Here is a 43,289-nt window from a genome sequence, read left to right on the forward strand (position 1 = left end):
CGCGGCGCTCGCCCTGCTGCCGGCCCTGGCCACCGCACCCGCCGCCAGCGCCGGCACCCGCGCCAGCGCCGCCGAACCGGGCGCCGAGCCCTGGTCGGAAGCGCGGCTGGCCGCCCTGCGCGCCGAGGGCCGCCCCGTCTTCGTCAACATGACCGCCGCCTGGTGCATCACCTGCAAGGTGAACGAGCGGGTCGCACTGCACTCGGAGGCGGTGCGCGACGCCTTCATGCGGCGCGGCGTCGCCTACCTCAAGGGCGACTGGACCGATGGCGGCCCCGCTATCGCCGCCGTGCTGCGCCGCTTCGGGCGGGAGGGCGTGCCGCTCTACCTCGTCTACCCGCCCGGCGGCGGCGAGCCCGCGCTGCTGCCGCAGATCCTCACCGAAGCCCTGGTGCTGGAGGCGCTGCCTCCGGGCTGACCGGGCTCCCGACGCCCCCTCTCGACGATGGAGTGACCGACCATGGCCAAGTTCCTGTCCCGCCGCGCCACCCTCGCCATCCCGCTCGGCGCCGTGCTGATGCCGGCCCTGCCCCGGCTGGCGCAGGCCGCGCCCGTCATCGGCGCCCCCGCGCCCGACTTCGCCGCCCCCGACCAGGACGGCACGATGCGCCGCCTGGCCGATTTCCGCGGCAAGGTGGTTGTGCTGGAGTGGACCAACCATGACTGCCCCTTCGTGCGGAAGCACTACGGCAGCAACAACATGCAGGCCCTGCAGAAGCAGGCCGCCGGGCGCGGGCTGGTCTGGCTGTCCGTCATCTCCTCCCCGCCCGGCGAGCAGGGGCATGTGGATGGCGCCGGCGCGCGGAGGCTGACCACGGAGCGCGGCGCCGCCCCCGCCGCCGTGCTGCTCGACCCCGAGAGCCGCATGGCCCGCGCCTATGGCGCCACCACCACGCCCCACATGTACGTCATCGATGGCGAGGGGCTGCTGCGCTACATGGGCGGCATCGACAGCATCGCCTCCAACCGCGCCGAGGACGTGCCGAAGGCCGAGCCGCTGGCCTGGAACGCCATGCTGGCCGTCGCCGACGGCCGGCCGGTGGAGCGGGCGGTGACGCGCAACTATGGCTGCGCCATCAAGTACGCACCGGGCGCCTGAGGGCAGCGAAGGCCGGGGAGGAGTCCCGCTCCCCGGCCCTCCTCTCAGTTGGTGGCCGAGGCGATGGCCTGCAGCCGGTCATACTGCTCCTTCGTCCAGCCCGCGCCCGCGGCCTGGTCGTTGTGCAGCGGCATGGCGGCGGCGCGGAAGGCGGCACGGTCCGGCTCCAGCACGGTCTTGCCCTGCTGGCGGAACCAGTCCGGCAGGCTCAGCTCGGCGTCGCGGATCTGCTTGCTGGCGCGCGTCGCCGCCTCGCGCAGCACCTCCTCGAACACCTTGCGGTCCGCCTCGTTCAGCCGGTTCCAGGTGGCGCGGCCGACGATGGTCAGGATGCTCTCGGTGATGTGGCCGGAGAGCATGATGTGGCTCTGCACCTCGTAGAACTTCTTGGCCTGGATGGTGGGCAGCGGGTTCTCCTGCCCGTCGACCGTGCCCTGCTGCAGGGCGAGATATACCTCGGCGAAGGCGATCGGCGTGGCGTTGGCGCCGATCGAGCGGGTGAACATCAGGAACAGCGGCGCCTGCGGCACGCGCAGCTTCATGCCCCGCGCATCCTCGGGCTTCGTGATGGCGCGGTTGGCCGTCAGGTGGCGGGCGCCGTAGTAGGTGAGCGCCACGGAGCGGTGGCCGGTCTGCTTGTCGTAGCCCGCCATCAGGTCGCGCAGCAGCTCGCTCTGCCGGTAGGCGGCGAAATGGCCGTAGTCGCGGAAGATGTAGGGCGCGTTGCTGATGGCGATGGGCTTGTAGGTGGCGCCGGCGAAGGCCACGCCGGTGTAGATGATGTCCACCGTGCCGAGCGAGAGGCCCTGGTTGATGGTGGGCTCGTTGCCCAGCGCGCTGGCCGCGAACACCTCGATGTTCCAGCGGTTCTGCGTCCGCTCCTTGATCTGCTGGGCGGCCCACAGCGCCTCGGTGTGGTAGGCCTCGCCCGTCTCGTAGACATGCGCCCAGCGCAGGCGCTGCTGCGCCTCGGCGGTGCCGCCGAACAGCGCGCAGGCGGCCATGGTGGCGGCCGCCAGGAAGCCACGGATCATTCCATCCCCCATCGGGCGCCTCCAGGCGCTCCGGCTTTGTTGTATGATGACATTATGCCTTGCGGCACAAAAGCTTCGCAAGCCTGTCGTCTGCGCTAGACTGTCCTCCCCCTGGAGGAAAACGCACATGGACACCGTGGCCGACACGCCCTTCATCCGCCTGCACCCCGAGGACAGCGTGCTGATCGCCCGCCGCGCCGCGCCGGAGGGAACCCCGGTGGGGCCGAACGTCGTCACCCGCGCGCGCATCCCCCCCGGGCACAAGGTGGCGCTGCGCCCGCACGCCCCGGGCGAGGCGGTGAAGCGCTACGGGCAGATCATCGGCTTCGCCACCCAGCCCATCGCGCCCGGCGAGTGGGTGCACACCCAGAACTGCGGCATGGGCGAGTTCGACAAGGACTATGCCTGGGGCGTGGACGCCCGGCCGACGCTCTACGTGCCCGAGCCCGCCCGCTTCATGGGCATCCTCCGCCCCGATGGAAGGGTGGCGACGCGCAACTACATCGGCATCGTCACCAGCGTGAACTGCTCGGCGCATGTCGCCTCGCTGATCGCCGACGCCTTCAAGCGCAACCCCTTCACCGGCAGCGACCCGCTGGCCGAGTTCCCCAACGTCGATGGCGTGGTGGCGCTCACCCACAAGACCGGCTGCGGCATGGGCGACAATGAGGGCCTGCGCATCCTGCGCCGGACGCTCGCGGGCTATGCGCGGCACGTGAACTTCAGCCATGTCATCGCCATCGGCCTCGGCTGCGAGGTCAACCAGATCTCGGGGCTGCTGGAGGAGCAGAACCTCGCCGGCCGGCTGCGCAACATGGACATCCAGTCCATGGGCGGCACCCGCAAGACGGTGGAGGCCGGCATCGCCTTCGTGCGCGAGGTGCTGGCCGAGGCCAACCAGGTGCACCGCCAGGAGGTGCCGGCCAGCCACCTCACCATCGCCCTGCAATGCGGCGGCTCGGACGGCTATTCCGGCATCACCGCCAACCCGGCGCTGGGCCATGCCTCCGACCTGCTGGTGCGGCATGGCGGCACCGTCATCCTCTCCGAGACGCCCGAGACCTACGGCGCCGAGCACCTGCTGACCCGCCGCGCCACCTCGCGCGACGTGGGTGAGAAGCTGGTGGGGCTGATGCGCTGGTGGGAGGACTACGCGGCGCGCGGCCAGGCGGAGCTGAACAGCAACCCCTCCCCCGGCAACAAGGCGGGGGGGCTGACCACCATCCTGGAGAAGTCGCTCGGCGCCATGGCCAAGGCCGGCACCAGCAACCTCACCGCCGTCTATGACTATGCGGAGCCGGTGACGGAGAAGGGCTTCGTCTTCATGGACACGCCGGGCTACGACCCGGTGGCCGCCACGGGCCAGGTGGCGGGCGGCGCCAATATGGTGTGCTTCACCACCGGGCGCGGCAGCGTCTTCGGCTGCAAGCCCGCGCCCTCCATCAAGCTCGCCACCAACTCGGCCATGTATGAGCGGATGGAGGAGGATATGGACGTCAATTGCGGCACCATCCTCTCCGGGCGCGAGAGCGTCGAGGAGTGCGGCGAGCGCATCTTCCAGCTCATCCTGCGCGTGGCCTCGGGCGAGCGGACCAAGAGCGAGAACTACGATTTCGGCGGCGCGGAATTCGCGCCATGGCCGATCGGGGCGACCATGTAAGACAAAGAAAGGGAGGGGCGCTGCCCCTCGCCCCGCCGGGGGAACTGAGTTCCCCCGGACCCCCACATCCGTTTACGCGGCGGCAGCCTTGAGCATGCCCCATTCCGTCAGCAGGGCGCGCAGGCGGGCGTGGGACTCCGGCGCCAGCGGCCACGCGGCCGGCGGGCGCGCCGGGCCGACATCGTGCCCCGTGAGATTCAGCGCTTCCTTGACGACGGAAACATTGGTCCCGTTCTGCTCCTCGGAGCGCAGCGCCTCGAAGCCGGCAATGGCGGCGATCTCGGCATTGGCCGTGGCGAAGTCGCCCCGCGCCAGCGCATCGCGGATCGTCACGGACCGCTCCGGCGCCACGTTGATCAGGCCGGAGGTGAAGCCGCGCGCACCGAGCGCCGTCATCGGCGGCGCCCAGGGCTCGGCCAGGCCGCAGATGAAGTTCACCTGGTCGCCCACGATGCGCATGGCGTGCGCCAGCGTCATCACGTTCGGCGTCGCCCACTTCACGCCGGCCACGCCGGGGATACGGCACAACTCCTCGATGGACTTCAGCCCGATGCCGTCATTGCGCAGGTAGAGCACCACCGGCAGGCCGGAGGCATCGGCCATGCGGCGCACATACTCCACCACGCCGCGCGGGGCGACGAAGGGGTCCGGCGTCTGGTGGATCATGATGGCGTCGGCGCCATCCTTTGGCGCGCGGCGGGCCAGCCGCTCCGCCTCCACCACGCTGCGGCCGATGCCGGCGATGACCAGCGCGCGCCCCTCGACCAGCGCCGGCACCTCGGCCTGCATCCGCTCCGCCTCGGCGAAGGAGAGGCTGTAGAACTCGCTGGTGTTGCCGTTGACGGTAAGGCCATCGACGCCCGCCGCGGCGCAGCGCGCGATGATCGGGCGCAGCTTCTCCGGCGCCGGATTGCCCTCGGCATCGTAGGGCGTGACGAGGATGCCGGAGATGCCCGAGAGGGCCTTCCGCACACGGTCGGGAACGGGGGTGGTCATGACTTGGTGTCCTCCACGATCTGGCTGAGCGAGCGCAGCGTGTGCGCGCGCATCCGCGCCTCGGCGCGCGCGGCATCCCCCCGCCTTATGGCGGAGACGATGCCGGCGTGCTCGCGCAAGGCCCGGCGCGGTTCCTCCGGCGCGGCCGCGAGGATGCGGCGGCGCGTGACATGGTCGTAGCCGCGCAGCGCCTCCAGGTGGCGCGCCAGCACGGCATGGTCGGCGATGGCGAGGATGGCGGCGTGCAGCGCATCGTTCGCGGCGGCCAGGGCGGCGAGGTCGCCGGCCTGCGTGGCGTCGCGCACCGCGTGCAGGTGGCGGCGCAGGGCCGCGGCCTGGACGGGCGTCGCCTGCTCGGCGGCGAAGCCCGCGGCCACCCCCTCCAGCGCGGCGCGCAGCCGGCCCATCTGGCGCAGCTTGGCCGGGCCGAGATCGGCCACGAAGCTGCCGCGTCGCGGCAGGGTGGTGACCAGCCCCTCCGCCTCCAACCGGTGCAGCGCATCCCGCACCGGCGCGGGCGAGACGCCGAAGCTCTCGGCCAGGCCGCGCTCGGAAAGGCGCTCCCCCGCCACCAGCCGCCCCTCGGCGATGGCATCGCGCAGCCGCACATAGACGCGGGTGGCGAGCGAGGCGAGATCGTCGGCGGAGAGCAGGAGGGTTTGCACGGCAACTGCTATAGCATGTTTCAGTTGCGGGGGAAGCCGGAGAAGGGAGAGGTTCTTTTTTGGAAAAAAGAACCAAAAAACTTTTGTCAGTTGGCGTGGCGCTGGTGGAGAAGCGGACGCCAAACTCGAAAAGTCTTTTTGCTTCTTTTTCTTCAGAAAAAGAAGGACTTACACCGTCAGCAGCCGCCGCACAGCCTCCTCCTCCAGCGAACCGGAGAGGCCCGAAAGCGCCACCTCCCCCCGCACCATGATGGCGAGCTGGTCCCCCAACTCGCGGGCGAACTCGTAATACTGCTCGACCAGCACCACCGCCATGTTGCGGCTGCGGGCCAGCAGGCTGATAACGCGGGCGATGTCCTTGATGACATTGGGCTGGATGCCCTCGGTCGGCTCGTCCAGGATCAGCAGGCGGGGCCGGGCGGTGAGCGCGCGGGCAATGGCGAGCTGCTGTTGCTGCCCACCCGAGAGATCGCCCCCCCGTCGCCGCAGGAACTGCTTCAGGATGGGGAACAGCTCGAAGATGTCGTCCGGCACCTTGGCGCCGCGCGGCGCGGCGGCCAGCGCGGTTTCCAGGTTCTCCCGCACGGTGAGGAACGGGAAGATCTCCCGCCCCTGCGGCACGTAGCCGATGCCCGCCCGCGCCCGGTCGGCGGCGGAGAGGGTGGAGACATCCTTCCCCTCCCAGACGATCCGCCCGCCCCTGATCCGCTCCAGCCCGACGATGGCGCGCATCAGCGAGGACTTGCCGACCCCGTTGCGCCCCAGCACGCAGGTGATGGAGCCAGGATCGGCACCGAGGGAAACGCCGCGCAGCGCCCGGCTGGCGCCGTAGAAGAGATCGATGTTCTCAACACGCAGCATCGTTCAGCGCCCCAGATAGACTTCGATGACACGCGGGTCGTTCTGCACATGGTCGATGCTGCCTTCGGACAGCACCGCGCCCTCGCACAGCACGGTGACCTTCTCGCCCAGCGCGCGGACGAATTCGAGGTCGTGCTCCACCACCACCACGCTGCGGCTGCCGGCGATGCGGCGCAGCAGGGCGGCGGTGTGCTCCGTCTCCTGGTCGGTCATGCCGGCCACCGGCTCGTCCACCAGCAGCAGTTGCGGCTCCTGCATCAGCAGCATGCCGATCTCCAGCCATTGCCGCTGGCCGTGGGAGAGGATGGCGGCGCGGTCCGCCGCCCGGTCGGCCAGGCCGATTTCCTCCAGCGTCGCCTCGATCTTCTTGCGGGCCTCCTGGCCCAGCACCCAGCGCAGGCAGGACCACGGGTCGCGCGGCGCCTTCAGCGCCAGCTCCAGGTTCTCGAACACCGTCAGCGCGTCGAACACCGTGGGCTTCTGGAATTTCCGGCCGATGCCGAGATTGGCGATGGTCGCCTCGTCCAGCTTCGTCAGGTCCCGCTCGCCGAAGGTGACGGTGCCGGCGGTGGGGCGGGTCTTGCCGGTGATGATGTCCATCATCGTCGTCTTGCCGGCGCCGTTGGGGCCGATGATCGCCCGCAATTCGCCCGGCTCGACGATGAGGGAAAGGTTGTTCAGCGCCCGGAAGCCGTCGAACACGACCGAGACGCCATCGAGGTAGAGGCGCGCGCCCTTCACTTGCCGTCTCCCCTGTGCAGCAGGCCGACGATGCCGCGCGGCAGGAACAGCGTCACCGCCACGAACAGCCCGCCGAGGACGAACAGCCAGAGGTCGGGCGCGAAGGAGGTGAGCCAGGTCTTGATGGCGTTCACCGAGAAGGCGCCGACCAGCGCCCCCACCAGCGTGCCGCGCCCGCCGACCGCCACCCACACCACCGCCTCGATCGAGTTGCCGGGGCTGAACTCGCCGGGGTTGATGATGCCGACGAGCGGCGTGTAGAGCGCCCCCGCAAGCCCCGCCAGCATGGCGGAGAGGACGAACACCGTGAGCTTCACCCGTACCGTGTCGTAGCCCAGGAAGCGCACCCGGCTCTCGGCGTCGCGCACCGCCACCAGCACGCGGCCGAGCTTGGAGCGGGTGAGATGCGCGCAGAGCAGCAGCGCCCCGCCGAGCGCGATTAGCGCGGCGTAGAACAGCAGGGCGCGGGCGCCGCTGGTGTTCAGCGGCATGCCCAGCAGTTCCTTGAAGTCGGTGAAGCCGTTGTTGCCGCCGAAGCCCATGTCGTTGCGGAAGAAGGCCAGCATCAGCGCATAGGTCATCGCCTGGGTGATGATGCTGAGATAGACGCCGGTGATGCGGCTGCGGAAGGCAAGGTAGCCCACCACCCCCGCCAGCAGCCCCGGCACGACGAGCGCCATGGCGAAGGCAAAGGGAAAGCTCGAAAACCCCCACCAGGTCCAGGGCAGCTCGGTATAGCCGAGGAACACCATGAAATCCGGCAGGACGGGGTGGCCATAGACGCCGCGCGGCCCGATCATCCGCATCAGGTGCATGCCGATGGCATAGCCGCCCAGCGCGAAGAAGGCGCCGTGGCCCAGGGAGAGGATGCCCGCATAGCCCCAGGCGAGGTCGATGGCGAGCGCCAGGATGGCGTAGCAGATCCACTTGCCGGAGACGGAGACGACGAAATCCGAGACATACAGCGCGGATTCGGGAGGCAGCCGGTTCAGCACCGGCAGCATGGCCAGGATGGCCAAGCCTGCGAGCAGGATGCCGCGCAGGATGGTCGCGGAGCCGGGGCGCAGGCGCTGGCCCATGGAGATGGTGGCGCTCATTGCTCGGCCGCCCTTCCCTTCAGCGCGAACAGCCCCTTCGGCCGCCGCTGGATGAACAGCATGATGCCGACGAGCACGGCGATCTTGGCCAGCACCGCGCCCGCCCAGGGCTCCAGCATCTTGTTGACGATGCCCAGGGTGAAGGCGCCGATCATGGTGCCGGCGAGGCTTCCCACGCCGCCGAACACCACCACCATGAAGCTGTCGATGATGTAGCCGGTGCCGAGATTGGGCGAGACATTGTCGATCTGGCTCACCGCCACCCCCGCCATGCCGGCGATGCCGGAGCCGAAGGCGAAGGTCATCGCGTCCACCCGCCCCGTGCGGATGCCCATGGTGGCGGCGATGCGCCGGTTCTGCACCACCGCCCGCATCTCCAGCCCGAAGCGGGTGAAGCGGATGGCGGCGATGGTGATGCCGAGCACGGCAAGCGCGAAAAGGATGATCCAGAGCCGGTTCTGCGTGATCTCGATGCCGCCGGGCAGGCTCAGCGTGCCCTGCATCCAGGCGGGGCTCAGCACCTCGCGGTTCTGCGCGCCGAAGATCAGCCGCACCGCCTGCTGGATGATCATGCCGACGCCGAAGGTCATCAGCAGCGTCTCCAGCGGTCGGCCGTAGAGATGGCGGATCAGCCCGCGCTCCAGCGCCACCCCCACCGCCGCCGTCACCAGGAAGGCGGCGGGCACCGAGAGCGGCAGGGAGAGCGGCGCCAGGGCCGGGATGCCGCGCAGCGCCTCCTGCACCATCACCGTGGTGTAGGCGCCGAGCATCACCATCTCGCCATGCGCCATGTTGATGACGCCCATCACCCCGAAGGTGACGGCGAGGCCGAGCGCCGCCAGCAGCAGGATGGAGCCGAGCGAGAGGCCCTGGAAGGCGGTCTCGGCGGCGGTCTTCAGCATCAGCCGCCGGTCGATGGCGGCGATGGCGGCATCGATCTCGGGCGCCAGGGCCGGATGGGCGGCACGCGCCTCCAGCAGCAGGCCGCGCGCCAAGGCCGAGCCACCCTCGGCCAGGACCAGGATGCCCTGCCGCTTCACCCCCTCCTGCGGCGCGGCGAGGCGCGAGGCGGCCAGTGCCAGCGCCATCCGCTCCCGCACGGCGGGCGAGGATTCACGCCCCAGCGCATCCTCCAGCAGCAGGATGTTCTCGGGGCTGCGGCTGCGGAACAGGCCGTCCGCCGCGGCGGCGCGCTCCGCCTCCACGGGCGAGAGCAGTTGCAGCCGGCCCAGCGCGCCGCGCAGCGCCACGCGCACCCGGTTGTTGATACGCACCGGCTCGCCGGCATCGCCCTCGCGGAGCTGCACGGTGCCGTCGGCGGTCTTCGCCAGGCGGCCCTCGGCCAGCGCCTGGAGCAGCGGCAGGGCGCGCGGGTCGCCCAGCGCGCCGAGCTTCTCCACCGCCTCGGCCTGGGACTGGAAATTGCCGCCGAGGCCCCTCAGCGCATCGGTGAAGGCGTCCTGCGCGCGGGCCGGCGCGGCCAGCAGCAACAGCAGGACCAGGAGTGATCGCAGCATCGGTTTCCCTCGCGGCAAAGAAAAGACGGGGGGAAAGGAATTTCCCCCCGCACCCCCCAATCTTTTTTCTGTCAGTCAGGAGGGGGGCTCAGCCCTTGCGGCGGTTGGCGTTCTCGGGAATGAAGGGCGACCAGTTCTCGGCCTTGATCGCCGTCGGCGTCTTGTGGACGACGTTGAACTGGCCGTTCTCCATGATCTCGCCGATCATCACGGGCTTCGACAGGTGGTGGTTGTCGAACATCTCCTCGGTGTAGCCGCAGGGGGCCTCCACCTTCTGGCCGTACATCGCGGTGCGCACGGCATCGACCGCGGTGGTCTTGGCCTGCGTCACCGCCTGCGCCCACATCCGGAAGCCGGTGTAGGTGGCCTCCATGGGGTCGTTGGTGACGCGCTTCGGGTTCTTGATGTAGCTGGCCCACATCGCCTTGAACGCCGTGTTCACCGGGCTCTCGACGCTCATGAAGTAGTTCCAGGCGGCCAGGTGGCCGACCAGCGGCCTGGTGTCGATGCCGGCCAGCTCCTCCTCGCCCACCGAGAAGGCGACGGAGGGGATGTCCTCGGCCTTGATGCCCTGGTTGCCCAACTCGCGGTAGAAGGGCACGTTGGCGTCGCCGTTGATGGTGGAGACGATCGCCGTCTTCTTGCCCTGGTTGGCGAAGGCCTTCACGCGGCTGACAATGCCCTGCCAGTCGGAATGGCCGAAGGGCGTGTATTCCTCCAGGATGTCCCCATCCGCGATGCCCTTCGAATTCAGGTAGGCGCGCAGGATGCGGTTGGTGGTGCGCGGATAGACGTAATCCGTGCCGAGCAGCGCGATGCGGCGGGCGGCGCCGCCATCGTCGCTCATCAGGTACTCGACGGCCGGGATCGCCTGCTGGTTCGGCGCGGCGCCAGTGTAGAAGACGTTCTTGCTCTGCTCCTCGCCCTCATACTGCACGGGGTAGAACAGCAGGCCGTTCAGCTCCTCGAACACCGGCAGCACCGACTTGCGGGAGACCGAGGTCCAGCAGCCGAAGGTGACGTCCACCTTGTGCACCTGGAGCAGCTCGCGCGCCTTCTCGGCGAAGAGCGGCCAGTTGGAGGCGGGGTCCACCACCACCGCCTCGACCTTGCGGCCGAGCAGCCCGCCCTTGGCGTTGATGTCCTCCACCATCATCAGCACCGTGTCGCGCAGCGCCGTCTCACTGATCGCCATGGTGCCGGAGAGGGAGTGCAGCACCCCCACCTTGATCGGCCCGCTGCCCTGGGCGAGGGCGGGGCGGATGGCCGGCAGCGCCAGCGTGCCGGCGGCGCCGGCCAGCAGGGCGCGGCGAGAGAAGGGGGTCCGGTGGATCATCGGTCGCTCTCCTGCGGGCGGCGGGGAGCCGCCTGGCGTGTGGGCGCCAATCTCCGGTCACTTCCCGCGGAATCGTATACGTCAAATGACGTAGGCGGGCGGCGCTTGACGCTGCCTCCGCCCCCGCCCCACTCTCCCCCCGTCTCATTCTCCCGCTGCCCCGCTTTCTCCCCGCTTCGTCCTGGACCCCGCAGCCCCCGATATGGCCACCCGCCAGCGCATCCTGCGCATCCGGCGCGACTACAACCGCTGGGTCGCCGACGAGACGATGGAAGACTACGCGCTGCGCTTCACCGCGGTCAGCGCGCGCAAATGGTCGGCCTTCCGGGTGGCCAACACGGCGCTGGGCTCCATCTCCTTCCTGGCGCTGGAGGCGATCGGCGGGGCGCTGACCGTCGCCTATGGCTTCACCAACAGCGTCGCCGCCATCCTCTTCGTCTCGGCGCTCATCTTCGTGGCCAGCCTGCCCATCTGCCTGAACGCGGCGCGGGCGGGGGTGGATATCGACCTGCTGACCCGTGGCGCCGGCTTCGGCTATATCGGCTCCACCGTCACCTCGCTGATCTATGCCAGCTTCACCTTCATCTTCTTCGGCATCGAGGCGGTGATCCTGGCGGACATGCTGGAGAGCTTCTTCGGCGTGCCGCTCTGGCTCGGCTATCTCGCCTCCGCCGTGGTGGTGGTGCCGCTGGTCACGCATGGCATCACCTTCATCAGCCGGGTGCAGACCTGGACGCAGCCCGTCTGGCTGGTGCTCAACGTCCTGCCGCTGATCGCCCTGCTGGTGGCGCATCCGGACTGGCTGGAAGGCTGGACGCACTATGCGGGCGAGCAGGGCCGCGCGGGGTTCGACCTGCTGGCCTTCGGCGCCGCCGCCTCCGTCCTCTTCGCGCTGATCACCCAGACGGGGGAGCAGGTGGACTACATCCGCTTCCTCCCGCCGCGCGACACCCAGAAGCGCTGGGTGTGGTGGACGGCGCTGCTGGCCGGCGGCCCCGGCTGGATCGCCTTCGACGTGCTGAAGCTCCTGGCCGGCTCCGCCCTTGCCTATGCGGCGCTCCAGGCCGGCCTCTCCGCCACCCAGGCGGTGCAGCCGGCCGAGATGTACCGCCTGGCCTTCGGCGCGCTGATCGCCTCGCCCGGCGTGGCGCTGGCGGTCACGGCGGCGTTCGTCGCCCTGTCGCAGATCAAGATCAACGTCACCAACGCCTATGCCGGCTCGCTCGCCTGGTCCAATTTCTTCTCGCGGCTGACGCACAGCCATCCGGGGCGGGTGGTGTGGCTGGTGTTCAACATCGCCGTGGCGCTGCTGCTGATGGAGCTTGGCGTCTACAACACCATCGAGCAGGTGCTGTTCGTCTATTCCAACGTGGCGGCGGCCTGGATGGGCGCGCTGGTGGCCGACCTCACCATCAACAAGCCGCTCGGCCTCAGCCCGCCGGGCATCGAGTTCAAGCGCGCGCATCTCTACGACGTCAATCCGGTGGGCGTCGGCAGCATGGCGCTCTCGGTGCTGGCCTCCTTCCTGGCCTATTACGGCGCGCTCGGCGCCGGGCCGCAGGCCTTCGCCACCTTCATCGCCTTCGGGGTGGCCTTCGCCGCAGCGCCGGCGCTGGCCTGGGCCACCGGCGGCCGCTACTACCTGGCGCGCAAGCCGCGCGCCGCCTGGGCCGCGCGCCCCGACCTGCGCTGCGTCATCTGCGAGCACGCCTTCGAGCCGCGCGACATGGCCTATTGCCCCGTCTACACCGGCCCCATCTGTTCGCTCTGCTGCACGCTCGACGCCCGCTGCGGCGATGGCTGCAAGCCGCATGCCCGGCTCTCGGCGCAGATCATGACGCCGCTGCGCGCCGCCCTGCCGGAGGGCGTGATGCGGGCGCTGACCACGCCGGTCGGCTCCTTCATGGTGGTGTTCCTGGCCTTCGTCGCCACCATCAGCCTCGTCTTCCTCGGCATCCGCGCGCAGACGCCGGGCAGCCCGCATCTCGACACCGCCTTCTGGAAGGCCTTCTTCGTGCTCGCCGTCATCGGCGGCATCGTCGCCTGGACGCTGGTGCTGGCGCGCCAGTCCCGCCTCGTGGCGCAGGAGGAGACGCGCCGGCAGACCAGCCTGCTGATGAGCGAGATCCGCGCCCACAAGCGCACCGACGCCGCCTTGCAGAAGGCCAAGGAGGTGGCCGAGCGCGCCAACCAGGCCAAGAGCCGCTACGTCATCGGCATCTCCCATGAATTGCGCTCGCCGCTCAACGCCATCCTCGGCTACGCCCAGCTGCTGGAGCGCGACCCCGCCATCCCCGAGCGGCGGCGCGACGGTGTGCGCACCATCCGCCGCAGCGGCGAGCATCTGGCGGCGCTGATCGAGGGGCTGCTCGACATCTCCAAGATTGAGGCCGGGCGGATCGAGCTGTACCGCGACGAGGTGCGCCTGCCCGAGTTCCTCGACCAGATCGTGCAGATGCTGCGCCTGCAGGCCGAGGCCAAGAGCATCGCCTTCAGCTTCGACGCGCCGGAGCGGATGCCGGAGGTGGTGCACACGGATGAGCGGCGGCTGCGGCAGATCCTCATCAACCTGCTCTCCAACGCCATCAAGTTCACCCGCGCGGGCGGCGTCACGCTGCGGCTGCGCTTCCGCTCGGAGGTCGCCGAGTTCGCGGTGATCGACACCGGCATCGGCATCGCCGAGGCGGACCTCGCCCGCATCTTCGAGCCCTTCCAGCGCGGCGAGAACAGCCACGCCCCCTCCACCCCCGGCGTCGGCCTCGGCCTGACCATCACCAAGACGCTGACCGAGGTGATGGGCGGCGAGATCTCCGTCCGCTCCACGCTCGGGGAAGGCAGCACCTTCCGCGTGCGGCTGCTGCTCTCGGGCAAGGTGGGCGCGCCCGTCCTGCCCGAGCGGCGCGTCACCGGCCGCGCCGGGGCGCGCCGCCTCGACGTGCTGGTGGCCGATGACGACCCCGCCCACCGTGCCCTGATCGCCGACCTGCTCGCCCCGCTCGGCTTCACCGTGCGCCTCGCGGCCGATGGCGCCGAATGCCTGCGCCTGGCCGAGGACCGCGCCCCGGACATGTTCCTGCTCGACATCGCCATGCCCGGCATGACGGGCTGGGAGCTGGCCCGCCGCCTGCGCGAGGAGGCGCTCCAGGAGGCGCCCATCATCATGGTCTCGGCCAATGCGCTGGAGCTCGGCCCGCCGCCCGGCCGGCGCGACGGCACCCGCCACCATGACGACGTGCTGCCCAAGCCGCTCTCCATCCCGGCGCTGCTGGAGAAGGTGGGCGTGCTGCTCGGCATCACCTGGACCTTCGCCGAGGCCGAGCCGCCGCCCGCCCCGCCCGCCGGCGCCGCGGCGCGGCTGACGCCGGCCCAGGCCGCCAATCTCCGCCAGCTCGCCGCCATCGGCTATGTGGGCGGCATCCGCGAGCGGCTGGACGCGCTGGAGGCGGAATGCCCCGAGGCCGCCACCGCCATCGCCGTGCTGCGCGGCCATGTCTCCGAATACCGGCTGGACGCCTTCCTCGCTGCCCTGCCGCCGGAGGCGGCCTTTCCGGAGCCATCGCCAGAGGCGGCCCATCGGGAGCTATCGCCGGAGGCGACCCGTCAGGGGCCATCGCCGGAGGCGGACCCTCCGAAGCCGCGGCCGGAGGATGCGGAATGAGCCTGGTGGAACGGCGCGACATCGTGCTGGTGGTGGACGACGCCCCCGGCACGCTGGGCCTCCTGAACGACACGCTGGAGGGTGCGGGCTACATGGTGCTGGTGGCGCAATCCGCCGCCGCCGCCATGGCTGTCATCGAGCGCATCACCCCCGACATCGTGCTGATGGATGCGGTGATGCCCGGCATGGACGGCTTCGAGGCCTGTCGCCGCATGAAGCGCAACGCCACGCTGCTCTCCGTGCCCGTCATCTTCATGACCGGCCTGACCGAGAGCGAGGATGTGGTGCGCGGCTTCGACGCGGGGGGCGTGGACTACGTCATCAAGCCCGTGGTGCCGGACGAGGTGGTGGCGCGCATCAGCGCCCACCTCGCCAATGCGCGCCTCACCCGCAGCGCCCATGCGGCGCTCGACGTGGCGGGGCGCTTCCTGCTGGCGGTGGACCGCGAGGGCATCCTGCTCTGGGCCACGCCGCAGGCGGCGGGGCTGCTGCGCGCCGCCGGGGCCACGGGGGAGGCGGACGCGCCGGCCGGGCTGCGCCTGCCCGGCTGGGCGCCGCTCGCGCCGGGCGAGATGCCGCGCCTGCCCGCCGTGCGGCTGCCGGACGGGCGGCAGGTGGAGTTCCACCATGTCGGCCAGATCGCGCCCGAAGAGATGCTGCTGCGCGTCACCGCCACCGACCCGCGCGCCGAGGAGACGCGGCTGCGCGAGCGGCTGGGCCTGACCGCGCGGGAGGCGGAGGTGCTGCTCTGGCTCGCCCGCGGCAAGAGCAACCGCGACATCGCCGAGATCCTGGTGATGAGCCCGCGCACGGTGAACAAGCATCTGGAGACGGTGTTCACCAAGCTCGGCGTCGAGAACCGCGCCTCGGCCGCGGCGCTGGCGGTGCGGGTGCTGGGCGGATGATGCGGCACGGCTCTTGCTGGCGTCCCGGCCGATGGATGCCTTGCCAGAACGGGCGCGCATGACCGCGCCCCTCCCCCGCCACCAGCGCGCCCATGGCCGGGCCGAGCTCGGCTTCGCGCACACGCCGCGCGGCACGGTGCTGCGCCATCTCTACCACGCCGCGCCGCTGCGCGTGCTCTTCCCCACCCCGGAGCCGGGCGAGCCGCCCATGGCGGCGCTGGTCAATGTCGGCGGCGGGCTGGCAGGGGGCGATTCGCTGGAGGTGGCGGTGGAACTGGCCGCGGAGGGCACCGCCGGGATCACCACGCCCGCGGCCGAGAAGATCTACCGCAGCCTGGGCGATGACAGCCGCATCGCCACCACCCTCACGGTGGCCGAGGGCGCCACGCTGGAATGGCTGCCGCAGGAGACCATCCTGTTCGACGGCGCCCGTCTCGCCCGCCGCATGGAGGCGCGCCTCGCCCCCGGGGCGCGGCTGCTGGCGGCCGAGATGCTGGTCTTCGGCCGCGCCGCGCGGGGCGAGCGGCTGGAGAGCGGCGCGCTGTTCGATTCCTGGCGCCTCTGGCGCGGCGGCCGGCTGGACTGGGCGGACGCCACCGACCTCGGCCCCGCCCCCGGCGCGTGGCTCGGCCACCGCTTCGGCTTCGGCGGCGCGGGTGCCGGCGCCCTGCTGCTGCTCGCCGGCTGCCCGGCCGAGGCGGAGGCCGGGCGCGCCCTGCTGCGCGAGGCGGGCCATGCCGCGACGCTGCCCCGCCCCGGCCTGCTGCTGGCCCGCTGGCTGGGCGAGGCCATGGCGGTGCGCGGCGCGCTCTCCGCCGCGCTGCCGCTTTTGCGGGCAGGCGTGCTCGGCCTTGCCCCGTCCCTGCCCCGGCTGTGGACGAGCTGAGCAACCCCGCGCCACAATGCGCCCCACCATTCCAGGGATGGCCCCATGCACCTGACCCCCCGCGAAAAGGACAAGCTGCTGATCGCCATGGCGGCGGAGGTGGCCCGCAAGCGCCTGGCGCGCGGCGTCAAGCTGAACCACCCGGAGGCCATCGCGCTGATCACCGACCATGTGGTGGAGGGCGCGCGGGATGGCCGCACGGTCGCCGAGCTGATGCGCGACGGCGCCACCGTCCTGACCCGCGCGCAGGTGATGGAGGGCATCCCCGAGATGATCCACGACATCCAGGTGGAGGCCACCTTCCCCGACGGCACCAAGCTCGTCACCGTCCACAACCCCATCCGCTGAGGAGCGGCGCCATGATTCCCGGAGAGATCATCCCCGCCCCCGGCGAGATCGTGCTGAACGCCGGCCGCGAGGCGGTGGAGATGACGGTCGCCAACACCGGCGACCGCCCCGTGCAGGTCGGCAGCCACTACCATTTCTTCGAGATCAACCCGGCGCTCGACTTCGACCGCGCCGCCGCCCGCGGCCTGCGGCTCGACATCCCCGCCGGCACCGCCATCCGCTTCGAGCCGGGGCAGAGCCGCGTGGTGCGGCTGATCCCCTATGCCGGCGGGCGCGTGGCGCACGGCTTCCGCGGCCTTGTCGAGGGGGCGCTCTGAGCATGGCCAACCGCATCTCCCGCGCCTCCTACGCCGGCATGTACGGCCCCACCACGGGCGACCGCGTGCGCCTGGCCGACACTGAACTCTTCGCCGAGGTGGAGCGCGACCTCACCACCTATGGCGAGGAGGTGAAGTTCGGCGGCGGCAAGGTGATCCGCGACGGCATGGGGCAGTCCCAGGTGACGCGCGCGGGCGGCGCGATGGACACCGTCATCACCAACGCGCTGATCATCGACCACAGCGGCATCTACAAGGCCGATGTGGGCCTCAAGGACGGGCGCATCGCCGCCATCGGCAAGGCCGGCAACCCGGACACCCAGCCGGGGGTGGACATCGTCATCGGGCCGGGCACCGAGATCATCGCCTGCGAGGGGCGCATCCTGACGGCGGGCGGCATCGACCCGCATATCCACTTCATCTGCCCGCAGCAGATCGAGGAGGCGCTGGCCTCGGGCGTCACCACCATGTTCGGCGGCGGCACCGGCCCGGCGCATGGCACGCTGGCGACGACGGCCACGCCCGGGCCGTGGCACATGGCCCGGATGCTCCAGGCGGCCGAGAGCTTCCCGATGAATCTCGGCTTCCTCGGCAAGGGCAACGCCGCCCGGCCGGAGGCACTCGAGGAACAGATCCGTGGCGGCGCCTGCGGCCTCAAGCTGCACGAGGACTGGGGCACCACGCCCAAGGCCATCGACACCTGCCTCCGGGTGGCGGACGCGTTCGACATCCAGGTCGCCATCCACTCGGACACGCTGAACGAGAGCGGCTTCGTCGAGGAGACGATCCGCGCCATCGGCGGCCGCGCCATCCAGGCCTTCCACACCGAAGGCGCCGGCGGCGGCCACGCGCCGGACATCCTGCGCGTCATCGGCGAGCCGAACTTCCTGCCAAGTTCCACCAACCCGACCATGCCCTACACGGTGAACACCGTGGACGAGCATCTCGACATGCTGATGGTCTGCCACCACCTCGACCCGCGCATCGCCGAGGACGTGGCCTTCGCGGAGTCCCGCATCCGCCGCGAGACCATCGCCGCCGAGGATATCCTGCACGACCTCGGCGCCATCTCGATGATGTCCTCCGACAGCCAGGCGATGGGCCGCGTCGGCGAAGTCATCATCCGCACTTGGCAGACGGCGCACAAGATGAAGCTGCAGCGCGGCCGCCTGCCCGGCGAGCAGGGCGAGAACGACAATCTCCGCATCCGCCGCTACATCGCCAAATACACCATCAACCCGGCCATCGCGCAGGGCATCTCGGCGCATGTCGGCAGCCTCGAGGTCGGCAAGCTGGCCGATCTGGTGATGTGGAGCCCGGCCTTCTTCGGCGTGAAGCCGGAGATGATCCTGAAATGCGGCAGCATCGCCATGGCGCCGATGGGCGACCCCAACGCCTCCATCCCGACGCCGCAGCCGGTGCATTACCGCCCGATGTTCGCGGGCTATGGCAAGGCGATGAACGCCAGCGCCGTCACCTTCGTCTCCGCCGCCGCGCTGGAGAGTGGCGACCTCGCCGGGCGGCTCGGCCTCGCGCGGGCGCTGCTGCCGGTGGCGAACACCCGCCGCATCGGCAAGCGGGACATGGTGCTGAACGACGCCCTGCCGCGCATCGAGATCGACCCCGAGACCTACGAGGTGCGGGCCGATGGCGAGTTGCTGATCTGCGAGCCGGCCAAGGTGCTGCCGATGGCGCAGCGGTACTTTTTGTTCTGAAGGCTGGGGGAATGAATTCCCCCAGACCCCCTTCTTTTTTCTGCAAGCTGCTGGTCCTGGCGGAGACGACGAACGCGATGAATGAAGCCACCCTTCCCCGCGCCACGCAGATCCTTCCCGCCGGGCAATGGCAGGCCCGCACAGCGCGCGACGCCGTGACGGTGGATTTCGACGACCGCCACCGCCGCCGCAAGCGCTACACCGGTGAGCGCGGCACCAGCTTCCTGCTCGACCTGCCCGAGGCCACCGTGCTGCGCGATGGCGACGGGCTGCTGCTGGAAGGCGGCGGCGTCATCCTCGTGCGCGCCGCGCCGGAGCCACTGATAGAGATCCGCGCGCGGGACGGGCTGCACCTGATGCGCCTGGCCTGGCATCTCGGCAACCGCCACCTCCCCGCCGAGATCGGCGCCGAGCGCATCCTGATACGCGCGGACCATGTCATCGAGCGGATGCTGCTGGGTCTCGGCGCTACCCTGGCCAGGGTGGAGGCACCCTTCAACCCCGAAGGCGGCGCCTATGGCGAGCACAACCGCCACGCCGGCCATCACCACCACGAGCACGGCCACGACCATGGCGACGGCCACCACCACCATCACTGAGGGGGAGGCGCTACAGCGCCTGCTCACCTGGCTCTCGCCCGCCTATCCGGTCGGCGCCTACACCTACAGCCACGGGCTGGAGATGGCGGTGGAGGACGGCGCGGTGCGCGACCGACAGGGCCTCGCCGACTATATCGGCGCGGTGCTGGAGGCTGGTGCCGGGCGCATCGACGGCGCGCTGCTCGCCGCCGCCCACCGCGCCGCCAGCGCGGAGGACGACGCGGCGCTGGATGCGGTGGCGGAGCTCGCCGCCGCCTGGCGCGGCACCGCCGAGACGGCGCTGGAGACCATGGCGCAGGGCACCGCCTTCCTGAAGGTGACCAACGCCGCCTGGCCGGATGCGCGGCTCGCCGCCTTCACCGCGCGCCAGGGGGGCAGCGTCGCGCACCCGGTGGCCTTCGGTGCCGCCGCGGCGTGGCACGGGTTGCCGCTGCGCATGGCGCTGTTCGGCTTCCTCTCCGCCTTCGCGGCCAATCTTGTCTCGGCCGGCGTGCGGCTGGTGCCGCTCGGCCAGACAGACGGGCAGATCACGACAGCCGCCCTGCTGCCCGTCCTGGAAGCCGCGACGGAGGCCGCCCTCGCCGCCGACCCGGAGCGGCTGGGCAGCGCCGCCCCCGTGCTCGACCTCTTCTCCATGCGCCACGAGACGCAATACACGAGGCTCTTCCGCTCATGATCGCTCCTGCGAACGGCCCCTTCCGCGTCGGCATCGGCGGCCCCGTCGGCTCCGGCAAGACGGCGCTGACCGAGCGCCTGTGCAAGCACCTGCGCGACACGCACAACATCGCCGTCATCACCAACGACATCTACACGCGCGAGGATGCCGAGTTCCTGACGCGCAACGACGCGCTGGCGCCGGAGCGCATCATCGGCGTCGAGACGGGCGGCTGCCCGCACACCGCCATCCGCGAGGACGCCTCGATCAACCTCGCCGCCGTGGCGGAGATGGAGGCGCGCTTCCCGGGCCTCGAGATCCTGCTGATCGAGAGCGGCGGCGACAACCTGGCCGCCACCTTCAGCCCGGAACTCGCCGACCTCACCATCTACGTCATCGACGTCTCGGCCGGCGACAAGATCCCGCGCAAGGGCGGCCCCGGCATCACCCGCTCCGACCTGCTGGTGATCAACAAGATCGACCTCGCCCCGCTCGTCGGCGCCGATCTCGGCGTGATGGACCGGGATTCGAGGAAGATGCGCGGCCAGCGCCCCTTCATCTTCACCAACCTCAAGGCATTGCAGGGTGTCGCCGAGATCGCCGATTTCATCCTGGAATCCGGCGGCATCGCGAAGCGCGCCGCATGATAACCGGAACCGACCTGCTGCTGGTGGTGGACGTGCAGCCGGACTTCATGCCCGGCGGCGCGCTCCCCGTGCCGGAGGGCGACGCGGTGCTGCCGGTCATCAACGGGCTGATGCCGCGCTTCGCCAACATCGCCGCGACGCAGGACTGGCACCCGGCGGACCACGCCTCCTTCGCCAGCCAGCACCCCGGGAAGCAGCCCTTCGGGACCGTCATGCTGGACTATGGCGAGCAGGTGCTCTGGCCGGACCACTGCGTCCAGGGCACGCCGGGCGCCGCGCTGCACCCGGCGCTGGAGACGCGCGGCCTCCAGATGGTCATCCGCAAGGGCTTCCGGCGCGGCATCGACAGCTACTCGGCCTTCCGCGAGAACGACCGGCGCACCCCCACCGGGCTGCACGGCTACCTGCGCGCGCGCGGCATCACGCGCGTCTTCATCGCCGGTCTGGCGCGCGGCTATTGCACGGATTTCAGCGCGGAGGATGCGGCGGAACTCGGCTACCAGGTTGTGCTGGTGGAGGATGCCTGCCGCGGCATCACGCCGGAGGCGACCGCGGCGGGGACGGAGCGTCTGCGGAGCCGGGGCGTTCGCTTCCTGTCGAGTGACAGGATCTGAAGCGCCACCGGCCGCCACTTCACGGCGCCGTCGTGGCCATCATCCCGGCTGCATCCGCAACCGGCTTCTTGCTGGCGCGCAGGTCGCCATAGCAGCGGCTGCAGGTGGCGATCTCGTCGTGCCGGCGCGCGGCCAGTTTGGCACGAACATCCTCCCGCCTTGGATCGGCCAGAACCTCACGCAGCGTGCCGGCTGCCATCTCCCCGATGGGCACGATGCGCTGAAAATCCTGGCAGCAGATCATCACCCTGCCATCGGCATCGATGATCAGGTCGTCCACGACCGTCGGCCCGCAGCGGATTCTCTTCGGGTTCAACGCGAGAGATTCGAAGAGGCCGCGATCCTCGGCGCAGCGGCTGCTAAGGGGGTCGAAGGTCACGCTTCTTGCGCCGTTCTCCAGGAACCAGCGGCGAATGGCCGGCAGTTCCTGCTGATTCAGGCGGCTGACGGGAACGCTGACATGAACCCGCCCGGGGAACGCTGCGAGGATCTGAGCATATTTCGGAAAGACCCGGCTGAAGCGCAGGGGCTTCATCAGCAGATTATAGGTCTCCTCCGACAGAGATTCGCAGTGCAGGGAAAGGATAGCATCCGAGGCGCGGAGTTGACCGTGGCGCTCCGCATGAAAAGCCGCGCCGTTCGTATTCAGCACGATCTCAACCTCCGGAAAGAGCTTCCGGGCATAGGCGGTGCGGGCCACGATATGAGGATCAACCAGAGAATCGCCAAAAAGGCCGAAACTGATCTGGCGGGCGATCGGGATACCAAGCTGGGCGATGCCATCCATGATGGCGTGATAGAGCGGCATCGGCATGTGCTGGCGCGGCACATGGCCGGTCTCTGCCTTCCCGGTCGGGCAATGCAGGCAGGAGGCATTGCAGATGCTGGTGGTGCCAATATTCACGTAGCGCAGATGGGTTGGCAGGCCCGGGATGGCCGGCCGCAGAACCTGCCTGAGTTGGGCCACCTCCCGCTTGGCATCGGCGCAGGCGGGATCGAGTTCACAGGCCTTCCTGTAATGCTGGAGGGCTTCGGCCGGCTGGCCCAGCAACTTAAGGGCATGGGCGATCTGCAAGTGGATATCGGCATCATCGGGCCGCGAGGCCTCCGCCTGCCGGTACGCCGCCAATGCGGCCTGCACATCACCCGATTCCTTCAGGGCGTGGCCATACTGCACCCGGATTGCTGTCAGGAAAGGCTGGCGCCGGAGGGCCGCTGCATAGGCATCCCGCGCCGCTGGCCAGTCACGCCTGTCGCGCGCCTCGTCGCCTTGGCGAATCCGGTATTTCGTCAGGCTGAACAACACCATTATCCAAATTCATTTTGAAAATGATGCCATTCCGGCGCTGGACTGACAATATTCCCGCAGCCTTGGTACTCATCGTGATGCCGGGAGAGGCTCGATGGCGCCTTCTCCCGGCGCCTGCTTCAACCCTGCACCGTCTTCTGCGTCTGCTCGCCCAGCCCCTGGATGCCGAGGCGGATGGTCTGCCCCACCTTCAGGTACACCGGCGGCTTCTGCCCCAGCCCCACGCCCGGCGGCGTGCCGGTCGAGATCACATCGCCCGGATGCAGGGTGATGAAGTGGGAGACATAGGAGACCAGCTTCTCCACGCCGAAGATCATCGTGCGCGTCGAGCCGTCCTGGTAGCGGTGCCCATCCACCTCGCAGAACATGGAGAGGTTCTGCGGGTCCGGCACCTCGTCCCTGGTCACCAGCCAGGGACCGAGGGGGCCGAAGGTGTCGTGGCCCTTGCCCTTGTCCCAGGTGCCGCCGCGCTCGGCCTGCCACTCGCGCTCCGAGACGTCGTTGCACACGGCATAGCCCGCCACATGCGCCATCGCGTCGGCCTCGGAGACGCGCTTGGCGCGGGTGCCGATGATGACGGCCAGCTCCACCTCCCAGTCGGTCTTCACGCTGTCCGGCGCGATCTCCACGTCATCGTTCGGCCCCTGCAGCGCGCCGAGCGACTTGAGGAAGACGATCGGCTCCTTCGGGATGGCCGCGCCCGTCTCCGCCGCGTGGTCGGCATAGTTGAGGCCGATGCAGACGAAGTTCTTCATTCCCGCCACCGGCGGGCCAAGGCGCGGATCGCCGCCCACCATCGGCAGGGTGGTGGGGTCGAGCGCGGCGAGGCGCGCCAGCCCCTCGTCGGAGAGAACCTCTCCCGCCAGGTCCGGCACCACGCCGGAGAGATCGCGGATCTGGCCATCGGCGTCCAGCAGGCCCGGCTTTTCCTGGCCCGGCGGGCCGTAGCGCAGCAGCTTCATCGTTCAGCGTTCCCCTAAGCTCAGTTGGTCCAGCCGCCATCGATGACGATGGCCTGCGCGGTGACGAAAGCCGATTCCGGCGCGGAGAGATAGACCACCAGGGCCGCGATCTCCTCCGGCGTGGACAGCCGCCCCATCGCCTGGCGGCCGACGAAGGCGGCGCGCGCCGCCTCCAGCCCGCCCGCCGCCTGCGCGTTGGCCGCGATCCGCTCGCCCAGCGAGGGGGTGTCGACCGTGCCGGGGCAGACGCAGTTGCAGCGTATGCCCTTGGCCACGTAGTCCGCCGCCACGCTCTTGGTCATGCCGACCACGGCGGCCTTGGTGGCGCCATAGACGAAGCGGTTGGCGACGCCCTTCACCGAGCCGGCGGCCGAGGCCATGTTGACGATGGCGCCGCCCCCCTGCCCCAGCATGCCCGGCAGCGCCGCCTGGATCACCTTCCATTGAGACCGCACGTTCAGCGCGAAGGCGAAGTCCCACTCGGCATCGGTGCAGCTCAGCACGTCGTTCTGGTGGACGAAGCCGGCGCAGTTGAACACCACGTCGAACGGCCCGTGCGCGGCGATGGTGGATTTCACCGCCGCGTCGTCCAGCACGTCGAGCGCCTGCACGGTGATCCCCGGGCGCGCGAGGTCGGCGAGCTTCGCCGCGTCGCGGTCGGTGGCCACCACCGTGGCGCCCTCGGCGGCATAGGCCAGCGCCGTGGCGCGCCCGATGCCCTGCCCCGCCGCGGTGACGAAGCAGTGCAGCCCCGCGAGACGGCCGGCCATGGAAGAAAGGCTGGCCATCAGTGGTTGTGGCGGCTCTCGCCGCGCGTCTCGAGGATGTTGAGATAGAGCGTCGCCGGCTCCAGGCAGCCGCCGGTGCCGAGCTGGCCGACCATGGAGCGGTAGATCTCCTCCCACGGCGTCTTGTGCTGCAGCTTCGGCGGCGTCCAGGCGGCGCGGCGGGCGGCCATCTCCTCCTCGGAGATCAGCAGGTCCACCTTGCGGGTTTTCAGGTTGATGCGGATGCGGTCGCCCGAATTCATCAGCGCAAGGCCGCCACCGACCGCCGCCTCGGGCGAGACGTTGAGGATGGAGGGGCTGGCGGAGGTCCCGCTCTGCCGCCCATCGCCCATGGTGGGCAGGCTGTGCAGCCCCGCCTTGATCATGGCGCCGGGGGGCTGCATGTTCACCACCTCGGCGCTGCCCGGGTAGCCCACCGGGCCGCAGTTGCGGATGACCAGCACGGTGTGCTCGTCGACGCCGAGATCGGGGTCCTCGATGCGGTCGTGGTAGTCCTCCGGCCCCTCGAAGACGATCACCTTGCCCTCGAACACATCCTCCGGGTCGGAGAGGAAGCGCTTGCGGAACTCGGCGTCGATGACGCTGACCTTCATCACCGCGCTCTCGAACAGATTGCCCGAGAGCACGACGAATCCGGCCTGCTCCTTCAGCGGCTGCGCATAGGGGCGAATCACCTCGCGGTCCGGCAGCGGCGCGCGCCTGAGGTCTTCCTCCAGCGTCTGGCCGGTCACCGTCCTGACGCCGAGGTGGAGCTTGCCGGCATCGGCCAGCTCCTTCATCACCGACTGCACGCCGCCGCCCCGGTAGAACATCTCGCCGAGGAACCGCCCGGCGGGCTGGCAATCGACCAGCAGGGGCACGTCGGCGCCGACGGTCTGCCAGTCCTCCGTCGTCAGCTCCACGCCCATGTGGCGGGCGATGGCCACGAGGTGCGGCGGGCAGTTGGAGGAGGCGCCGATGGCGCTGGCCAGCACGATGGTGTTCTCGAAGGCCTCGCGCGTCATGATGTCGCTGGGCCGCAGGTTCTCCCGCACCATGTCGACAATGCGCATGCCCGTGGCGTGCGCCATCTGGCCGCGCTCGCGGTAGGCGGCGGGGATCGAGGCGCAGCCGGGCAGCGACATGCCCAGGGCTTCCGCCAGGCTGTTCATGGAGAGCGCCGTGCCCATGGTGTTGCAGTGGCCGACCGAGGTGGCGCTGCTCGCCACCATCTGCATGAAGCCGTCATAGTTGATCTCGCCGGCGGCGAGCAGCTTGCGCGCCTCCCAGACGATGGTGCCGGAGCCGGAGAGCCGGCCCTTCCAGTGCCCGTCCAGCATCGGCCCGCCGGAGAGCACGATGGCGGGGATGTTCACCGTGGCGGCGCCCATCAGGCAGGCGGGGGTGGTCTTGTCGCAGCCCGTGGTCAGCACCACCCCGTCCAGCGGGTAGCCGTGCAGGATCTCCACGAGCGAGAGATAGGCCAGGTTGCGGTCCAGCGCCGCGGTGGGGCGCTTGCCGGTCTCCTGGATCGGGTGGATCGGGAATTCGAGGGGGATGCCGCCGGCGTCGCGGATGCCCGCCTTCACCCGCTCCGCCAGCGCCAGGTGGTGCCGGTTGCAGGGGGCGATGTCGCTGCCGGTCTGGGCGATGCCGATGATCGGCTTGCCCGATTGCAGCTCCCCGCGCGTCAGGCCGAAATTCAGGAAGCGTTCGATGTAGAGCGCCGTCATGCCCGGGTCTTCCGGGTCGTCGAACCAGCGCTGGCTGCGCAGCTTGAAGCTCTTCTTGGTCTGATCCATCAGAGGCGGTCCCCGCTTCTCCCACTGGAGCGCAGGGTCCGCCGCCGGGCACGGCACTGTCAATGCGGCGGCCCGCCGGCGGCCGGAAAAAGCCGCCGCGGCCGTGCCCGGATCAGCCGGCCTTGCCGTCCTCGTCCTCGTCCTCGGGCGGGAGCGTCACCGGCTCGCCGAGGTCGGGGTCCAGGCCGGCGGCGATGGCGGCCTTGCGGCGGGCCTTCTCCTCCTCGCGCTGCTGCGCCTTGGCCTCGGCCTTGGCCTGCTTGGCGCGGTTCCGCTCGGCCCGTTGCTGGCCGTAATTGGGGATGCGTGCCATGGAAGGGGCGCCCTCACTCGCTGGGACAGGGATAAGGGGAGGCTTGCACAGCCCCCCGAAACGAGGCGAGCCGGGCGTCGCCATCGGCGCACCCGGCTCGCGATTCGTGGGGAGCCCCGCCGCGTGGCGGCGGCAGGGCCGGCCTGCCTCAGACCTGCTTCAGGTTGCCGGCAGAGACCTTGCCCTCGCGGCCGCGCTGCAGCTCGAACTCCACGCGCTCGCCTTCCTGCAGGCCCTGCAGGCCGGCACGCTGCACATCGGAAATGTGCACGAACACGTCCTTCGAGCCGTCCTCCGGCTGAATGAAACCAAAACCCTTGGTCGGGTTGAACCACTTCACGGTACCGATGGGCATCGCGGTGCTCCGTCAGAATGCGTTGCCGCCGCGCGACATGCACGGCGGATCAACTTCGAATGGGAACGGGCACCAGGCACGCTACGTCCCCGCGCGAGCGCGGGATGGGCGAGCTGGGACAGCAAGCCGAACCAAAACAAACAGTCGACACGTCCTATGTAGGGGCATGGGTTGGCTTCCACAACCGGCATCGCGCCCGCAATCGAAATCAACTCGGGATCAGCCGCCGATCGCCTCCTCCAGGAACACCTGCACGGCCTGGAACAGGGCGCCGCGCTGCCGCTCCAGCATGATGCCATGGGTGCCGCCGCCGAGCAGCACCAGCCGCTTGCCAGGGCTGGCGGTCAGCAGCGGAAACAACGCCATGGCCATGGAGGGCGGCGTGTCCTGGTCCCACTCCGCCAGCACCACCAGGGTCGGCGCGGTGATCGCCGCCGGGTCGTAATAGGGCTTGCCGGCCTGCCAGAACTCCCGCGAATCCTGCAGCACGCCATTGGGCGCGCGCAGCACGGAGGGCACCTGCCGCATCCCCTCCGGGTCGGTCGCGAAGGTCGAATCGGCCCAGTGCTCGTACCAGCCGGCGGGGAAGAGGCGGCCGCGCTGCGCCTCCGGCACGCCGTTCATCCAGCGGGCGCGGGCCTGAGCGCGCGTTACGCTGCGGTAGGCGCCGAGCGGCCCCTCCCCCGCCGCACCGGCCGCGGCGGCGGGGGATGGCCCCTCGCGCAGCCATTGCGGCGCGTAGAGCACCAGCCGCTCCACCAGCGCCGGGTTGTCGGCGGCGAAGCGCGCCTGCAGGCTGCTGCCCCAGGACCAGCCCAGATGCATGATCTTCGGCAGGCCGCGCAGCTCGCGGATATGGGCGGCGGCGGCGGCGATGTCCTTCTGCGCCACCGCGCCGCGGGTCAGCGGCGGGTTGGCCTCGGGCGGCTGGCCCATCGCCGCCTCGCGCGTCGAGCGGCCGTAGTTGCGCAGGTCGAGGCACCAGACGTCGAAGCCGCGCCCGGCCATGTAGTCCATCCAGGAGACGCCGCCCACCGCCAGGTCGAAGGTGGTGCTGGCCGGGTAGGTGGCGCCGTGCACGCAGAGGATGGTGCGGTCGGGCCGCGCCGGCGTGGCCGCCTCCGGCCGCTTGTTGCGGAGATAGAGCTGGATGCCCGGATCGCCGCCGGGAATCAGCATCTCGTCCATCGCCACGCCCGCGGGCTGCGCCGCGGCGGGCGCGGCGGCGAGGCCGAGCAGCGGCGGCGCGAGGAGCGGGGCGGCGAGCAGCGCACGGCGTTGCATGGCGTTCTCCCGAAGCGGCCCGCCGGTTCGCGGGTCCTGGATTCGCCGCAGCCTAGAGCAGATCGCGCGGCTTCGGGAATGCCCCCTCAGCCGGCGGCCGGGGTGCCGCGCCGCTCGGTGGCGTAGTAGAGCAGCCCCAGCGCCGGCAGGGCGAGGCCGATGCCGCTGGCGAGCGGCCAGCCGCCCGCGGCGTAGCTCCAGCCGCCCAGCGCCGAGCCGAGGGCGCCGCCCAGGAAGAAGGTGGCCATGTAGAGCCCGTTCAGCCGCGCCCGGTATTCCGCGCCGAGGGCGAAGATGACGCGTTGCCCCAGCACCACATTGGCCGAGACGCCGAAATCCAGCAGCACCGCCGCCGCCAGCAGCAGGCCGAGGCCCGTGCCTCCGCCCGGCGCGGCCAGGTGCGTCAGCGGGAAGGAGAGCGCGACCGCCAGCATGGCCAGCCCCGTGGCCGGGCGCACCCAGCCTCGGTCCGCCACCCGCCCCGCGATCGGCGCCGCCACCGCCCCCGCCACCCCGGCCAGCGCGAACAGCGCGATGCCCGATTGCGAGAAGCGGTACTCCGGCCCCGCCAGCAGCAGCGGCACCACCGTCCAGAACAGGCTGAAGGCGGAGAACAGCGAGGCCTGGTAGAGGGCGCGGCGGCGCAGCGTCGGGCTGCCGAGCGCCAGCCGGCCCATCGAGCGCAGCAGCGTGCCGTAGCGCAGCCCCGGCGCCGCGCCCGGCTCCCGGGGGTGGCGCGGCGGCATGGCCAGCCGCAGCACCAAGCCGAGCGCCAGCATCAGCCCCGCCGAGAGGGCGAAGACGGCGCGCCAGGACAGCCAGTCCGCCACCAGGCTGGCCACCGGGCGCGCCAGCATGATGCCGAGCAGCAGCCCGCTCATCACGTTGCCTACCACCTGGCCGCGCTTGCGCTCGGGCGCCAGATGCGCGGCATAGGGCACCAGGATCTGCACCGACACCGAGCCGAGGCCGATGACCAGGGAGGCGGCCAGGAACGCCGCCGGCTGCCCGGCCATAGCCGCCCCCGCCAGCCCCAGCGCCCCCAGCCCCATCACCGCGAGGGCGAGGCGCCGGTTCTCCAGCAGGTCCGCCACCGGCACCACCAGCAGCAGCCCGGCGCCGTAGCCGATCTGCGTCATCGTCACGATCAGCCCCGCCGCGCCGGGGCTGAGGCCGAGCTCGGCGGCGATCGGCCCGATCAGCGGCTGGGCGTAGTAGATGTTGGCGACGATCAGCCCGCAGGCGAGGGCCAGCAGCGAGGTCAGCCAGGCGGGCGCGCCGGCGGCGGGGAGGGACATGCGGGAATCAGGCTCCGGAGGCGGCAGGCGGGAGAAGCCGCATCCTGGCCCGCCGCCGCCCGCCTGTCCTGCTACCGCGGCGCATGGCTGTCCCCGCCCGCGAAAGCCCCCTCCGCGCCGCCCCGCGCGTCAGGACTGCTCGAAGCGCATGTCTAGCCAGGTGTGGATGGCCTGGTAGGCCTCCGCCTTCCGCGGGAAGATCCCGGTGTTGTAGAGGCAGACCAGCGTGCCCTGGGACATGTGCTTGATCGGCACCTCGTCCAGCGTCACGGCATGGCCGGCCTTCTCCAGCGCCGCCTGGACCGCGCCGCAGCGCCCGGCCACGGATTCGCCGGGTGGCACGAAGTCGTGCCGGTCGGTGAGGAAGCCCTCGGTGGTGAGCGTCTCCCCGGCCTGGCGGATGAACGCCTCGGTCAGCAGCGGGCTGTCGGTCATGGGAGCGCCTTTCCTCGTTCGCGCCTGCCCGGGGGCGGGCGCCTGTCGGGGGGCTAACGCGCCAGGACGCCCCGGGCTTCAGGGGGGGCTTCAGGGCGGTCTTCGGGGCAGGCGGCGGGCGGCGGGCGCCGCCAACACGGGATCGTCGCGAGCCAGGGCGCGCATCCTGCGCTAAAGGGCGCGGCATCATGCGAGAGAATCCGAAAGGGCCGCTGCCGCGCGCGGGATGGGCGCGGGAGCTGGGCGCCATGCTGGCGCTCGCCTGGCCGCTGGCCCTGACCAACCTGTCCCAGATCGCGCTGGTGCTGACCGACACGCTGTTCCTCGGCCGGCTGGGCGAGCTGCCGCTGGCCGCCGCCACGCTGGGCGGCAACCTCTATTTCATCGCCATGGCGCTGCCCTTCGGCCTGGCCTTCGCCACTGCCGCCATGCTGGCGCAGGAGCGTGGCCGGGTGCGCCACCACATGCGCGAGATGCGCCGCACCATGCGCCAGGGCGCCTGGCTGATCCTGCCGCTCTTCGCCGTGCTGGGGCTCGGGCTGTGGCACACGGGGGCCATCCTGCGCGCCACCGGCCAGGACCCGGCGCTGGCCGAGGCGGCGCAGACCTACAACCGCGCCCTGCTGTGGGGGATGCTGCCCTTCTACGGCTTCCTGCTGCTGCGCGGCTTCCTGGCGGCGCTGGAACGGCCCTGGCCGGCGCTCTGCGTCTCGATGGGCGCCATCGGGCTGAACGTGGTGCTGGACTACGCGCTGGTGGCGGGCGGCTTCGGCCTGCCGCCGCTCGGCGTGCTGGGCGCCGGCATCGCCAGCGCCGTGGCCAATGCCAGCATGTTCGCGGCGCTGGCGCTGTGGGTGTCGCTGGACCGGCGGCTCTCGCGCTTCCGCCTGGCCGGCCGCTTCTGGCGGGCCGACTGGCGGCGGATGCGCGAGATCATCGTCATCGGCACCCCCATCGCCGCATCGATGCTGCTGGAGATCGGCATCTTCAGCGCCACCGCCCTGGTGATGGGCTGGTTCGGCCCCGGCGCCGTGGCGGCGCACGCGGTGGCGCTGCAGGTGGCGGGGGCGAGCTTCATGGTGCCCATGGGCATCGGCCAGGCGGCCACCGCGCGGGTGGGGCTGGCGGCCGGCGCGCTGGACGCGGCGGGCGCCCGGCGCGCGGGCTGGGCGGCCATCAGCCTCGGCGCCGGCTTCATGCTGCTGGCGGCGGCGCTGCTGCTGAGCGTGCCGCACGCCATCGCCGGGCTGTTCCTGGCGCCGGAGCTGGCCGAGACGCGGGGCCTCGCCACCACCCTGCTGATGGTGGCCGGGGTGTTCCAGCTGGCCGACGGGGTGCAGGCGGTGGCCGCCGGCGCGCTGCGCGGGCTGAAGGACACGCGCGTGCCGATGCAGATCGCCGCGCTGGGCTACTGGGGGCTGGGCCTGCCGATCGGCCTCGGCCTCGGCTTTCCGGGCGGCTTCGGGCCGCTCGGCGTCTGGATCGGGCTGGCCAGCGGGCTGGGCATCGTCGCCGTGCTGATGACGCTGCGCTGGGCGCGCCTGGCCGGCCCCGGCCACCCGGCCCGCCTTCCACACCCGGGCGACGGACAGAACAACAGAATCCTCTCAACTTCTGGACTGGAATTCATGGAAAAATAGCTTTTCTGTTGCCAGAATGCACCGGTCTCAGCAGGCCAGGAGCAGCAAGACCATGACGTTCCCCCCCAACGTCACCGACCGCATGCTCATCGCCGACCTCGTGGACCGGATCATCCACGAGGCGGACGATGTCTTCCCCGCCGAGGATGCGCGGCGGTTGCTGCGCCTCCTGCCGCCGCCGCCCCTCTGGCGGCAAGCCCTCGGCGCATTCACCGGGGAGGATGACGCGGTGCAGGCCGGACCCTGGCGCCTGCGCCACGCCACCACCCCGCGTGATGCGCTGAAGGGCCGCATGGTGCTGGAGATCGGCCCCGCCTTGGCGGAGGAGGATGCGCCGGAAGGCGAGGTCGCCCTGCTGGTCTTCCAGCATGGCGAGCCGGTGCGGCTGCTGCGGCAGGTGCCGGAATCGGCCAGCTTCGGCACGCTGGTCGTCACCCGGCTGGACAGCCTGCCCTGGAAATCGCCCGGCCATTCCGCCGGCGGCCTGCCCGCCACCTGATTCCGGGCAGGCGGCGGATGGTCTAAAGCGGCGCGGACGCCTTGCCACAGGAGCCCGCGCCCGATGCCCGATTCGCCCGCCCTGCCCCGTATCGCCTTCATCGGCACCGGCGGCACCATGGCCTCGCTCGGCCAGGATGCGCTGGACATCCAGGATTACGGCCGCCACGGCCTGGTGATGGACGCCGCCGCCATCCTCGCCCGCGTGCCGGAGCTGGCGCGGGTGGCGGAGGTCCTCCCGCGCCCCTACAGCGCCGTCATCTCCAGCCGCATCGGCTTCCGCGACTGGAAGGCCATCGCCGCGGAATGCCACCGCGCGGTGGCGGAGATCCCGAACCTCGCCGGCATCGTCATCGGCCACGGCACCTCCACCATGGAGGAGACCGCCTATGCGCTGAACCTCGGCCTGAAGCTCGACCTGCCGGTGGTGATGGTGGGCGCCCAGCGCCCCGCCTCCGGCCTCTCCTCCGACATGCCGATGAACCTGCTGAACGCGGTGCGCGTGGCCGCCAGCCCGGAGGCGCGCGGCATGGGCGTGCTGCTGCTGCTCAACGACGAGATCCACGCCGCGCGCGAGGTCAGCAAGACCGCCACCTGGCGGATGCAGACCTTCCGCACCCCGGATTTCGGCGTGCTCGGCCAGGCGGATGCCGACCGGGTGGTGTTCTACCGCCGCCCGCTGCGCCGCGTGATGCCCGACACCGCCTTCGACCTCCGCGCCATCGACGCCCTGCCGCGCGTGGACATCGCCTATTCCCACGCCGATGCCGACGCCACGGCGATCCGCGCCTTCGTCGCCGCCGGGGCGCGCGGCATCGTCAGCGCCGGCTTCGCCCCCGGCGCCCCCACCCCGGCCGAGGCGGATGCGCTGGCCGAGGCGGTGGAGGCAGGCGTCGTGGTGGTGCAATCCACCCGCGTCGGCAGCGGCCGGGTGGTGCGCGGCGAGCGGATGACGCGGCAGGGCCTGCTCGCCGCCGACAACCTGACGCCGCAGAAGGCGCGCATCCTGCTCGCCCTGGCCCTGACCGTGACGCAGGACCCGGCCGAGATCATGCAGCTGTTCGACACCCACTGAGGCGCCGGCATTGAGGCGCCTGGCGGCGGGCGCGCCCGCCGCCAGGCTGCCGACCCATCTTCTTCTCGGGTGATACGACAACCCCCCTTCCGCGCGCCCGGGCCGCCGCGATATCGTGGCGGCAACGAAAGGGAGGGGATGGTGCGCGACACCACCACGGCCGGCATGGATGCCGGCGCATTGTTCGCCGAGCTGGCGGCCGAGGAGGCCGCGCAGCCGGAGCCGGGCTTCGCCATGGCGCCGGAGGACTGGGCCGGCTTCGCCCTGTTCTGGGCCATGTCCGGCATCGTGTTCCTGCAGTTCTTCACCCGCTACATCCTGAACGACAGCCTCGCCTGGACCGAGGAGATCGCCAGCTACATGCTGATGGTCCTCACCTTCTGGGGCAGCGCGCTGGCGGCGCGGCGGGGCAGCCATATCGCGGTGGAGTTCCTGCTCGACGCGCTGCCGGCGGCGGCGCGGCGCTGGGCGCGGCTGGCGGTGGCCCTGGTGGCGGCCGGCTTCTTCGCGCTCTGCTGCGTGCTGTGCTGGCAGGTGGCGGAGGCCATGCTGTTCCAGCCCATGGTCGCCATCGAGGTGCCGCTGGCCTATGTCTATTACGGCATCCTGGGCGGGCTGGTGCTGACCACGCTGCGCACCGCGCTGCACGCCCTCGCCCGCTTCCGTGCCGGCGAGCCGGAGCACGCGCCCGATCCCTCTCTCGCGGCGGTGAAGCTGTGACGGCCCTCCTCTTCCTCTCCTTCTGCGGGCTGCTGCTGGTCGGCGTGCCGGTGGCGGTGGCGCTGGGCGGCGCCTCCCTGGCCTATGTCTGGGCCGAGGGCGCGCTGCCGCCGCTGGTGGTGCTGCACCGCATGGCCAGCGGGGTGGAAAGCTTCCCCCTGCTCGCCATCCCCTTCTTCATCATGGCCGGCAGCCTGATGAACTCGGCCGGCATCACCGAGCGCATCTACGGCTTCGCGGTGGCGCTGGTGGGCTGGGCGCGCGGCGGGCTCGGCCAGGTGAACGTGGTGGGCAGCGTCATCTTCGCCGGCATGTCCGGCACGGCGGTGGCCGATGCGGGCGGCATCGGCAACATCGAGATCAAGGCGATGCAGGACCACAAATACCCCCTGCCCTTCGCCGTCGGCCTCACCGGCGCCTCCTCCACCATCGGGCCGATCATCCCGCCCAGCCTGCCGATGGTGATCTTCGGCGTCATGGCCAACGCCTCGATCGGCCAGCTCTTCGCCGCCGGGCTGATTCCGGGCCTGTTCATGGCGCTGGTGCTGATGGTGTGGGTGGCGGTGGAGGCGCGGCGCAAGAACTTCCCGCGCGACGCCGCCTTCTCCCTCCCCCGCCTCGGCCACAGCTTCAGGCGCGCCTTCCTGCCGCTGATGACGCCGGTGCTGCTGGTGGGCGGCATGACCACCGGCGCCTTCACCCCCACCGAGGCCGCCATCGCCGCCACCTTCTACGCGCTGTTCCTCGGCACGGTGGTCTACCGCACGCTGAGCTGGAAGGCCTTCCTGCGCGTCAGCATGGAGACGGTGGAGACCACGGCGGTGGTGCTGCTGATCGTGGCCGGCGCCAGCATCTTCGGCTGGCTGGTCACCACCACCCGGATCACCGACGGCGTGGCGGAGTTCGTCCTCTCCATCACCCGGGAAAAGTGGCTGGTGCTGCTGCTGGTGAACGTCTTCCTGCTGTTCATCGGCTGCTTCCTGGAGACCATCGCCGCCATCACCATCCTGGTGCCGGTGCTGCTGCCGCTGATGACGCAGATCGGCGTGGACCCGGTGCATTTCGGCATCATCATGGTGCTGAACCTGATGATCGGGCTGCTGACGCCGCCGGTGGGGATGGTGCTGTTCATCCTGGCCCGCGTCTCGGGCCTCAGCTTCGAGCAGACGACGCGGGCGACGGCGCCCTTCCTGATCCCGCTGTTCTTCTGCCTGGGCCTGGTGACCTTCTGGGAGCCGCTCTCGATGTGGCTGCCCACGCTGATGTACCGCTGAGGCACCGACCCAAGAAAAAGGCCGGGGGAATTCCTTCCCCCGGCCGTTCCGGCTTTCTCGGCCCCTTAATCTTCAGCAATGCCCCGGCAGCGGCTCCAGGCTCTGCATGGCGGCGTCCACGGCGAAGTCGCCGAAATCCATCTTCATCTCGTCGGCCACGCCATTGGCGTAGTAGCGCAGCCCCACCTCGTATTCCGGGGCGCTGGCGCCGGCCGCCGCATCCTTGCCGAAGAAGGCGATGCGCATCCGCGCGCTGGCCTGCCCCGCCATCAGCGGGAAGCGCGGCTCGGCGGGAGCGGGCGTCCAGGCGGAGAGCAGCGTGGTGCTGTCCTGCGCGCCTTCCTCGCTGGTGCCGTCGAAGAGCGGCGTCACCAGCATGCGCTGGCCGGCGCGCGCCATCTCCAGCGTGCGGATGGTGTGCGCCATGGGCAGCAGCGTGCCGGGCGGCAGGCTCGCCTGGCTGGCGCTGGGCGCCTCGTAGGTCACGGTGCCGCCCTTGCCGCCGGGCTCCAGTTCCGCCTCGCCGCTGATGCGCTGGGTCACGGCGCCCTGGGCGGTCTGGGTCAGGGTGAAGCGCAGGCGCCGGCCGTCCTTGCTCTCCCAGGTGGAGTAGTCGGAGGCGGTCTCCACTGTCTGCCCGGCGCGGTCGGCCACCACGAGCTGCAGGCGCTGGCGGGTGGTCCAGCCGTCGCAGGCATCCATCACCTCGAACAGCATGGCGCCCTCGGCCTGGATCACCTCGCTGCCCTGGCGGGCGCGGTCCAGAGTCAGGCGGTAGGCGGCGCGGTGCGGCGCCATCTCCAGCACGGCCTTGCCGGGCTCCGGCCTGGCGGCCTCGGGCCGGGCGGGCGCGGCGGGCGCCTGGGCGGCGCCCGGCCCGGACGGCCCTGCGGCACCCAGGGCCGCCAGCAGGGCCAGGGCGGGGAGGGATCGGGGTCCGGCCAGGAAATCGCGCAGGCGCATCGGGTAATCCTTCTCGGGGTCCGGGCCGGGTTGTGGCCCGTAGCGCGCGGGGCGGAACCCCCGCCCCGCGCGCCCGTCCGGCAGAGTTAGGAAGCCTTGGGTCCGGCCGCACCCTTGGCGGGCGGCAGATCGAGCTTGATGGAGAGTTCTTTAAGCCGCGCCGGCTCCACCGCCGCGGGCGCGCCCATCATCAGGTCCTGCCCCTGCTGGTTCAGCGGGAACAGGATGACCTCGCGGATGTTCGGCTCGTCCGCCAGCAGCATCACCATGCGGTCGATGCCGGGGGCGGAGCCGCCATGCGGCGGCGCGCCGTAGCGGAAGGCGTTCAACATGCCGCCGAACCGCGCCTCGACATCCTGCGCCGTGTAGCCGGCGATCTCGAAGGCGCGCACCATGATGTCCGGGCGGTGGTTGCGGATGGCGCCCGAGGACAGCTCGATGCCGTTGCAGACGATGTCGTACTGGAAGGCCTTGATCTCCAGCGGGTCCATCGTGTTCAGCGCCTCGAGCCCCCCCTGCGGCATGGAGAAGGGATTGTGGCTGAAGTCAATCTGCTTCGTTTCCTCGTTCAGCTCGTACATCGGGAAGTCGACGATCCAGCAGAAGCGGAACTCGCCCTGCTCGATCAGCCCCAGCTCCTCGCCGAGCTTCGTCCGCACCTTGCCGGCGAATTTCGGCGTCTCGTCGCGCTTGCCGGCGGCGAAGAACACGGCGTCCCCCGCCTTCAGCCCGCAGGCGGCGCGGATCGCCTCGACGCGCTCGGCCTCCAGGTTCTTGGCGATCGGCCCCTTCGGGCCTTCCTCGGCGAACTGGATGTAGCCGAGGCCGCCAGCGCCCTCGGCGCGGGCCCATTCGTTCAGCTTGTCGAAGAAGCCGCGCGGGTTGCCCGCCGCGCCCGGCGCCGGGATGGCGCGGACGATGCCGCCCGCCGCCACCACCTTGCTGAACAGGCCGAAGCCGGACTCACGGAAACTCTCCGTGACGTCGGTGATCTTCAGCGGGTTGCGCAGGTCCGGCTTGTCGGAGCCGTAGTCCAGCATGGCGGTGTCGTAGGCGATGCGCGGGAAGGGCGCGGGCGTCACCTTGCGCCCCCCCCCGAACTCGTTGAACACGCCCTCCATCACCGGCTCGATCGCCGCGAAGACGTCCTCCTGGGTGACGAAGCTCATCTCGAAGTCGAGCTGGTAGAACTCGCCCGGGGAGCGGTCGGCGCGGCTGGCCTCGTCGCGGAAGCAGGGGGCGATCTGGAAGTAGCGGTCGAAGCCCGCCACCATCGCCAGCTGCTTGAACTGCTGCGGCGCCTGAGGCAGCGCGTAGAAGGTGCCGGGGTGGTTGCGGCTGGGCACCAGGAAGTCCCGCGCGCCCTCGGGGGAGGAGGCGGTCAGGATCGGCGTCTGGAACTCGGTGAAGCCCTGCTCGATCATCCGCCGCCGGATGGAGGCGATGACGCCGGCGCGCAGCATGATGTTGCGGTGCTGCTTCTCCCGCCGCAGGTCGAGGAAGCGGTAGCGCAGCCGCAGCTCCTCGGGGAATTCCTGCTCGCCCGCCACCTGGATCGGCAGCACCTCGGCCGAGGACTGCACCTCGAGCGCCTTCACGCGCAGCTCGATGGCGCCGGTCGGCAGCTTGTCGTTCACCGTGCCCGCCTCGCGCGCCACCACCTCGCCGGTGACGGTGACGACGCTCTCGGGGCGGATCGCATCGGCGGCCGCGAACACGTCGGAGCCGGCGGGGATGACGCACTGCGTCAGGCCGTAATGGTCGCGCAGGTCGATGAAGAGCAGGCCGCCATGGTCGCGCTTGCGGTGCACCCAGCCGGAGAGGCGGGCGGTCTGCCCCGCGTCGCTGGCGCGCAGCGCGCCGCAGGTATGGGTGCGGTAGGCGTGCATCGTGAAAAACCCCGAGGCTCGGACGGAAAGGGCCGCAGAAGGGGCGCCGGAGGCCCCCATGTCAAGGGCGGAGCGCATCCCTGGCCCGCCCGGGCGCCGGTTTCCGCGGCTCCGCCCCGCCTCTTCGCCCGCCTCATCCGGGGGGCAGGCTTTGCGGCTTGCCCCGGCTTCGCTAGAACACTCCAACGATGAGCCGACGCACCCAGGCGCAGGACGCCGATCCGATCCTGATCACGACCACCGAGGATCTCGCCGCGCTATGCGACCGGCTGCGGCGCGAGCCGTTCGTCACGGTCGATACCGAGTTCATGCGGGAGAGGACCTATTGGCCCGAGCTGTGCGTGGTGCAGCTCGGCGGCGCCGAGGAGGTGGCGGTGATCGATGCCCAGGCGGAGGGGCTCGACCTCGCCCCGCTGGGCGAGCTGTTCGCCGACCCCGCGGTGACCAAGGTGTTCCATGCCGCCCGGCAGGATGTGGAGATCTGCATCCTGCGCTTCGGCGCCCCCCCTCGCCCGCTCTTCGACACCCAGGTGGCCGCCATGGTGGCCGGCTTCGGCGACCAGGCGAGCTATGACAGCCTGGTGCGGGCGCTCGCCGGCGCGCAGATCGACAAGGCCCACCGCTTCTCCGACTGGGCCGCCCGCCCCCTCTCCGCCGCCCAGATCAACTACGCCGCGGCCGACGTGACCCATCTCCGCCGCGTCTACACCGCCCTCGTCGAGCGCCTGACCGAGGAAGGCCGCCTCTCCTGGGTGGCCGAGGAGATGGCGGAGCTGACCGACCCCGCCACCTACCGCCAGGACCCCGAGACGGCGTGGGAGCGCCTCAAGCCGCGCTCCGGCAACCGCCGCTTCCTCGCCGCCGTGCGCGCCGCCGCCGCCTGGCGGGAGCGCGAGGCGCAGCGCGTCAACATCCCGCGCCAGCGCCTGGTGCGGGACGAGACGCTGCTGGAGATCGCCGCCACCAGCCCCAGCACGGCGGCCGAGCTGTCCCGCGCGCGGGGGATCAGCAAGGGCTTCGCCGACGGCAAGACCGGCGCCGGCCTGCTGGCCGCCCTGGCCACGGCGCGCGAGCTGCCCGAATCGGCCCTGCCCGAGCCGGCGCGCGACGCCCGCCAGGGCCCGCCCGCCTCGCCGGCGCTGATCGCGCTGCTGAAGGTGCTGCTGGCCGCCAAGGCGGAGGAGCACCATGTCGCCCCCCGCCTGATCGCCAGCGCCGACGAGCTGGAACGGCTGGCCACCGAGGCCGAGCCGCAGATCCCCGCTTTGCATGGCTGGCGGCGGCAGATCTTCGGCCAGGCGGCGCTGGCGCTGAAGGGCGGCCGGCTGGCCCTCGGCGTCGAGGGCCGCAAGGTCAAGCTGATCCAGAGCTGACCTGAGGGCGGGCGTCGCGCCGGAGGGCGCGCCGGGGGCGGGCCGCTCAGCCCGCCGGCGCCACCTGCACGGCGGCGGACAGGCCCAGCGTGGCGGCCAGCGCCTCCACCCGGCGCTGCACGGAATCGCCGGCGAAGACGCCGCCCCCCTCCACCAGCCGCAGGGTCAGCGTGCCGTCCCGCACGGCCAGGGTGGCGCCGGCCAGCAGGCCCGGCGTGCCGCCCGAGAGGGTGTAGGCCAGCCGCAGCGCCGCCCCCAGCACCTCCGCCCGGCGCAGCGTGGCGGAGTCGAGCAGCATGCGGGCGGTGCCGAGCCAGCTGGCGTCGAGTTCCGGCTCGTAGCGCAGCGCCACCACCAGGGCGAGGAAGGCGCGCTCATGGTGGTCCAGCCCGATGCCGGGCTGGCGCAGCACGCGCAGGAAGCTCTGCTCGGCGCGGTAGTCCGGGTGGTCGTGGCTGCCGATGTCGGAGAGCCAGCAGGCGGCCTGGCGCAGCGCCGCGGCATCCGGCGTCTCGGGCGCGAAGAGCGGCGCCGTCCAGGCGGAGAGGGCGGCGGGCAGCGCGGTGTCGCGGCCGTAGCGCGCGGCCATCTCGCGGCCGGCGGCCAGCAGCGGGTCCTCCCGCCGCACCTCGGGGGGCAGCTGGCGGGCATACCAGCCCTCGCGCAGCCCGTTGGCGCTGAACACCACGCGGCGCGCGCCGGTGGCGCGCAGCAGCCGGCGCAGCGCCACGGCGGCGAAGGGCAAATCCTGCAGCCGCTTGGAGGGGGCGCCGGGCAGCCGCTCCAGCGTGCGGCGGGTGGCGGTCATCAGCACGGCGCAGAGGTCGCGCGCCTCCTCCCGCCGCAGCACGTAGTGGTGCACGATGGAGAGCGGGTAGGCGGTCTGGGCGATGTGGATCTTGGCCAGCGCCCGCCAGGCGCCGCCGACGAGGTAGAGGTCGCGGTCCTTGCCATGCGCCAGCCAGGGCAGCCGCGCCAGCTCGGCCTCGGCGATGGCGCGGGCGCGGGCCACCTCGCCCCCCGCCCGGTCGGCCAGGCGGATGGCGCCGAGCGGCAGCGAATCGGTGGCGCCGGCGCGGCCCTGGCTCAGCTCCACCAGTTCCAGCGAGCCGCCGCCGAGATCGCCCAGGATGCCGTCCGCCTGCGGGAAGCCGAGCAGCACGCCATCGGCCGAGAAGGCGGCCTCCTCCTCCCCCTCCAGGATGCGGATGGGCACGCCCGGCATCCGCTCCGCCAGCGCGGCGGCGAAGGCGGGGCCGTTCTCGGCGTCGCGCACCGCGGCGGTGGCCAGCACCTCCAGCGGCGCGGCGCCCATGGCGCGGGCGATGGCGTGGTAGCGCTCCAGCACCGTCAGCGCCTGGGGCACCGCCTCCTCGTTCAGCCTGCCGGTGGTCTGCAGGCCGCGGCCGAGGCCGAGCACCGCCTTCTCGTTGAAAATGGCGAGCGGGTTGCGCCCGCGCCCCTCGAACACCACGAGGCGCACCGAGTTGGAGCCGAGGTCGACGATGCCGGCCCGTGGGGGATGGGCGAGATCAAGGCCGGCATGGCGGTCGGGAAGGTCCAAGCGGGGAAGTCCTCTATCAGTCCTGGGAGACGCGGTCCTGCCGGCGGCGCGTGGCGGTGCGCCCGGGGGCGCGCTGCAAGGCGCTGCCCCGGCCGGAGAGCGAGGGGTTGGTCATGAAATACTCATGGGCCGAGACGGGTTGCGCTCCCGGCGGCAGGCGGCGCCAGCCGCCATCGGCGTGCAGCTGCCAGGACTGGGCGGTGTCCTTCAGGTTCACCGCCATGATCTGGTCGACGATCTGGGCGTGGACGGTGGGGTTCTCCACCGGCACCATGGTCTCCACGCGCCAGTCCATGTTGCGCGCCATCCAGTCGGCCGAGGCGATGTAGACCCGCGCCCGGCGCGAGGGCAGCCGGTGCCCGTTGCCGAAGACGTAGATGCGCGAATGCTCGAGGAACCGCCCGACGATGGACTTCACCCGGATATGGTCGGACAGGCCCGGCACGCCGGGGCGCAGGCAGCAGATGCCGCGCACCACGCAATCCACCTTCACCCCCGCCTGGCTGGCGCGGTAGAGCGCGTCGATCAGCTGGTTGTCCACCAGCGAGTTCATCTTCAGCCAGATATGCGCGGGCTTGCCCTCCTGCGCGAAGGCGATCTCCTGCTCGATCAGCCCGAGCATGGCGGGGCGGATGGTCAGCGGCGCGAAGGCCAGCTTCTCCATCGCCTCGGGGCGGGCATAGCCGGTCATGTAGTTGAACAGCTTCTGCGCGTCGCGCGTCAGCGAGGAATCGGCGGTGAAGAAGCTGAGGTCGGTGTAGATGCGCGCCGTGATGGGGTGGTAGTTGCCGGTGCCGAAATGCGCGTAGGAGCGCAGCGTGCCGCCCTCGCGCCGCACCACCAGGCTCACCTTGCAGTGGATCTTGAGGTCGACGAAGCCGTAGACGACCTGCACGCCCGCCGCCTCCAGCTCGCGCGCGAGCGCGATGTTGCGCTCCTCGTCGAAGCGCGCCTTCAGCTCCACCATGGCGGTGACGGACTTGCCCATCTCCGCCGCCTCGATCAGCGCGCGGGCGATCGGGCTGTCGCGGCTGGTGCGGTAGAGGGTCTGCTTGATGGCCACCACGTTGGGGTCGCGCGCCGCCTGCCGCAGGAACTGCACCACCACGTCGAAGCTCTCATAGGGGTGGTGGACGACGATGTCCTTGGCGCGGATGGCGGCGAAGCAGTCGCCGCCGAAATCGAGGATGCGCTCGGGGAAGCGCGGCGTGTAGGGGGTGAAGAGCAGGTCCGGCCGGTCGTCGACGATGAGCTGCTTGAGGTCCGCCAGCCCCAGCAGGCCATCGACCACGAAGATCTCGGCGCGCGGCGCGTCCAGCTCCTCCACCACGAAGTCCACCAGGTCGGCGGCCATGCGGGCATCGACCGAGAGCTGGATGGCGCGGCCGCGCCGGCGCCGCTTCAGCGCGCTCTCGTAGGAGCGGACGAGGTCCTCCGCCTCCTCCTCGAACTCCACGTCGGTGTCGCGGATCAGGCGGAACAGCCCCTGCTCGGCGTTGATGAAGCCGGGGAACAGGCGCGGCAGGAACAGGGTGACCACGTCCTCCAGCAGCACGAAGCGGATCGGGCCGGTGCCGGGGGTGATCTGCGGCGCGTCCTCGGCGGCGGGGAGGCGGATGAAGCGCTCCACCTGGCTGGGCAGCGGCAGCAGCGCGCGCATGGTGCCGCCATCCTCCTCCCGCACCAGCTTGAAGACCATGCACAGCGCCAGGTTGCTGATGAAGGGGAAGGGATGCGCCGGATCGACCGCCAGCGGCGTCAGCACCGGGAAGACGCGCTCGAGGAACCAGGTCTCGAGCCAGCCCCGGTCGGCCTCCGACAGCTCCTCCACGGCGCAGACCGAGACGCCCGCCTCGCGCGCCTGCTGCCGCAGGCTGCGCCAGCCCGCCTGCTGCTCCTCGATCAGCGCCGCGGCGCGGGCGTGGATGGCGGTGAGCTGCTGCCCCGGCGTCAGCCCGTCCGGCGAGGAGGGGATGATGCCCGCCCGCTCCTGCCCCACCAGCCCGGCCACGCGCACCGAGTAGAACTCGTCCAGGTTGGAGGCGGAGATGGCGACGAAGCGCAGCCGCTCCAGCAGCGGGTGGTGCGGGTTGGCCGCCTCCTCCAGCACGCGCTGGTTGAAGTCCAGCCAGGACAGCTCGCGGTTGATGAACCGCTCCGGCGCGTTCATCGCGATGGCCGGGCGGGGAAGCTCGGCCAGGGTGGAGGCGGGGGTGGAGGCGGGGGGTGCGTCGGTGGCGTCCATGGTGCGAGACTACAGCAAGGCCGGCGTCGACAGGGAGGCCGGCTCGATGGGTTCCATGGAAACGTCATCGAGCGGTTCGAAACCGGTCCAGTCGGCCAGCGCCGCGCGGGCGAGCGCCCGGGTCACGGCGCCGCCGGCCGCCAGCGCCGCGCGGTCCAGCCGCGCGGCGGCGG

Annotated in this window: 40 protein-coding genes; 19 read left to right on the forward strand and 21 right to left on the reverse strand. The window is 71.2% G+C overall.

The genetic code is table 11. The features are described 5' to 3' along the window. Both ACFOY6_RS14650 and ACFOY6_RS14655 read left to right on the forward strand, forming a co-directional pair. A partial coding sequence (locus tag ACFOY6_RS14650) for a thioredoxin family protein (RefSeq protein WP_379651496.1) occupies positions 1 to 418 on the forward strand: 418 nt, incomplete at its 5' end. A gap of 42 nt (positions 419 to 460) precedes the next feature. Next, a complete protein-coding gene (locus ACFOY6_RS14655; protein WP_379651498.1) occupies positions 461 to 1,099 on the forward strand; it encodes a redoxin domain-containing protein in 639 nt (212 codons plus the stop codon). Between the two features lie 44 nt (positions 1,100 to 1,143). On the opposite strand, the gene ACFOY6_RS14660 is transcribed toward ACFOY6_RS14655, so the two are convergent. Continuing rightward, positions 1,144 to 2,145, reverse strand: a complete 1,002-nt coding sequence (locus tag ACFOY6_RS14660) for a sialic acid TRAP transporter substrate-binding protein SiaP (RefSeq protein WP_379651500.1) — start codon at positions 2,143 to 2,145, stop codon at positions 1,144 to 1,146. Positions 2,146 to 2,260: 115 nt separating this feature from the next. Between ACFOY6_RS14660 and ACFOY6_RS14665 the strand changes: the two genes are divergently transcribed. Continuing rightward, complete coding sequence (locus ACFOY6_RS14665) at positions 2,261 to 3,793, forward strand: UxaA family hydrolase (protein ID WP_379651502.1); 1,533 nt, start codon at positions 2,261 to 2,263, stop codon at positions 3,791 to 3,793. Positions 3,794 to 3,865: 72 nt separating this feature from the next. On the opposite strand, the gene ACFOY6_RS14670 is transcribed toward ACFOY6_RS14665, so the two are convergent. From ACFOY6_RS14670 to urtA, 7 genes are all read right to left on the reverse strand, one after another. Then, a complete protein-coding gene (locus ACFOY6_RS14670) occupies positions 3,866 to 4,789 on the reverse strand; it encodes a dihydrodipicolinate synthase family protein (RefSeq protein ID WP_379635475.1) in 924 nt (307 codons plus the stop codon). Further along, on the reverse strand, positions 4,786 to 5,454 hold the full coding sequence (locus tag ACFOY6_RS14675; protein WP_379651504.1) for a GntR family transcriptional regulator: 669 nt from the start codon (positions 5,452 to 5,454) through the stop codon (positions 4,786 to 4,788). The genes ACFOY6_RS14670 and ACFOY6_RS14675 overlap by 4 nt, the downstream gene beginning before the upstream one ends. Before the next feature lie 168 nt (positions 5,455 to 5,622). After that, complete coding sequence (urtE, locus tag ACFOY6_RS14680; protein WP_109516594.1) at positions 5,623 to 6,315, reverse strand: urea ABC transporter ATP-binding subunit UrtE; 693 nt, start codon at positions 6,313 to 6,315, stop codon at positions 5,623 to 5,625. 3 nt (positions 6,316 to 6,318) lie between these two features. After that, entirely contained in the window at positions 6,319 to 7,056 is a 738-nt protein-coding gene (gene urtD / locus ACFOY6_RS14685; protein ID WP_379651507.1) for an urea ABC transporter ATP-binding protein UrtD, read from the reverse strand. Continuing rightward, positions 7,053 to 8,153 carry an urea ABC transporter permease subunit UrtC gene (urtC, locus tag ACFOY6_RS14690; protein ID WP_379635479.1) on the reverse strand — a complete coding sequence of 367 codons (1,101 nt, stop codon included), beginning with the start codon at positions 8,151 to 8,153 and terminating at the stop codon, positions 7,053 to 7,055. The genes urtD and urtC overlap by 4 nt, the downstream gene beginning before the upstream one ends. Further along, on the reverse strand, positions 8,150 to 9,670 hold the full coding sequence (gene urtB, locus ACFOY6_RS14695) for an urea ABC transporter permease subunit UrtB (RefSeq protein ID WP_379651510.1): 1,521 nt from the start codon (positions 9,668 to 9,670) through the stop codon (positions 8,150 to 8,152). Before urtB ends, urtC begins: the two co-directional genes overlap by 4 nt. A gap of 88 nt (positions 9,671 to 9,758) precedes the next feature. After that, positions 9,759 to 11,006, reverse strand: a complete 1,248-nt coding sequence (gene urtA / locus ACFOY6_RS14700) for an urea ABC transporter substrate-binding protein (protein ID WP_379651512.1) — start codon at positions 11,004 to 11,006, stop codon at positions 9,759 to 9,761. Positions 11,007 to 11,208: 202 nt separating this feature from the next. Between urtA and ACFOY6_RS14705 the strand changes: the two genes are divergently transcribed. From ACFOY6_RS14705 to pncA, 10 genes are all read left to right on the forward strand, one after another. Further along, positions 11,209 to 14,664 carry a hybrid sensor histidine kinase/response regulator gene (locus ACFOY6_RS14705; RefSeq protein ID WP_379651514.1) on the forward strand — a complete coding sequence of 1,152 codons (3,456 nt, stop codon included), beginning with the start codon at positions 11,209 to 11,211 and terminating at the stop codon, positions 14,662 to 14,664. Further along, positions 14,661 to 15,569: a response regulator gene (locus ACFOY6_RS14710; RefSeq protein WP_379651516.1), complete on the forward strand. Its 909-nt coding sequence runs from the start codon at positions 14,661 to 14,663 to the stop codon at positions 15,567 to 15,569. Before ACFOY6_RS14705 ends, ACFOY6_RS14710 begins: the two co-directional genes overlap by 4 nt. 58 nt (positions 15,570 to 15,627) lie before the next feature. Continuing rightward, entirely contained in the window at positions 15,628 to 16,455 is an 828-nt protein-coding gene (locus ACFOY6_RS14715) for an urease accessory protein UreD (RefSeq protein ID WP_379651518.1), read from the forward strand. 45 nt (positions 16,456 to 16,500) lie between these two features. Continuing rightward, the gene (locus ACFOY6_RS14720; RefSeq protein WP_109516586.1) at positions 16,501 to 16,803 is read left to right on the forward strand and encodes an urease subunit gamma; all 303 of its coding nucleotides are present in this window, start codon (positions 16,501 to 16,503) and stop codon (positions 16,801 to 16,803) included. A gap of 11 nt (positions 16,804 to 16,814) precedes the next feature. Further along, positions 16,815 to 17,120, forward strand: coding sequence for an urease subunit beta (locus tag ACFOY6_RS14725; protein ID WP_379635493.1), 306 nt, complete (start codon positions 16,815 to 16,817; stop codon positions 17,118 to 17,120). A 2-nt stretch (positions 17,121 to 17,122) separates the two neighbouring features. Further along, a complete protein-coding gene (gene ureC, locus ACFOY6_RS14730) occupies positions 17,123 to 18,835 on the forward strand; it encodes an urease subunit alpha (protein WP_379651521.1) in 1,713 nt (570 codons plus the stop codon). A 77-nt stretch (positions 18,836 to 18,912) separates the two neighbouring features. Beyond that, entirely contained in the window at positions 18,913 to 19,434 is a 522-nt protein-coding gene (locus tag ACFOY6_RS14735; RefSeq protein WP_109516583.1) for an urease accessory protein UreE, read from the forward strand. After that, on the forward strand, positions 19,352 to 20,110 hold the full coding sequence (locus ACFOY6_RS14740; RefSeq protein WP_456316937.1) for an urease accessory protein UreF: 759 nt from the start codon (positions 19,352 to 19,354) through the stop codon (positions 20,108 to 20,110). Before ACFOY6_RS14735 ends, ACFOY6_RS14740 begins: the two co-directional genes overlap by 83 nt. Then, on the forward strand, positions 20,107 to 20,736 hold the full coding sequence (ureG, locus tag ACFOY6_RS14745) for an urease accessory protein UreG (RefSeq protein WP_379651523.1): 630 nt from the start codon (positions 20,107 to 20,109) through the stop codon (positions 20,734 to 20,736). The genes ACFOY6_RS14740 and ureG overlap by 4 nt, the downstream gene beginning before the upstream one ends. Then, a complete protein-coding gene (gene pncA / locus ACFOY6_RS14750) occupies positions 20,733 to 21,350 on the forward strand; it encodes a bifunctional nicotinamidase/pyrazinamidase (protein ID WP_379635495.1) in 618 nt (205 codons plus the stop codon). The genes ureG and pncA overlap by 4 nt, the downstream gene beginning before the upstream one ends. A gap of 19 nt (positions 21,351 to 21,369) precedes the next feature. Here the strand turns inward: pncA and ACFOY6_RS14755 are convergent, their stop codons facing one another. From ACFOY6_RS14755 to ACFOY6_RS14795, 9 genes are all read right to left on the reverse strand, one after another. Continuing rightward, positions 21,370 to 22,653, reverse strand: coding sequence for a radical SAM/SPASM domain-containing protein (locus ACFOY6_RS14755; RefSeq protein WP_379651525.1), 1,284 nt, complete (start codon positions 22,651 to 22,653; stop codon positions 21,370 to 21,372). A gap of 125 nt (positions 22,654 to 22,778) precedes the next feature. Beyond that, complete coding sequence (locus ACFOY6_RS14760; RefSeq protein ID WP_109516578.1) at positions 22,779 to 23,621, reverse strand: fumarylacetoacetate hydrolase family protein; 843 nt, start codon at positions 23,619 to 23,621, stop codon at positions 22,779 to 22,781. Between the two features lie 20 nt (positions 23,622 to 23,641). Continuing rightward, positions 23,642 to 24,391, reverse strand: coding sequence for an SDR family oxidoreductase (locus ACFOY6_RS14765; RefSeq protein WP_109516577.1), 750 nt, complete (start codon positions 24,389 to 24,391; stop codon positions 23,642 to 23,644). A 17-nt stretch (positions 24,392 to 24,408) separates the two neighbouring features. Then, positions 24,409 to 26,190 (reverse strand): IlvD/Edd family dehydratase, encoded by a 1,782-nt coding sequence (locus tag ACFOY6_RS14770; RefSeq protein WP_109516576.1) that lies wholly within the window; start codon positions 26,188 to 26,190, stop codon positions 24,409 to 24,411. A 112-nt stretch (positions 26,191 to 26,302) separates the two neighbouring features. Beyond that, complete coding sequence (locus tag ACFOY6_RS14775) at positions 26,303 to 26,503, reverse strand: hypothetical protein (protein ID WP_109516575.1); 201 nt, start codon at positions 26,501 to 26,503, stop codon at positions 26,303 to 26,305. Between the two features lie 148 nt (positions 26,504 to 26,651). Beyond that, positions 26,652 to 26,858, reverse strand: coding sequence for a cold-shock protein (locus ACFOY6_RS14780; protein ID WP_109516574.1), 207 nt, complete (start codon positions 26,856 to 26,858; stop codon positions 26,652 to 26,654). Between the two features lie 219 nt (positions 26,859 to 27,077). Then, on the reverse strand, positions 27,078 to 28,142 hold the full coding sequence (locus ACFOY6_RS14785) for an alpha/beta hydrolase (RefSeq protein WP_379651529.1): 1,065 nt from the start codon (positions 28,140 to 28,142) through the stop codon (positions 27,078 to 27,080). 86 nt (positions 28,143 to 28,228) lie between these two features. Beyond that, positions 28,229 to 29,440, reverse strand: coding sequence for an MFS transporter (locus ACFOY6_RS14790; RefSeq protein WP_379651531.1), 1,212 nt, complete (start codon positions 29,438 to 29,440; stop codon positions 28,229 to 28,231). Between the two features lie 129 nt (positions 29,441 to 29,569). Continuing rightward, complete coding sequence (locus tag ACFOY6_RS14795; protein ID WP_109516571.1) at positions 29,570 to 29,875, reverse strand: hypothetical protein; 306 nt, start codon at positions 29,873 to 29,875, stop codon at positions 29,570 to 29,572. Between the two features lie 188 nt (positions 29,876 to 30,063). On the opposite strand from ACFOY6_RS14795, the gene ACFOY6_RS14800 reads away from it, so the two are divergent. The 5 genes from ACFOY6_RS14800 to ACFOY6_RS14820 all read left to right on the forward strand — a co-directional run bounded on the left by ACFOY6_RS14800 (position 30,064) and on the right by ACFOY6_RS14820 (position 35,082). Beyond that, positions 30,064 to 31,515, forward strand: a complete 1,452-nt coding sequence (locus tag ACFOY6_RS14800) for an MATE family efflux transporter (protein ID WP_379651533.1) — start codon at positions 30,064 to 30,066, stop codon at positions 31,513 to 31,515. Between the two features lie 52 nt (positions 31,516 to 31,567). Beyond that, positions 31,568 to 32,014 carry a hypothetical protein gene (locus ACFOY6_RS14805; protein WP_109516569.1) on the forward strand — a complete coding sequence of 149 codons (447 nt, stop codon included), beginning with the start codon at positions 31,568 to 31,570 and terminating at the stop codon, positions 32,012 to 32,014. Positions 32,015 to 32,077: 63 nt separating this feature from the next. Continuing rightward, positions 32,078 to 33,088, forward strand: coding sequence for an asparaginase (locus tag ACFOY6_RS14810; RefSeq protein WP_379651535.1), 1,011 nt, complete (start codon positions 32,078 to 32,080; stop codon positions 33,086 to 33,088). A 141-nt stretch (positions 33,089 to 33,229) separates the two neighbouring features. Continuing rightward, positions 33,230 to 33,808: a TRAP transporter small permease gene (locus ACFOY6_RS14815; RefSeq protein WP_181378065.1), complete on the forward strand. Its 579-nt coding sequence runs from the start codon at positions 33,230 to 33,232 to the stop codon at positions 33,806 to 33,808. Further along, on the forward strand, positions 33,805 to 35,082 hold the full coding sequence (locus tag ACFOY6_RS14820) for a TRAP transporter large permease (protein ID WP_109516566.1): 1,278 nt from the start codon (positions 33,805 to 33,807) through the stop codon (positions 35,080 to 35,082). The genes ACFOY6_RS14815 and ACFOY6_RS14820 overlap by 4 nt, the downstream gene beginning before the upstream one ends. A gap of 72 nt (positions 35,083 to 35,154) precedes the next feature. Here ACFOY6_RS14820 and ACFOY6_RS14825 read toward each other — a convergent pair whose 3' ends face one another. Both ACFOY6_RS14825 and aspS read right to left on the reverse strand, forming a co-directional pair. Further along, entirely contained in the window at positions 35,155 to 36,045 is an 891-nt protein-coding gene (locus tag ACFOY6_RS14825; protein WP_379651538.1) for an EipB family protein, read from the reverse strand. A gap of 86 nt (positions 36,046 to 36,131) precedes the next feature. Next, the gene (aspS, locus tag ACFOY6_RS14830) at positions 36,132 to 37,934 is read right to left on the reverse strand and encodes an aspartate--tRNA ligase (RefSeq protein ID WP_379651540.1); all 1,803 of its coding nucleotides are present in this window, start codon (positions 37,932 to 37,934) and stop codon (positions 36,132 to 36,134) included. Between the two features lie 188 nt (positions 37,935 to 38,122). Here aspS and rnd point away from each other — a divergent pair, with 188 nt between their 5' ends. Continuing rightward, complete coding sequence (rnd, locus tag ACFOY6_RS14835; protein WP_109516563.1) at positions 38,123 to 39,307, forward strand: ribonuclease D; 1,185 nt, start codon at positions 38,123 to 38,125, stop codon at positions 39,305 to 39,307. Positions 39,308 to 39,353: 46 nt separating this feature from the next. On the opposite strand, the gene ACFOY6_RS14840 is transcribed toward rnd, so the two are convergent. Continuing rightward, positions 39,354 to 40,871, reverse strand: coding sequence for a Ppx/GppA phosphatase family protein (locus tag ACFOY6_RS14840; protein ID WP_379651542.1), 1,518 nt, complete (start codon positions 40,869 to 40,871; stop codon positions 39,354 to 39,356). Between the two features lie 16 nt (positions 40,872 to 40,887). Continuing rightward, positions 40,888 to 43,116: an RNA degradosome polyphosphate kinase gene (locus ACFOY6_RS14845; RefSeq protein ID WP_379651544.1), complete on the reverse strand. Its 2,229-nt coding sequence runs from the start codon at positions 43,114 to 43,116 to the stop codon at positions 40,888 to 40,890. Between the last annotated feature and the right edge of the window lie 173 nt (positions 43,117 to 43,289).

Source organism: Teichococcus aestuarii (genome assembly GCF_042651065.1).
Taxonomy (GTDB): Bacteria; Pseudomonadota; Alphaproteobacteria; order Acetobacterales; family Acetobacteraceae; genus Pseudoroseomonas; species Pseudoroseomonas aestuarii.

What these genes read in the sequence shown, in the direction of transcription:
- ACFOY6_RS14655 (WP_379651498.1), top strand. Translation starts at nt 461, where the DNA reads ATGGCCAAGTTCCTGTCCCGCCGCGCCACCCTCGCCATCCCGCTCGGC.
- ACFOY6_RS14660 (WP_379651500.1), bottom strand. Translation starts at nt 2,145, where the DNA reads ATGGGGGATGGAATGATCCGTGGCTTCCTGGCGGCCGCCACCATGGCC.
- ACFOY6_RS14665 (WP_379651502.1), top strand. Translation starts at nt 2,261, where the DNA reads ATGGACACCGTGGCCGACACGCCCTTCATCCGCCTGCACCCCGAGGAC.
- ACFOY6_RS14670 (WP_379635475.1), bottom strand. Translation starts at nt 4,789, where the DNA reads ATGACCACCCCCGTTCCCGACCGTGTGCGGAAGGCCCTCTCGGGCATC.
- urtE (WP_109516594.1), bottom strand. Translation starts at nt 6,315, where the DNA reads ATGCTGCGTGTTGAGAACATCGATCTCTTCTACGGCGCCAGCCGGGCG.
- urtC (WP_379635479.1), bottom strand. Translation starts at nt 8,153, where the DNA reads ATGAGCGCCACCATCTCCATGGGCCAGCGCCTGCGCCCCGGCTCCGCG.
- urtB (WP_379651510.1), bottom strand. Translation starts at nt 9,670, where the DNA reads ATGCTGCGATCACTCCTGGTCCTGCTGTTGCTGCTGGCCGCGCCGGCC.
- urtA (WP_379651512.1), bottom strand. Translation starts at nt 11,006, where the DNA reads ATGATCCACCGGACCCCCTTCTCTCGCCGCGCCCTGCTGGCCGGCGCC.
- ACFOY6_RS14705 (WP_379651514.1), top strand. Translation starts at nt 11,209, where the DNA reads ATGGCCACCCGCCAGCGCATCCTGCGCATCCGGCGCGACTACAACCGC.
- ACFOY6_RS14710 (WP_379651516.1), top strand. Translation starts at nt 14,661, where the DNA reads ATGAGCCTGGTGGAACGGCGCGACATCGTGCTGGTGGTGGACGACGCC.
- ACFOY6_RS14715 (WP_379651518.1), top strand. Translation starts at nt 15,628, where the DNA reads ATGACCGCGCCCCTCCCCCGCCACCAGCGCGCCCATGGCCGGGCCGAG.
- ACFOY6_RS14720 (WP_109516586.1), top strand. Translation starts at nt 16,501, where the DNA reads ATGCACCTGACCCCCCGCGAAAAGGACAAGCTGCTGATCGCCATGGCG.
- ACFOY6_RS14725 (WP_379635493.1), top strand. Translation starts at nt 16,815, where the DNA reads ATGATTCCCGGAGAGATCATCCCCGCCCCCGGCGAGATCGTGCTGAAC.
- ureC (WP_379651521.1), top strand. Translation starts at nt 17,123, where the DNA reads ATGGCCAACCGCATCTCCCGCGCCTCCTACGCCGGCATGTACGGCCCC.
- ACFOY6_RS14735 (WP_109516583.1), top strand. Translation starts at nt 18,913, where the DNA reads ATGAATGAAGCCACCCTTCCCCGCGCCACGCAGATCCTTCCCGCCGGG.
- ACFOY6_RS14740 (WP_456316937.1), top strand. Translation starts at nt 19,352, where the DNA reads ATGGCGAGCACAACCGCCACGCCGGCCATCACCACCACGAGCACGGCC.
- ureG (WP_379651523.1), top strand. Translation starts at nt 20,107, where the DNA reads ATGATCGCTCCTGCGAACGGCCCCTTCCGCGTCGGCATCGGCGGCCCC.
- pncA (WP_379635495.1), top strand. Translation starts at nt 20,733, where the DNA reads ATGATAACCGGAACCGACCTGCTGCTGGTGGTGGACGTGCAGCCGGAC.
- ACFOY6_RS14760 (WP_109516578.1), bottom strand. Translation starts at nt 23,621, where the DNA reads ATGAAGCTGCTGCGCTACGGCCCGCCGGGCCAGGAAAAGCCGGGCCTG.
- ACFOY6_RS14765 (WP_109516577.1), bottom strand. Translation starts at nt 24,391, where the DNA reads ATGGCCGGCCGTCTCGCGGGGCTGCACTGCTTCGTCACCGCGGCGGGG.
- ACFOY6_RS14770 (WP_109516576.1), bottom strand. Translation starts at nt 26,190, where the DNA reads ATGGATCAGACCAAGAAGAGCTTCAAGCTGCGCAGCCAGCGCTGGTTC.
- ACFOY6_RS14775 (WP_109516575.1), bottom strand. Translation starts at nt 26,503, where the DNA reads ATGGCACGCATCCCCAATTACGGCCAGCAACGGGCCGAGCGGAACCGC.
- ACFOY6_RS14780 (WP_109516574.1), bottom strand. Translation starts at nt 26,858, where the DNA reads ATGCCCATCGGTACCGTGAAGTGGTTCAACCCGACCAAGGGTTTTGGT.
- ACFOY6_RS14785 (WP_379651529.1), bottom strand. Translation starts at nt 28,142, where the DNA reads ATGCAACGCCGTGCGCTGCTCGCCGCCCCGCTCCTCGCGCCGCCGCTG.
- ACFOY6_RS14790 (WP_379651531.1), bottom strand. Translation starts at nt 29,440, where the DNA reads ATGTCCCTCCCCGCCGCCGGCGCGCCCGCCTGGCTGACCTCGCTGCTG.
- ACFOY6_RS14795 (WP_109516571.1), bottom strand. Translation starts at nt 29,875, where the DNA reads ATGACCGACAGCCCGCTGCTGACCGAGGCGTTCATCCGCCAGGCCGGG.
- ACFOY6_RS14800 (WP_379651533.1), top strand. Translation starts at nt 30,064, where the DNA reads ATGCGAGAGAATCCGAAAGGGCCGCTGCCGCGCGCGGGATGGGCGCGG.
- ACFOY6_RS14805 (WP_109516569.1), top strand. Translation starts at nt 31,568, where the DNA reads ATGACGTTCCCCCCCAACGTCACCGACCGCATGCTCATCGCCGACCTC.
- ACFOY6_RS14810 (WP_379651535.1), top strand. Translation starts at nt 32,078, where the DNA reads ATGCCCGATTCGCCCGCCCTGCCCCGTATCGCCTTCATCGGCACCGGC.
- ACFOY6_RS14825 (WP_379651538.1), bottom strand. Translation starts at nt 36,045, where the DNA reads ATGCGCCTGCGCGATTTCCTGGCCGGACCCCGATCCCTCCCCGCCCTG.
- aspS (WP_379651540.1), bottom strand. Translation starts at nt 37,934, where the DNA reads ATGCACGCCTACCGCACCCATACCTGCGGCGCGCTGCGCGCCAGCGAC.
- rnd (WP_109516563.1), top strand. Translation starts at nt 38,123, where the DNA reads ATGAGCCGACGCACCCAGGCGCAGGACGCCGATCCGATCCTGATCACG.
- ACFOY6_RS14845 (WP_379651544.1), bottom strand. Translation starts at nt 43,116, where the DNA reads ATGGACGCCACCGACGCACCCCCCGCCTCCACCCCCGCCTCCACCCTG.